The sequence below is a fragment of the Dysgonomonas gadei ATCC BAA-286 genome, assembly GCF_000213555.1.
Lineage (GTDB): Bacteria > Bacteroidota > Bacteroidia > Bacteroidales > Dysgonomonadaceae > Dysgonomonas > Dysgonomonas gadei.
Genome location: NZ_GL891987.1, coordinates 150,898 through 208,568 on the forward strand (window position 1 = coordinate 150,898; position 57,671 = coordinate 208,568).

48 protein-coding genes (1 of these 48 running past the window's edge) are annotated in these 57,671 nt (G+C 41.1%); 23 read left to right on the plus strand and 25 right to left on the minus strand.

Going from position 1 to position 57,671, the window contains the following annotated elements:
• Positions 1 to 347 precede the first annotated feature (347 nt).
• The 11 genes from HMPREF9455_RS15960 (at position 348) to HMPREF9455_RS16010 (ending at position 15,830) form a co-directional block, all read left to right on the plus strand.
• Positions 348 to 3,368, plus strand: a complete 3,021-nt coding sequence (locus HMPREF9455_RS15960; RefSeq protein ID WP_006800768.1) for a SusC/RagA family TonB-linked outer membrane protein — start codon at positions 348 to 350, stop codon at positions 3,366 to 3,368.
• Positions 3,369 to 3,395: 27 nt separating this feature from the next.
• The gene (locus tag HMPREF9455_RS15965) at positions 3,396 to 5,018 is read left to right on the plus strand and encodes a RagB/SusD family nutrient uptake outer membrane protein (RefSeq protein WP_006800769.1); all 1,623 of its coding nucleotides are present in this window, start codon (positions 3,396 to 3,398) and stop codon (positions 5,016 to 5,018) included.
• A gap of 231 nt (positions 5,019 to 5,249) precedes the next feature.
• Entirely contained in the window at positions 5,250 to 6,365 is a 1,116-nt protein-coding gene (locus tag HMPREF9455_RS15970) for a basic secretory protein-like protein (protein WP_006800770.1), read from the plus strand.
• Between the two features lie 13 nt (positions 6,366 to 6,378).
• Positions 6,379 to 8,697, plus strand: a complete 2,319-nt coding sequence (locus HMPREF9455_RS15975; RefSeq protein ID WP_006800771.1) for a GH92 family glycosyl hydrolase — start codon at positions 6,379 to 6,381, stop codon at positions 8,695 to 8,697.
• Between the two features lie 20 nt (positions 8,698 to 8,717).
• Entirely contained in the window at positions 8,718 to 10,103 is a 1,386-nt protein-coding gene (locus HMPREF9455_RS15980) for an alpha-L-fucosidase (RefSeq protein WP_006800772.1), read from the plus strand.
• A 24-nt stretch (positions 10,104 to 10,127) separates the two neighbouring features.
• Positions 10,128 to 12,479 (plus strand): GH92 family glycosyl hydrolase, encoded by a 2,352-nt coding sequence (locus HMPREF9455_RS15985; RefSeq protein ID WP_006800773.1) that lies wholly within the window; start codon positions 10,128 to 10,130, stop codon positions 12,477 to 12,479.
• 208 nt (positions 12,480 to 12,687) lie between these two features.
• Positions 12,688 to 12,888 (plus strand): twin-arginine translocase TatA/TatE family subunit, encoded by a 201-nt coding sequence (gene tatA, locus HMPREF9455_RS15990; RefSeq protein WP_006800774.1) that lies wholly within the window; start codon positions 12,688 to 12,690, stop codon positions 12,886 to 12,888.
• A gap of 122 nt (positions 12,889 to 13,010) precedes the next feature.
• Positions 13,011 to 13,442 carry a GNAT family N-acetyltransferase gene (locus tag HMPREF9455_RS15995; RefSeq protein WP_006800775.1) on the plus strand — a complete coding sequence of 144 codons (432 nt, stop codon included), beginning with the start codon at positions 13,011 to 13,013 and terminating at the stop codon, positions 13,440 to 13,442.
• Positions 13,443 to 13,887: 445 nt separating this feature from the next.
• Complete coding sequence (locus tag HMPREF9455_RS16000) at positions 13,888 to 14,310, plus strand: hypothetical protein (protein ID WP_006800776.1); 423 nt, start codon at positions 13,888 to 13,890, stop codon at positions 14,308 to 14,310.
• Positions 14,311 to 14,314: 4 nt separating this feature from the next.
• Positions 14,315 to 14,905, plus strand: a complete 591-nt coding sequence (locus HMPREF9455_RS16005) for a hypothetical protein (RefSeq protein WP_006800777.1) — start codon at positions 14,315 to 14,317, stop codon at positions 14,903 to 14,905.
• Positions 14,880 to 15,830: an NAD(P)-dependent oxidoreductase gene (locus tag HMPREF9455_RS16010; protein WP_006800778.1), complete on the plus strand. Its 951-nt coding sequence runs from the start codon at positions 14,880 to 14,882 to the stop codon at positions 15,828 to 15,830. The genes HMPREF9455_RS16005 and HMPREF9455_RS16010 overlap by 26 nt, the downstream gene beginning before the upstream one ends.
• Here HMPREF9455_RS16010 and HMPREF9455_RS16015 read toward each other — a convergent pair whose 3' ends face one another.
• Positions 15,831 to 16,310 carry a low molecular weight protein-tyrosine-phosphatase gene (locus HMPREF9455_RS16015; protein WP_006800779.1) on the minus strand — a complete coding sequence of 160 codons (480 nt, stop codon included), beginning with the start codon at positions 16,308 to 16,310 and terminating at the stop codon, positions 15,831 to 15,833.
• A gap of 77 nt (positions 16,311 to 16,387) precedes the next feature.
• On the opposite strand from HMPREF9455_RS16015, the gene HMPREF9455_RS16020 reads away from it, so the two are divergent.
• Complete coding sequence (locus HMPREF9455_RS16020) at positions 16,388 to 16,753, plus strand: DUF3795 domain-containing protein (protein WP_006800780.1); 366 nt, start codon at positions 16,388 to 16,390, stop codon at positions 16,751 to 16,753.
• A gap of 32 nt (positions 16,754 to 16,785) precedes the next feature.
• Here the strand turns inward: HMPREF9455_RS16020 and HMPREF9455_RS16025 are convergent, their stop codons facing one another.
• Positions 16,786 to 17,688, minus strand: a complete 903-nt coding sequence (locus HMPREF9455_RS16025) for a DUF6268 family outer membrane beta-barrel protein (protein WP_006800781.1) — start codon at positions 17,686 to 17,688, stop codon at positions 16,786 to 16,788.
• Positions 17,689 to 17,841: 153 nt separating this feature from the next.
• Between HMPREF9455_RS16025 and HMPREF9455_RS16030 the strand changes: the two genes are divergently transcribed.
• From HMPREF9455_RS16030 to HMPREF9455_RS16045, 4 genes are all read left to right on the plus strand, one after another.
• The gene (locus HMPREF9455_RS16030; protein WP_044216497.1) at positions 17,842 to 18,864 is read left to right on the plus strand and encodes a sensor histidine kinase; all 1,023 of its coding nucleotides are present in this window, start codon (positions 17,842 to 17,844) and stop codon (positions 18,862 to 18,864) included.
• Positions 18,865 to 18,900: 36 nt separating this feature from the next.
• The gene (locus tag HMPREF9455_RS16035) at positions 18,901 to 19,602 is read left to right on the plus strand and encodes a LytR/AlgR family response regulator transcription factor (protein ID WP_006800783.1); all 702 of its coding nucleotides are present in this window, start codon (positions 18,901 to 18,903) and stop codon (positions 19,600 to 19,602) included.
• Positions 19,603 to 19,645: 43 nt separating this feature from the next.
• A complete protein-coding gene (locus HMPREF9455_RS16040; RefSeq protein WP_006800784.1) occupies positions 19,646 to 20,518 on the plus strand; it encodes a LytR/AlgR family response regulator transcription factor in 873 nt (290 codons plus the stop codon).
• A 215-nt stretch (positions 20,519 to 20,733) separates the two neighbouring features.
• Entirely contained in the window at positions 20,734 to 21,609 is an 876-nt protein-coding gene (locus HMPREF9455_RS16045; RefSeq protein ID WP_006800785.1) for a 4Fe-4S binding protein, read from the plus strand.
• Between the two features lie 18 nt (positions 21,610 to 21,627).
• Here HMPREF9455_RS16045 and bla read toward each other — a convergent pair whose 3' ends face one another.
• From bla to HMPREF9455_RS16075, 6 genes are all read right to left on the minus strand, one after another.
• On the minus strand, positions 21,628 to 22,971 hold the full coding sequence (gene bla, locus HMPREF9455_RS21810; protein WP_006800786.1) for a class A beta-lactamase, subclass A2: 1,344 nt from the start codon (positions 22,969 to 22,971) through the stop codon (positions 21,628 to 21,630).
• A 128-nt stretch (positions 22,972 to 23,099) separates the two neighbouring features.
• Positions 23,100 to 23,387, minus strand: coding sequence for a chaperone modulator CbpM (locus HMPREF9455_RS16055; RefSeq protein WP_006800787.1), 288 nt, complete (start codon positions 23,385 to 23,387; stop codon positions 23,100 to 23,102).
• 18 nt (positions 23,388 to 23,405) lie between these two features.
• A complete protein-coding gene (locus tag HMPREF9455_RS16060; protein ID WP_006800788.1) occupies positions 23,406 to 24,326 on the minus strand; it encodes a DnaJ C-terminal domain-containing protein in 921 nt (306 codons plus the stop codon).
• Positions 24,327 to 24,433: 107 nt separating this feature from the next.
• Positions 24,434 to 25,021, minus strand: coding sequence for a 3'-5' exonuclease (locus tag HMPREF9455_RS16065; protein WP_044216499.1), 588 nt, complete (start codon positions 25,019 to 25,021; stop codon positions 24,434 to 24,436).
• The gene (locus tag HMPREF9455_RS16070; protein ID WP_006800790.1) at positions 25,015 to 25,590 is read right to left on the minus strand and encodes a DUF5063 domain-containing protein; all 576 of its coding nucleotides are present in this window, start codon (positions 25,588 to 25,590) and stop codon (positions 25,015 to 25,017) included. Before HMPREF9455_RS16070 ends, HMPREF9455_RS16065 begins: the two co-directional genes overlap by 7 nt.
• Positions 25,591 to 25,705: 115 nt before the next feature.
• Positions 25,706 to 26,443, minus strand: a complete 738-nt coding sequence (locus HMPREF9455_RS16075; RefSeq protein ID WP_006800791.1) for a DUF5131 family protein — start codon at positions 26,441 to 26,443, stop codon at positions 25,706 to 25,708.
• A 305-nt stretch (positions 26,444 to 26,748) separates the two neighbouring features.
• Between HMPREF9455_RS16075 and HMPREF9455_RS16080 the strand changes: the two genes are divergently transcribed.
• Both HMPREF9455_RS16080 and ffh read left to right on the plus strand, forming a co-directional pair.
• Positions 26,749 to 28,185, plus strand: a complete 1,437-nt coding sequence (locus tag HMPREF9455_RS16080; protein WP_006800792.1) for an esterase/lipase family protein — start codon at positions 26,749 to 26,751, stop codon at positions 28,183 to 28,185.
• A 122-nt stretch (positions 28,186 to 28,307) separates the two neighbouring features.
• Positions 28,308 to 29,627 carry a signal recognition particle protein gene (gene ffh, locus HMPREF9455_RS16085; protein ID WP_006800793.1) on the plus strand — a complete coding sequence of 440 codons (1,320 nt, stop codon included), beginning with the start codon at positions 28,308 to 28,310 and terminating at the stop codon, positions 29,625 to 29,627.
• A 68-nt stretch (positions 29,628 to 29,695) separates the two neighbouring features.
• On the opposite strand, the gene HMPREF9455_RS16090 is transcribed toward ffh, so the two are convergent.
• The 17 genes from HMPREF9455_RS16090 to rsfS all read right to left on the minus strand — a co-directional run bounded on the left by HMPREF9455_RS16090 (position 29,696) and on the right by rsfS (position 49,526).
• Positions 29,696 to 30,904: a vWA domain-containing protein gene (locus HMPREF9455_RS16090; RefSeq protein WP_006800794.1), complete on the minus strand. Its 1,209-nt coding sequence runs from the start codon at positions 30,902 to 30,904 to the stop codon at positions 29,696 to 29,698.
• A 191-nt stretch (positions 30,905 to 31,095) separates the two neighbouring features.
• Positions 31,096 to 31,899, minus strand: coding sequence for a M48 family metalloprotease (locus tag HMPREF9455_RS16095; protein WP_006800795.1), 804 nt, complete (start codon positions 31,897 to 31,899; stop codon positions 31,096 to 31,098).
• A gap of 242 nt (positions 31,900 to 32,141) precedes the next feature.
• On the minus strand, positions 32,142 to 32,879 hold the full coding sequence (gene ubiE, locus HMPREF9455_RS16100) for a bifunctional demethylmenaquinone methyltransferase/2-methoxy-6-polyprenyl-1,4-benzoquinol methylase UbiE (RefSeq protein ID WP_006800796.1): 738 nt from the start codon (positions 32,877 to 32,879) through the stop codon (positions 32,142 to 32,144).
• A 21-nt stretch (positions 32,880 to 32,900) separates the two neighbouring features.
• Positions 32,901 to 33,467: an ATPase gene (locus HMPREF9455_RS16105; RefSeq protein ID WP_006800797.1), complete on the minus strand. Its 567-nt coding sequence runs from the start codon at positions 33,465 to 33,467 to the stop codon at positions 32,901 to 32,903.
• Positions 33,468 to 33,564: 97 nt separating this feature from the next.
• Entirely contained in the window at positions 33,565 to 34,515 is a 951-nt protein-coding gene (locus HMPREF9455_RS16110) for a phosphoribosylaminoimidazolesuccinocarboxamide synthase (protein ID WP_006800798.1), read from the minus strand.
• Between the two features lie 531 nt (positions 34,516 to 35,046).
• Positions 35,047 to 36,033 (minus strand): PhoH family protein, encoded by a 987-nt coding sequence (locus tag HMPREF9455_RS16115; protein ID WP_006800799.1) that lies wholly within the window; start codon positions 36,031 to 36,033, stop codon positions 35,047 to 35,049.
• Positions 36,034 to 36,219: 186 nt separating this feature from the next.
• The gene (locus tag HMPREF9455_RS16120) at positions 36,220 to 36,825 is read right to left on the minus strand and encodes an SIS domain-containing protein (RefSeq protein WP_006800800.1); all 606 of its coding nucleotides are present in this window, start codon (positions 36,823 to 36,825) and stop codon (positions 36,220 to 36,222) included.
• 121 nt (positions 36,826 to 36,946) lie between these two features.
• Positions 36,947 to 38,158 carry a cofactor-independent phosphoglycerate mutase gene (locus HMPREF9455_RS16125; protein ID WP_006800801.1) on the minus strand — a complete coding sequence of 404 codons (1,212 nt, stop codon included), beginning with the start codon at positions 38,156 to 38,158 and terminating at the stop codon, positions 36,947 to 36,949.
• Between the two features lie 61 nt (positions 38,159 to 38,219).
• Positions 38,220 to 40,661, minus strand: a complete 2,442-nt coding sequence (gene thrA / locus HMPREF9455_RS16130) for a bifunctional aspartate kinase/homoserine dehydrogenase I (protein WP_044216502.1) — start codon at positions 40,659 to 40,661, stop codon at positions 38,220 to 38,222.
• 59 nt (positions 40,662 to 40,720) lie between these two features.
• Complete coding sequence (locus HMPREF9455_RS16135; RefSeq protein WP_006800803.1) at positions 40,721 to 42,217, minus strand: S41 family peptidase; 1,497 nt, start codon at positions 42,215 to 42,217, stop codon at positions 40,721 to 40,723.
• Positions 42,218 to 42,308: 91 nt separating this feature from the next.
• A complete protein-coding gene (locus HMPREF9455_RS16140) occupies positions 42,309 to 42,917 on the minus strand; it encodes an L-threonylcarbamoyladenylate synthase (RefSeq protein ID WP_006800804.1) in 609 nt (202 codons plus the stop codon).
• A gap of 203 nt (positions 42,918 to 43,120) precedes the next feature.
• Positions 43,121 to 44,284: an FISUMP domain-containing protein gene (locus HMPREF9455_RS16145; RefSeq protein ID WP_006800805.1), complete on the minus strand. Its 1,164-nt coding sequence runs from the start codon at positions 44,282 to 44,284 to the stop codon at positions 43,121 to 43,123.
• Between the two features lie 196 nt (positions 44,285 to 44,480).
• The gene (locus HMPREF9455_RS16150) at positions 44,481 to 45,299 is read right to left on the minus strand and encodes an enoyl-ACP reductase FabI (RefSeq protein WP_006800806.1); all 819 of its coding nucleotides are present in this window, start codon (positions 45,297 to 45,299) and stop codon (positions 44,481 to 44,483) included.
• Between the two features lie 133 nt (positions 45,300 to 45,432).
• Positions 45,433 to 46,320 (minus strand): DMT family transporter, encoded by an 888-nt coding sequence (locus HMPREF9455_RS16155; RefSeq protein ID WP_044216506.1) that lies wholly within the window; start codon positions 46,318 to 46,320, stop codon positions 45,433 to 45,435.
• Between the two features lie 57 nt (positions 46,321 to 46,377).
• Positions 46,378 to 46,905 (minus strand): hypothetical protein, encoded by a 528-nt coding sequence (locus HMPREF9455_RS16160; protein WP_006800808.1) that lies wholly within the window; start codon positions 46,903 to 46,905, stop codon positions 46,378 to 46,380.
• Positions 46,906 to 47,054: 149 nt separating this feature from the next.
• Positions 47,055 to 49,088, minus strand: coding sequence for an ATP-dependent zinc metalloprotease FtsH (ftsH, locus tag HMPREF9455_RS16165; protein ID WP_006800809.1), 2,034 nt, complete (start codon positions 49,086 to 49,088; stop codon positions 47,055 to 47,057).
• A gap of 78 nt (positions 49,089 to 49,166) precedes the next feature.
• Positions 49,167 to 49,526 (minus strand): ribosome silencing factor, encoded by a 360-nt coding sequence (gene rsfS, locus HMPREF9455_RS16170; RefSeq protein ID WP_006800810.1) that lies wholly within the window; start codon positions 49,524 to 49,526, stop codon positions 49,167 to 49,169.
• 142 nt (positions 49,527 to 49,668) lie between these two features.
• Here rsfS and miaA point away from each other — a divergent pair, with 142 nt between their 5' ends.
• The 5 genes from miaA to HMPREF9455_RS16195 all read left to right on the plus strand — a co-directional run.
• Positions 49,669 to 50,586: a tRNA (adenosine(37)-N6)-dimethylallyltransferase MiaA gene (gene miaA, locus HMPREF9455_RS16175; protein ID WP_006800811.1), complete on the plus strand. Its 918-nt coding sequence runs from the start codon at positions 49,669 to 49,671 to the stop codon at positions 50,584 to 50,586.
• Positions 50,587 to 51,205: 619 nt separating this feature from the next.
• A complete protein-coding gene (locus HMPREF9455_RS16180) occupies positions 51,206 to 53,686 on the plus strand; it encodes a glutaminase domain-containing protein (protein ID WP_006800812.1) in 2,481 nt (826 codons plus the stop codon).
• 17 nt (positions 53,687 to 53,703) lie between these two features.
• Entirely contained in the window at positions 53,704 to 56,013 is a 2,310-nt protein-coding gene (locus HMPREF9455_RS16185) for a GH92 family glycosyl hydrolase (protein ID WP_006800813.1), read from the plus strand.
• 6 nt (positions 56,014 to 56,019) lie between these two features.
• Positions 56,020 to 57,519, plus strand: a complete 1,500-nt coding sequence (locus HMPREF9455_RS16190) for a glycoside hydrolase family 125 protein (protein WP_006800814.1) — start codon at positions 56,020 to 56,022, stop codon at positions 57,517 to 57,519.
• Positions 57,520 to 57,653: 134 nt separating this feature from the next.
• Positions 57,654 to 57,671, plus strand: partial view of a dihydroorotase gene (locus tag HMPREF9455_RS16195; RefSeq protein WP_006800815.1) — the 5' portion only. 1,320 nt of this gene lie beyond the right edge of the window; 18 of the gene's 1,338 nt are visible here — the first part of the coding sequence; the start codon lies at positions 57,654 to 57,656; the stop codon falls past the right edge of the window.

Here is a 57,671-nt window from a genome sequence, read left to right on the forward strand (position 1 = left end):
GAGAGAGAGAGAGACGTAATTTAATAAAAAATAGTCTAATCTTAGCAGAACAGGTACTTAAAGTATCCATTTGTTCTGGATTTTTATACGTTAAAGAATCATTGACCTTATTTCAGAAAGTTAAAAACCTTCTGGAATAAGGTTTTTTTGTGTCTAAATTTTCTGAAAAACCTTCTGATACCCATGTATTGATACATGGTGAACATATTTGATTATTAACTTTTTTAAAATCTTTATTTATGAAGAACCAGCTAATCCTTTATTTATGATGTTCAGGCACTGAGATATTCTTTATCTCTTAAATAAAGTGTGTATTTATTCCCAGTTAACTTAATTAAAATTATATTATGAGAAAATTTGTAGATAAAAATTCAACATGCTACTACAAAAGCTATGGTAGGCGGATACTTTTTTTACTACTCATGTTTATATGTGTTCAATACTCATTTGCCTCCGGATCCGCAAATGACGTGAGAGATATTAATGATGTTACACAAAATGCAGCTACAGTAAAAGGCACCGTAAAAGATCAGAGTGGAGAACCGTTGATCGGTGTTAGTGTTGTGCTTAAAGGAACTACTACCGGAGCTATAACAGATGTAGAAGGAGCATTCTCGCTGAGGGTTCCTGATGGAAATCACACATTGGTTATTTCTCTTGTCGGATTTCATACCCAGGAAATTGCTTTAAAAGGAAAAACCAACTTAGATATAGTGATGGTTGAAGACGCTAAGGTACTTGATGATGTTGTTGTTGTCGGTTACGGTACAATGAAGAGATCTGATGTTGCAACTGCTATTTCAACGATCAAACCGGAAGACTTTAACAGCGGAGGTGCAGCTAGCCGTGATGTTATGAGCTTGCTGGAAGGCAGGGTAGCAGGATTGTCTGTGACTCGCACAGGAGGTAGTTCTCCTACATCCGGGGTTGCCGTTCAGATGAGAGGTGTTGTCTCTATTAATGGAGATAAGAGTCCGCTGATCATTATTGATGGAGTTCCCGGAGGAAATCTTAATCTGTTGCAACCGGGTGATATCGAATCTATGGATATCTTAAAAGATGGTTCTGCTGCCGCAATATACGGTTCTCGCGCAAATGCGGGTGTTATCATTATTACTACTAAAAAAGGAACGAAAGGAACACCTCGATTCGAATATTCTACTTATTTCAGCAGGTATTATAAATTTAACACTCCTGAGTTTATGAATGCAGATGAGTTTAAGTCTGCAATGTCATCTCTAGGTAATGATCCTTCGAGCTATGACAGGGGTGGCAATACAAATATGTATGACGCGATAATTAATAAAAATAATTTATCCCAGAACCATAATTTCTCGGTGACCGGAGGTTCGGAATCCACATCATACAGAGCTTCCGTATTTTATGGCAACCTTAGCGGTATTGGTAAGGCCAACACAAGAGAGCAATGGGGTGGACGTTTTTCAGTAACATCAATAGGACTTGACGATAAGCTGACGTTTCAATCTAATATTTCCCTTATTCAGGAAAATATGAACCGATTGGGAAATGAGGGTTGGGAATCAGCTCTGAAAGCTAATCCTACTAATCCGATGTACAATGAGGATGGGTCATTCTATGAGGACCTTACTTCTGATGAAAATAAGTACGCGCGTTTATTCGAACAAAAAAACAGAAGATATGAAATCACATCGGGACTTGACGCAAAACTGATATTTGAACCGATAAAAGACCTCAAATTTTCTATGTTTGGTAGTTTAACGCGTAACAGTTATGATGATAATGTATATTATCAGCAAAATTCCAGAACATCTCTTAACAGTTACGAGGGTGGTGGATATGCAAGCAAATATCATTATGTAAGAAATAAAAGCGCAGTGGAACCTACGGCAGAATATTCCAAATTGTTCCTTGATAAGCATAATGTGTCTATTGTCGGTGGTTATAGCCATCAATATACAGTATGGGAAGAATTCTCAGCAAACAATTCCGGATTCCTTAATGATGCAACAGGAGAGAACGACCTTGGCGCAGGAAGTTACCTGACCACAGGGAAAGCGGGTATGGCTAGTAATAAAGAATCTGAAACTCTGATCGCATTCTTTGGTCGTGTTAATTACATTTTTGACAATAAGTATATCTTGCAGGCGTCACTACGTCGCGAAGGGTCTTCAAAATTTGGAAAGAATAACAAGTGGGGTAACTTCCCTTCAGTATCGGCAGCATGGAATGTATCGAATGAAAGTTTCATGGAGTCCGTTACTGCTCTTTCAAATTTAAAACTGAGAATCGGATATGGAGAAACAGGAAACTCCGGAATCGGCCCATATCAATCGTTAGCAACTTTGGGTACCGGTAATCCTTACTTGACAGATGATGGAACATGGCAGCAGACTTATGGACCTAACAAGAATCCGAATCCGAATCTTAAATGGGAAACCAAAAAGGAATGGAATATCGGTATCGACTTCGGGGTAGTAGGCAATCGTATCAAGGGAGCAATTGACTTATACAAAAGAGAAGCGGATGACTTGTTGCTTCAGAATGTATTAGCTCCGCAGCCTTCTAATATTCATGGAAGTTATACGACTAATATTGGATCTTTATCAAGCGATGGTATCGAACTTACATTGAACGCTACCGCCATATCGACTAAGGATTTGAATTGGAATGTCGCCTTTACAGGATCGAAGATATTTACCAATAAGCTGAAGAAATTCTCTGCAAATTCTGCTGATTATTACTCTACCGGAGGTATTGGAGGATATGGAGATTTGGGCGATGCTGTGCGTCTATATGAAGGAGACGAAATAGGTAATTTCTGGGGCAAGCGTTTTGCCGGATTCGATGCTGATGGCGATTGGCTATTCTATAATAAAGACGGCGAAGCAGTAAGCGCCAATAAAATAACAGATGTGGATAAAACCGTAATAGGTAATGGGGCTCCTAAATGGAGGCTGGGTTTGGTGAATACTGTTTATTATAAAAACTTTGATTTTACAGTCGGATTCATCGGAAAATTCGGTTTTGATATCCTCAACCGTCAGAAAATGGCATACGAAAATGTGGAAACTTTGAGGAGTGGTTATAATGTGTTGAAAACTGTCTTTACTGACGGCGTGGATGCATCCTATCAGTATTCTGATTATTATTTGGAAAATGGTAATTATGTAAAATTAGATAATCTGACAGTAGGATATACGCTGCCAAAGATTCCTTATGTTTCTTCAGCTCGTGTATATGTTACAGCCCGCGACTTGTTTTATATTACAAGTTATTCGGGAGAATCTCCTGAACTGGATGATACCGGATTATCTCCAAGTATGGCTCCTTATGTGAGTTCCCCTGTAACAAGAAGTTTTTCTATTGGTTGTAATATCCAATTCTGATTATAAATCATTTGAAAAAGTAATAATATGAAAAAGATAGTAAAATATATATCAATGGCGTTTATATCTTCTCTTGTTCTGGCATCCTGTACAGACCTTGATGAAACGGTATATCATAACCATACAACAACAAATTTCTATACATCTAAAGAAGAGGTAATATCAGCTGTGCTACGTCCTTATACGCATAGTGGTGCTACATTCGTCTGTCAATCCCGTGAAAATGTATGGAGACTGAATGAACTCTCTGCAGACCAATTAGCATGGCCTCAAAAAGGGATACATGGTTATGATAATGCAAAATGGATACAATTACATTATCATACATGGGCTACCACTCATGACCAGGTGAAAGGTTGTTGGAATCTTATATTTATGGGACTTGGTTTTTGTAACTCCGGTATCGAAAATCTTGAAGCCCGGGAGGCGTCATCTATGGGTATCACAGAAGCTGAGCGTTTGGCATATATTGCCGAATTGAAGGCTAATAGAGCATACTATTATCTGAATGCAATGAATATATGGGGAAATGTTCCTATCGTGACCTCGGTTGGTGAAGTTCAGTATCCTCCAACAAACTCAAGACAGGAAGTATTTAATTTTGTTGAATCCGAACTCCTGAGTGTTATCAATGATATTCCACTTATGACCAATAAAAATTCAGGTCGTTTGACTAAAGCTGCCGCTTATGCCCTTTTAGCTGATTTATATCTCAATGCAGAAGTCTATACAGGTACCCCGCGATGGGACGATTGTATAACATACTGTAATAAGATTATTGCAGGAGAGGGTGGCTCACAGCAGGGAACAATGAAATTGGATGAAGATATCCTTACTACATATTCAACAACTAATACAACATCCTCATATGAAAATATTTTCGTAATGTCATATGATTATCAGTTGACCACAACGCGTTGTGGATGGTCCGGCGATTTCTATCATTTCCGTCAAAGATATATTAACGGAGGAAACCGTGATGGTAATAATGGTGTTGTGGTTATTCCTACGGCTTATGACGCTTTCGATGACAGAGACCTTCGTAAGAAAGAATGGATGCTTATCGGGCCTCAGTACCAGTATGGAACTAGTATACCTCAAAATGGTACAGTTGAATATGCTAACGAGCCTTTAGTATTTGTGAATGAGATAAGAAAGAAAAAGGCTGGCGGAACAGAATCTAGTATGACTACCGGAGAGGAAAACAGTGGCGCCAGATTCCACAAATACCGTGAAGATATCTTTGGTTCAACTAACTTCTGTAGTAATGACTGGGTATTATACCGCTTAACAGAGATTTATTACATGAAGGCAGAGGCTTTGATGCGTAAAAACGGAGGAACTGCAACTCAGGAAGCAGTTGACCTGATAAATGAAACAAGAGAAAGAGCCTTTACTGCAGAAGATTGGCCGGCAATGAAATATACAACTACAACTCTTACAATGGATGAACTTCTGGCTGAAAGAGGACGTGAGTTTATATTCGAAGGAAAAAGAAGAACGGATCTTATTCGCTTTGGAAAATTCCTTACAGGAAGCTGGTGGGATCATACTCCTACAAATAGTTCTCATCTGTTGTTATTTCCGATTCCTTACGATCAGATGATGGTAAATCCTGGTTTGGTACAAAATCCTGGTTATACAAATTAACCTTAGATAGATATCATCAGCAGCTTTTCTTTTGAAGAGAGTTGCTGATGATTCTTTTTTTATTCAATGTCCTTGTCATAGTATCGTTATTCAAAATCATTACTATAATGAAATAATACAGTAATGATTGTATAAGTGCATCAGGATACCTTTATTGCCGAACAGGATAATTAACCTTTTTCCTATAATAATTATACTTGCATCAAATCTAACCCCTATAACGAAAACATAATGAAGAGAATCCTATTTCTGGCTTTTGCTATATCAATCCTGACTTGCCAAGGTCAGGAGATAAAGGCTGATTATCCGCAGCTTACAGATAACAACCCCACAACCTATTACACAGGTACGCCGGGTAAAAATAAATTGACATTTCAAACCTCATACAGCATGCCTGTATTGAGCTACAAAATATATTCTTCGGGAGAGACACCGGCTCACGATCCTGCTTCCTGGGTATTGAAGGGTTCCAACGACGGAAAGAAATGGACTGTTGTTGACGAACGGAAAGATCAGAAATACTGTTCGCGGTTTCAGGAAATTCTGTGTGTTGTCCAGAAACCCGGTGTGTACACCCAATATATGCTTGAAGCCATGGCTTCAGGTAAAAAAGAAAATGTAATCATTGCCGATGTCCTCTTATCCGATAAAAACATGAAAGCAGGATGGGAGAATTTCAAATACCCTAAAGTCGTATTCGAATCGCTGAACCCGGATACCGAAGGCAGTAAGATTTACCACGATTTGGTTCAAAACCCCGATGAATATGTGAAATATCATACCCAGAAGGTGGCTGAAATATTGTATTACACAGCAGGTGATCCGATGGTCGATGTACAGGAAATAGATTACACATTGAAAGATTATAACGGAGTTTCAGCAAAAGGCGGAAGCTCTCCGGCTATAAATATAGTATACAGCACACAACATATAGAAAAGTCAGCAAAGGAGTCTCTTTACAAACTTGATTTCGAAACACGTGGAGTTCTCTACCATGAATTGACCCATGGCTATCAGTTCGAACCGAAAGGAATTGGTAACTATGGAAACAATAAGACTTTTTGGGCATGTATAGAAGGTATTGCCGACGCCGTAAGGGCTGAGGCCGGTTTATTTGATATGAGTACACGCAAGCCGGGCGGTAATTGGATGGATGGTTACCGCACCACCGGCTTTTTTATCCAATGGCTTACAACAAAAGACCCCGATGCTATCCGCAAATTCCACATTACTGTAAGGGATTTGGATGTGTGGAGTTTCGATAAGGCTATAAAAGCAGTCTTTGGACAGGAAGCTAGTATTGAAGGTATGTGGAACGAATATCAGGAATTTTTGAAAAAACAATAATCAACATATACAAATGAAGTTAAGCACACTCACTCTTTCTTTCTTACTTATGAGCGGCGTAGTATCCGCACAGGAAAAAGTATCTTTTGTCAATCCGATGATAGGTACGGTGAAAATGGGACATACATTTCCGGGAGCCTGTGTTCCTCATGGTATTGTCCAATTAAGCCCGGATACGGATACTATCCCTCATAGTATAAATGGCGTATATCAGAAAGATACTTACAAGTATTGTGCAGGTTACCAGCACGACGACAATACCATTGTCGGATTCAGTCATACACATCTTAGCGGAACAGGACACTCCGACCTCGGCGATATACTTATTGTGCCTGTTACCGGCGAATATAAATTTAACCCGGGTGTAGCCGATAAACCACGTTCGGGCTACCGCTCACACTTTTCGCACGATACGGAAGTTTCCCGTCCGGGATATTACGAAGTCGTATTGGATGACTACAAGGTAAAAGCGCAACTGACAGCTACCGAAAGAGTAGGAGTGCATAAATATACTTATCCCGCAAACGAAGAACAAAAATTATTGCTCGACCTTACCCATGGAATATATAATTACGATGGAAAGGTATTATGGGCAAGCCTTCGTGTCGAAAACGACACCCTGATTACAGGATACCGCATTACGAATGGCTGGGCAAGGGAAAATTACACCTATTTCGCAATTTCCTTATCGAAGCCGATAAAGAACTATGGCTATGTAGACCGCGAAAAACCAAAATATACGGGATTCTGGCGTAAGTTCAATTTACAGAAGAATTTCCCTGAAATAGCAGGACGTAAGATTGTTTCCCACTTCGAATTCGGTTCGGATAACTCTCCGCTTATCATTAAGGTGGCTTTGTCGGGAGTAAGTACAGAGGGTGCATTAAAAAACCTTGAAGCTGAAACTAAAGGTAAATCTTTCGATAAAATCGTAGCAGAAGCATCTTCAAAGTGGGAAAAAGAGTTGAATGTAATAGATGTAGAGGGAGACAGCGATAAAAAGACTATGTTCTATACTTCCCTATACCATACCATGATAAATCCGTCGGTTTATCAGGATGTGGACGGACAATACCGTGGTATAGACCATAATATACATCAGGCGAAAGGATTTACCAACTACACTATATTTTCCGTATGGGATACCTACAGGGCGCTTCATCCGCTGTTCAATATTATCAACAGGGAAAGAAGCGTAGATATAGTGAACTCTATGATAGCCCATTACGAGCAGAGTGTACATAAGGCATTGCCTGTATGGTCGCATATGGGAAATGAAAACTGGTGTATGATTGGTTATCATTCCGTATCGGTATTAGCCGATGCTATCGATAAAGGGCTGAACATTGATAAGAAAAAAGCATTGGAAGCCATGATCAGTAGCTCGAATGTCGATTATTACGATGGAACAGGCGAATATAAGAAATTAGGTTATGTGCCTTTCGATAAAAACGGTAGCGGTTCGTCTATTACCCTCGAATATTCATATGACGACTGGACGATTTACAATACAGCCCTGAAAACAAATGATCAGGCCGTTACGGATACCTACAAGAAAAGAGCCTTGAATTATCATAATGTCTTTGATCCTGAACTGGAATTTGTTCGTGCCCGTTACAGCGACGGACACTGGAAGACTCCATTCAATCTGCTGAGTACACACGGAGAGGGTTTTATTGAAGGAAACTCCTGGAATTACTCATTCTATGTGCCGCACGATGTAAAAGGGCTTATTAAGCAAATGGGAGGAGATAAACAATTTGTACAACGTCTCGATTCTCTTTTCACCATGCATTTACCCGATGAATTCTTTGCCGATACGGAAGATGTTACCCGCGAAGGAGTGATGGGTAACTATGTACATGGCAACGAACCAAGCCACCATATCGCTTACCTGTATGCATGGACTTCGCAACCGTGGAGAACTCAGTATTGGGTACGCGAGATCATGAACCGCATGTATCGTAACTCTATCGACGGACTTTGCGGAAATGACGATTGCGGGCAGATGTCGGCATGGTATATATTCTCGGCTATGGGATTCTATCCTGTTTGTCCCGGTTCGAATGAATATGTGTTCGGCGCTCCGTATTTTCCTTATATGAAAGTCAAGGTAGGCGATGGAAAGTATCTGGAAATAAAAGCAGATAAGGTAAGTGACAAGATGTGTTATGTAAAATCGGTTAAGCTGAACGGAAAGCCTTATACAAAGGCGTATATCACCTATGACGACATAAAGAACGGTGCGGAACTTACATTCGAAATGGCTGCTACTCCTAATAAGAAAAGGACATTCAGCGAAGCAGATAAACCTTATTCATTGTCAAAATAGACAATCTAAAACGTATTATTATGAAGAAATTATACACTCTGATTCTCCTGGTGTCTCTGTCATTGTCTGTTATGGCTCAGGCAGGAAAATCGTTGATGCAACTTCAGCAGGAGTTTGTAGACCTTAGGTTCGGGATGTTTATCCATTTCAATATTCCTACATTTATGGAGGATGATTGGGCTGATCCCGACGCATCTCCGTCAATATTTAATCCTGCGAAACTTGATTGTAACCAGTGGGCTAAGACTGCCAAAGAGGCCAACATGACATACGGGTGCCTGACTACAAAACATCATAGCGGATTTTGTATATGGGACACGAAAACTACCGATTACAATGTGATGAACAGCCCTTTCAAGAGAGATGTGGTGAAAGAATATGCAGATGCTTTCAGAGCGCAGGGGTTAAATGTAATGCTTTATTATTCGATCCTCGATACGCATCATAAACTCCGTCCGGGATGGATTACGCCGAAGCATATAGATATGATAAAAGCCCAATTGACCGAGCTATTAACTAACTATGGAGAGATAAAAGCGTTGATTATCGACGGATGGGATGCTCCCTGGTCGCGTATTTCATATGATGAGGTTCCGTTTGAAGATATTTATTCCCTGATAAAGTCTTTACAGCCAAACTGTCTTGTTATGGATTTGAATGCTGCGAAGTATCCGGCAGAGGTCTTATATTATACGGATATTAAGTCGTATGAGCAGGGTGCAGGACAACATATTTCGAAGGAGAGTAATAAACTCCCCGCATTATCCTGCCTACCCATCAATTCGGCTTGGTTCTGGAAATCTGATTTCCCCACAACTCCGGTGAAATCCCCTGAAATGCTAGTCAATGACAATATCATTCCCATGAATGAGGTTTATTGTAATTTTATACTGAATGCGGCTCCTAACCGTGACGGGCTGATAGATGCCAATGCGGTCGAGGCTTTCAGAAAGATAGGAAAACTATGGCAAAATAAAGGGCCTGTCGCTAAACTGCCGGCTTATCCTGCCCCCGTTATTTCTAAGAATATTGCAAAGAATAAGAAGACGAATGCCAGCTGGAGCAACGATATGAATATTATGGATTTTGCCAATGACGATAGTTTCCGTTCTGCGTGGGAGTCTAACAGGGCAGTAAAAAAGCCCTGGCTCGAAATCATTCTGGATAACACAGAGCAGGACTTCAACCTGATTACCATTGCTCAGAGGGGGGAAAGTAACTTTAGTAAATACCGGATCGAGTATTTTCATAATAATAAATGGCTACCTCTTTTATCGGGTGAAAACAATGATATAATAAAAGTACATAGATTTGATAAAGTACGGGCCGATAAAGTTCGCATACAGATAGATGAATTTAGTAAACCTCCCGTTATTACGGAATTTGGAGTGTATAACGAAAGATAAAAACTGCACGTTAAAAAAAATAATATGAAAAGTAAATTGCCCTTAGGGCTTCTTCTCTCGGCCTTATTGCTGGTCTCGTCATGTAAGGAAAAAACTCAGATTGCGGATGAATCGGCAGACCTGTCCCTCAATGCTTATGTAAATCCTTTTGTAGGTACATCCGGATTTGGGAATGTTTATCCCGGTTCGCAGATACCTTTCGGGGGAATACAGATAAGTCCCGATACAGATAAAGATTATTATGATGCCGCTTCCGGTTATAAATATAATCATATGACCATTATGGGCTTCAGTCTTACCCATCTGAGCGGAACGGGGATTCCCGATCTCGGAGACTTCCTTTTCATTCCGGGCACAGGGGAAAAGAAGTTTATACCGGGAACACACGAAAATCCCGGTGAGGGTTACCGTTCACGTTATAGCCACGACAGGGAATGGGCTTCTCCAAACTACTACGGAGTCGACTTACTGGATTATGATGTGAAGGCGGAGATGACCTCCGGTATGCGTTCGGGGATATTCAAGTTCACTTTTCCTAAGACAGACAGCGCTTTTGTGATGCTGGACATGGACCATGTACAATGGTTCAAAACAGCATGGTCGCAACTCCGTATAGAAAACGATTCTACTATTTGCGGATTCAAACTGGTGAATGGCTGGGGGCCGGAACGTTATGTTTACTTCGTAGTCCGATTTTCCAAACCGTTTGTCCGTTCGGGTATCATGCAGGACGGGAACCCCGTGATATATGATACAAAACGTTTCCGCAGTGATCGTGTTGCCTATGGAAATAAGATCATGGGATGGCTCGATTTTGAAGCTGGCAATGGAGCCGAAGTTGAGGTAAAAGTAGCGATCTCTTCTACCGGGACATCAGGGGCATATACCAACCTGAAAGAGCTGGAAGGGCAAAATTTCGAAAGCCTTAAAAAGAAAGGAGAAATACTTTGGGCCAAAGAATTAGGAAAGTTCAAGGCCAAAGGAACAAAAGAACAATTGGAGACATTCTATACTTCGGTTTATCATGCGTCCCTGCATCCTTTTGTTTATCAGGATGCGGATAATAAGTACAGAGGACATGACTCGAATATACACCCGGCAGATAATTTTACGAATTATACTGTGTTCTCATTATGGGATACATACCGGGCACACCATCCATTACTTAACCTGATCAATCCGGAACGTAATGCCGATATGGTGAACTCCATGCTGGCGCATTACGACCAGAGTGTGGAACGCATGCTGCCTATATGGTCTTTCTATGGAAATGAAACATGGTGTATGATTGGCTATCATGCCGTATCGGTTATTGCAGACGCCATTGTGAAAGATGTGAAAGGATTCGACTACGAACGCGCTTATCAGGCGATGAAAAAGACGGCAATGAATCCTAACTACGATTGCCTGCCCGAATATACAGCGTTGGGATGGGTGCCATTCGATAAAGAACGGGAATCGGTATCCAAGACACTGGAATATGCCTATGATGATTATTGTATCGCTATGGCCGCAAAGAAATTAGGAAAAGAAGAAGACTACAAATACTTCCTGAACCGTTCGCTTGCTTATCAGAACCTTATAGATCCGGAATCCGGATTTATGCGGGGGCGCGACTCTCATGGAGAATGGCGTACACCTTTTGATGCGGTCGCTTACACCGGGCCGGGATCGGTACATGGTTGGGGAGATATTACCGAAGGGTTCACTTATCAGTATACATGGTATGTACCTCAGGATGTACAAGGATATATCAATGAAATGGGAGGGAATGAGATATTCGCCCAGCGTCTCGATTCCATGTTCACAATGGAACTGCCGGATGATATTCCGGGGGCGCACGATATACAAGGACGCATAGGGGCGTACTGGCATGGCAACGAGCCCTGCCATCAGATACTGTATCTCTACAATTATGTGAAACAACCATGGAAAGGACAGGAAAAGATACGTTATGTGCTGGATACCTTCTACGGGAACAAGCCTGATGCGTTAAGCGGGAATGATGATTGCGGACAGATGTCGGCATGGTATATCTTCAACTGTATAGGCTTCTATCCCACTTGTCCGTCGAGCAATATCTATGCTATCGGTTCTCCGGGACTCGAAGCCGTAGAGATGACTCTCGGTAATGGGAAGAAAATATCCATGGCTACAGAGAATTACAGCAAACAGAATGTCTATATCCAATCTATGACTCTCAACGGAAAGGAGTATAACAAAACTTATATTACCTATGACGATATAAAGAACGGGGCTGATATAAAATTCGTTTTGGGAAGTAATCCGAACAAAGACTGGGGTACCTCCGATGAGTCTGTTGCGCCGTCTATATCGAAACCGAATCAAACATTGCGTTATCAAAAGAGTAATTAAATAGTAAACAGGTGAGAGAAGTGGCAATCGCAGGTGGTTGTCACTTCTTTATTAAATTATGGCAGCAGGTTGGTCGGTTAAACAAAGATAATCTGAGATTTGACGCGATTTGAATATAAAAAATGCAAAAAAATGACTGGAATAATATTATTCTGACTACTTTAGTGAACTAATTATTTAATAAGTAAATATAATTGAGATAAACCAGATGAACACATTATTATTTCTAGGCAACCTTGGAACCGGGGAGATTATTATCATTGCCATCGTTGTTTTATTATTATTCGGAGGAAAGAAAATTCCTGAACTTATGAAAGGTATCGGAAAAGGCATCAAGAACTTCAAAGATGGGGTGAACGGCCTCGAAGATGATATAAAAGGTACTACTGAAAAGATAGATAACAAGTAAGTTTGTTCTGTCATGTTTAGAATATAGGAAACTCGGGCTTTAAAGTCTGGGTTTCTGTTTTTTATAAATTAACCGGGTAATGGGAAGCAGGCTTCTTCATTTGCCCGGATTATCATTCGATTATGGAAATTTCGGAGATCAGGGAGTTTACGCAGGACGGATTTAAGGCTGTACAGAAACTTGCCGGGACATTAATATCTTCCGGCACGATTCATTTGACAGAATCATATTATAGGGAGCTGCTGGCTTCCGCCAATAGTCATCTGTTCTTTATTACCGATGATGGGAATATTGCCGGAATGCTTACTGTCGGCATATATAAAAGTCCGACAGGGACAAAGGCATGGATTGAAGATGTAGTAGTTGATGGTTCGTATCGCGGGCAAGGTTTAGGCAGATTACTTGTAGAGCATGCGATAGCTTTTTCAAAATCGTTAGGCGCCGATTCATTAATGTTGACATCTAACCCTTCACGTATAGCGGCCAATAAGCTTTATCAGTCCTTGAATTTCACACAGAAGGAAACAAATGTGTACCGTATGACGTTTGAATAAAACTATCAAATAGTAACGCGCCCTGATATTTAAAGGCCGGGTGTTACTTTATTTGTATAATTTTATCTATACAATGCGGATAACAAGCGTGTTATCAGCCGGAATAATTACGATATGAGAAAAGGGCGAAAAGGTGTTACTTTTGTTACCTTTTTGAGAATTTGTAGGGGCGAATAAACATTCGCCCGATATTGACTGCGGGCGAATGTTTATTCGCCCCTACAGAGCAAAGTAGAACCTGTTACCTTTGTTACCTTTAGCAAGTAGTGAGTTTTAAGTGCTAAGTTGAAAAAATTGTATTTTTGTTTACTGTAAAGTCACTTGTGCGACAGCCTATGCTAACAGCTAAATATATGTCAGATATGTCAGATTTTAACAAAATAGTTACAAACTGCAACTCGTAATTTGAAAATGAATATAATTACATAACAATAAAAATACAATTATGGATATATGTCTCGATTTTGACGGTACATGCGTATCACATGAATTTCCCAAAATAGGGAAAGATATAGGAGCAGTGCCTGTCCTGAAAGAACTGACGGAAAAAGGTCACAAACTGATCCTTTTTTCGATGCGGAGCGACCGTAAGAAAAAAAAGAAAGTGGACGGACAGGAGGTCGTGGTAGAAGAAAATGTATTGACCGAAGCAGTACAATGGTTTGCCGATAACGATATCCCATTATATGGCATACAGAAAAATCCTACACAGCGATTTTGGACTTCTTCGCCTAAGGCATACGGGCATCTCTATATAGATGATGCCAATCTGGGCTGTCCCTTGATTACGGATGATCCTGAGTCCGACAGACCGTATGTGGATTGGGTAAAAGTACGGGAAATGCTTGAAGAAAAGGGAATATTATAGACAGATGGATGATCTGATTGACAGAAAAGAATTTGCGATATGGGGGAGTAATTACACGACTGCACAATGGATGATTATTACGATTAGTTTATCTGCCATTGTTATAGCTGTTATTTCGTTCTGTATCGAACCAAAATTTATATCTAAAGATATATGGAGAACAATCATAAATTGTGGAATTGTTTTTGCTGTTATCTGGAATATGCGTCTACTGACAATAAGGAAAATAAGGATTATTATACACGCACATCAAATTCAGATTTTTCGCAATAAAAAGCTTTATTACCAGGCACCTATAATGAATTTAAAATACATTATAGGAGTCGATATAGATAGCAAAGAATATAATACAGCCACAATGATATTGGTTTTTGAGGATAAAAGGGTTGTATTATCAGTACCCGACTCACGTCAGATAATGTCAAAGTCCAGTAGAAATCTATTAGCATTTACCATCTATATGAAAGATAAATACCATCTGGAAAAAAGAGACAAGGAAGATGTTATTTTTCATGATACCTGTTACTATATCAATAACCGAGAAAAACATTTAATAAACACATACGATAATGAAAAAAATACTAATGGGGCATAACTTTGTCCGTGAAGGTTTTCAAAGACTCGAAGGAAAGTATGAAGTTATATATCCCGAAAAACAATTGTTTACGAGGACAGAAATACTGGAGCGGATAACAGATGTAGATGCTTTCGTTCCTAATTTTTCCTTCCAAACCGATGAAGAAATGATAGATGCAGGTAAAAAACTGCAACTGATAGCCAATTACGGAGTGGGATATAACAACATAGATACCGCTTATGCAGCTACAAAAGGCATTACGGTGACCAACACTCCCCAATCGGTACTGGAACCAACTGCGGAACTATGTTTTGCTTTGATGATGGCAACAGCCCGTAAGGTAGCCTATTACAATCATAAGTTACATAATGGTGTGCGTCTCGACTGGAGTCTGTATGGCGATCTGGGTATGCCTGTCTATGGGCAAACGCTCGGCATATATGGTATGGGGCGTATCGGGCAGTCAATTGCACGTCGTGCGGTGGCCTCGGGAATGAAGATTATCTACTGCAACAGGCATGCATTACCTAAAGAGGTGGAAGAGAAATACGGCGCGGTATATGTAGATTTCGATACATTGCTCCGGGAAGCTGATGTAATATCACTGAATGCGCCTGCAACAGCCGAAACTTATCACCTGATGGGAGAGCAAGAATTTAAAAAGATGAAGCGTTCGGCTATTCTTATCAATACCGCCCGCGGGCAACTGGTAGATGTTCAGGCTCTGGCTAAGGCCTTACAGGAGGGGGAAATATATGCCGCCGGACTGGATGTGTATGAGAACGAGCCGAAAATTCCGCAGGAACTTATCGGATTGGACAACGTAGTCCTTTCCCCTCATGCCGGAACAAAGACGTATGCTGCCCGTCTGGATATGGAGCAGGAAGTAGCAATGAATATTATCAATTTTTTTGAAGGAGGGGAGATAGATAAGGTAAACTGATTACAGTTCGTTTTTCTTCAGCTTATCCAGTAATCCTTCACATGCGTCTTCCAGTAAATCGAGAACAAGCTCGAAGCCATCGGCACCCGAATAATAAGGGTCGGGGATATGGTCATGACCGAATCGTTTCGAGAAATCTACCATGCGGTACACTTTCTTTTCCGATTCCAGATCAGGAGCAAGGCGCATGATGTTATGGTAGTTGCTGTCGTCCATAGCCAGAATGATATCAAACCGATCAAAATCGAGGCTTGTAAATCTGCGCGACAGCGAATCGAACTTATAGCCCCTGCGTGCGCCATGTTGCCGCATCCGGTGGTCGGGCAGGTCTCCATCATGATAACCTGATGTTCCTGCCGAATCGACAGATATTTTATCATCCAGACCCTGTTCCCTGACCATTCTTTTTAGAATGCCTTCGGCGGCGGGAGAGCGGCAGATATTTCCGAGGCAGACAAAGAGGATTTTATATTCTTTCATAAGACTTTTTTAATTTGAGAATGGCAAAGATACAAAATCCTTATCTTAGTTACATCTTAAACTAACCGATTGATATAATGGACAAACACAAACAGGAAAAATCCGAGATAGTCACTCCAGAATATTATTCGGGCAGAGTTCCTGCCTGTGGCGTATTCTGCGGAGGGTGTCCTGTGTATGTAAGGGATAAAAAGCCCTGCCCGGGTGCCGGTATTAACAAAATCAGATGTGATAGATGTAAGACATTTCACCTTTGTTGCCAGTCGAGAGGAATAGTACATTGCTACGAATGCAGGACATTTCCCTGTTCTAAATTCAAAGGCTTTGCCAAACGCTGGCTGAAATACGGGCAGGACTTCATCGAAAATCAGAAGTTATTGAAAGAAGTAGGAGAACAAGCATTTCTGAATTATTTTAATAATAAGCTGGATGATAGTAAGTAAGCTGGTTATGATTTTCATCTTCGAAGGGTTGATCAGAATTTATATGCCAGTGCTAAAGATACATAAGGGGCGACTTTAAACTCCGGGTCATGCTCTCTGTCCATTGCCTTGAAAAAGGATTTGAGTGTCCTTTTTGTATAATATGCCGGACGAATAGCCGACACGCCGGCGGTTAGTGAAAGAGAGAATGATTTGCCAAGTGTAAATTCGGGGCGGAATCCGGCTACTATATATTGGTGCGTGAACATCATGTCTTCACCGTTCACTTCTTCCAGAGCCATCGAACCATTCATCTCGCCGATGATACCGAGTTTGATATTTTCATGGACCCGCATACCTGCCGAAATTTCCACAGCGTTCATCATGGAGACTTTGACTTCGTAGCGGCCTCCCAATCTCCAATCCAGATAGAGAGAAGGAAATGCCATAGGATAGCCAAACGAGTTGTTTACGGCCAACCCACCGCCTATATCCAGGTTATCTTTCAGATGGCAGATGAAGATGGCACCACCATGCGCCAGAACATTCTTCATCTTAATTCTTGATATATCGGCATGTGCTGTATATGAGCCCGCTCCCAGAGATGCCAGGAGCGACCAGTTTTTGCTGATAGGTCTCATATGGAGCAGGGATATCTGGACATTCAGTATTTCCGACGGGCAAAGCTCTGCAGGTATATTCTTGTTATTGAATGAAGTATATGAACCGCCTATAGCCAAACCCCATGTCGTGGGGCGGTTGTTTTCGTTCATCTTCACATAGAAGGGTATTTGTATACCTCCCGATATTACTTTTGCATCACCTTTGCCTCCGGTTTTGTTATTATCTATATCTTCATAGCTGGAGGAGCCGATGTATTCAGTCTTTAAGAATGCCTGTGCGTATGTCCCGGTATTTACAGTTGTTATTAGTAGAAGGATAAGTAGGAATCTCATAGATGGGTTGTTTTTAATATTATATGTCTAAGACGGATTTGTTTGTGCAAATATTATATATGGAAAGTCTTTGTTGATAATGTATTTGACGAATGGTATGTTGCTTATGATAAACGGTAAATTTCTTCTCTCCTAATGAGTTATATTTGTAATATGAAAAATTATCTCACAAAAGGCTATATATCCTTTGTTGCTCTCATCTGGCTGATGTTGGCTTCATTATTTCTTTTCCAATATATGAATCAGGTGTCTGTTATAGAGGCTGTCTTGTTTTGTTTTAGCCTGTTCCTGCCAACTTGTCTTATTACGTCCTATTTAAGTAATAGCCTATTGCCTAAAGCAATTAGAAGTAAAAAGATGCCCCGTTTTATTGTTCAGTTTATTATAGTTATGCTACTGACGGGAATAATTCATCTGGCGATTTTTATCACATTTGAGAAACTGGAAAAAGCAGGAGTTTTTGAACCTTCAGAACTGATGAGGACTCATTATTCTATTATCATTGAATATATAATGACTTTGCCTGCTATTTTCATCATTAATCTTGGATTTTGCGGAACCAGATTCTATTATGAGCATAGTAAGCTCCGGCAAATACATTTGAAAACCCAATTGCAGGTACTTCAGCAGCAGATAAACCCCCATTTTATGTTCAATGTGTTAAATCACATCTATATACTGATGCAAAAGGATGTGAACAGGGCTTCGGAACTTCTGGTAAAATACTCTGAAATATTGCGTTACCAGCTTTATAATGGCAAGGAAGAATTGGTACCATTGAGTCAGGAAATACAGTTTCTGAAAGATGTGATCGAAGTGGAGAAAACACGTTGGGGAAAAGAACTACACGTGGATTGTACATGGCAGATAGAGAATGGTGATAGAGACATACAGCCACTGCTCCTCATTACCTTTATAGAAAATGCATTTAAACATGTCTCCCGCTCTATATCGGAAACAGGATTTGTAAATGTTATGGTGGAGCAAAAAGGAGACTCATTATTGATGGAGGTGAAAAACTCGAAGCCGGTTCAGCAGATAAAAAAGAAGAATGCTTCGGGATTAGGCTTGATCAACGCAAAAGAGCGGCTTGAGATTCTATATCCTGACAGATACAGTTTATTTATAGAAGAAAATGAACAGGTTTATATTATCCGGCTAAATATTACGTTATAAGGTTATACAAATAAAACCTAAAAACTATTCGCTGATATGAAATGTCTGGTAGTGGACGACGAACCTATCGCACGGGACGGAATTATAGATTACATAGAGAAACTCGACTTTCTGGAGGTCTGCGGAGTATGCTCTTCTGCGATAGAAGCAGCAGACATATTGAAAAAGACAGATGTAGATCTTATTTTTCTGGATATTCAGATGCCCCATCTTACCGGAATTGAATTTTTAGAGGCCTTGGAAAATAAGCCGTTAACGATACTTACCACAGCATATTCTGAATATGCGCTGGAGGGGTTCCGCCTACAGGTAGTTGATTACCTCTTAAAACCAATCACCTTCAAGCGTTTCTTCCAGGCAGCGCAGAAAGCAAAGGAAGTATTTGAACTGAAGAGTCATGTGTATAACGGGAATGTCAATGTGTATGTGCGGCAGGGAGATTCTTTTGTAAAGATCGCTTGGACTGATATATTGTATGTAGAAAGTATGCAAAACTACCTGAAACTCCATTTCAACGATAAAACACTTATTATCCATCAGACAATGACTTCACTCGAAGACATGCTTCCGAAAGATTCTTTTTTCAGGATACACAAATCCTTTCTGGTAAATATTGCCCACATTGAGACGATAAATGGCGGGCGGATCTTTGTCGAAAACAGGGAATTGCCCATATCCAGACAGCGAAAAGAAGAACTTCTGAATACGGTTGTATATAAGAAGCTGATAAGTAAATAATAACAGGATAATATATATCTTTGCTATCCCTTATAGAGTACAAATGGATAGAATAATCAGATATTTAAAGCAGCCGTATCCGGTCAGCGAAAAACCCTGGCAGACTGTTGTCGTTGCATTCATCGCTGTTTTTCTGTTGCTCGTTCTGTTTCAGCCTTTTCAGCTGCAAGGTGAATTTAATAAATGGTTGATAATAGGAGGGTATTCTCTGGTGACGGCAGTATGTACCTCGATTGTTACTTATGCGTTTCCCACAATATTCAGGAAATTTTATAACCCTGCCTGTTGGACTACCTGGAAGAATACACTGAATAAACTGATTATAATCCTGACTATTAGTATTGGTAATTTTCTGTTTGATATTTCTATCAGGCATAGGGAACCAGAGGTTCTCCTATCTGTTTTTACCTTCTATGTGGTCGCTACATTTATAGTCGGGTTAGTCCCTGCTATTGTTATTTCATTCTTTATACAGAATAATGCGCTGAAACGGAACCTGCGCGAGGCAAAAGAGAGTAACGGCAGGCTGCTCGAACGTTTGACTGCCAGTCAACAGACTTTGCCAGCTAATTCCGGCATAATTACATTGAGTGGCACTACTAAAGACTCTATTAGTTTTAACCCCGAAACGCTCCTTTACATCGAGTCATCGGGAAACTATACTACATTTTATTATCAGGAAAATGATATTTTAAAACAAAAGCAACTCAGAGCTACCATCAGTCAGATAGAGACAAACCTGCAATCTTATCCTGACATTGTACGCTGCCACCGGGCTTTTATGGTGAATATAGCACAAGTTGTTTCAGTCACAGGAAATTCGTTAGGATTCCAGTTAAAACTAAAATATACAAAGGCCGAAGTTCCTGTATCGCGCACCTACACAAAACTCATCCGTACCTGTATTGCGGGTTAAATAAGTTCATTTTTTATTATAAGCGGCTTATGATGGGCAGACTTAGCTGTTTGTCACATTTATTGCTGTCTGTCACAGAACTTTTGCAGCAGCCTCTATACGATATATATTTGCTTCAAATTAAAAAACAATTATCGTATGAATAGTATTGCTTTTACTTTAGGCTTTGTCTCAGGATTATTGTTGACTCTATTAATCTATTAATAATTTAACGTATGAAATTCAAACATTTTGTTCCCTTACTTATCGGGCTTGTACTCGGATTCTCTTTAGGCTGGTGGGGCTTCCGCATCATTTTCCCCTGGATTGGCGGCTGGATTACGATCGGTTCGTTGGTCGCATCCCGGCTGAAAGGGAAGAATAAGGATCTGGGGCGTCGTATTACTATTTTAATGATTTCACCGGTGTTTCTTCTCTTTTTGGGAGTCATGCAACGGGAAAACCTGCAACTGGAAGAAACGGTGTTTTATATATTATTTTTCATCTCCACCGGAATGTTTACCCGCGTACTGGTGCATTATACCATTGCCAAGATTATCGGGCCGTTGATCTGGGGGCGCGGTTTCTGTGGATGGGCATGTTGGACAGCCGCTATTCTGGAATGGTTGCCGATAAAAGAAAACTCTAAGATTCCGGCTAAATATACCCGTATGCGCTATCTGGTATTTATTGTTTCTATATTGATACCTGTAATTTTTATTCTGCTGGGTTACGATTGGCAGACGAATCATATAAATGAAGATGGAGGTATTGTGCAAGGGGGAAAACCTGGGGCTCTCATCTGGTTCCTTGCAGGCAATGGCCTTTACTATCTTGTCGCTGTTATCCTGGCTTTTAAATTCAGGAAGAAACGCGCATTTTGCAAAATCGCCTGTCCGGTATCGCTGGTTATGAAGGCGCAGACAAGCATCGCTTTGATAAGGGTAAGCCCTTCCGGAAACGAGTGCACCTCTTGCGGTTCCTGCAACCGTAATTGTCCGATGGACGTAGATGTAGTAAATTATATCTCGAAAGGGAAAAAGATAAGTTCAGGTGAATGTATCCTATGCCGGAAATGCGCAGATATATGTCCGCAGGCGGCCATCAGATAAATTCACTGCTTTTCACGCCTATTTTGTAAGAGAGTCATATACAGCCCTCGATATTTCAGCTATCATCCGCATATTCGTGGCCTCGTCTTCCATGGAATCGGCGACAAAAACAGCAAGTGAATAATAACGGCCATCGGGTAACCGGATGATTGCAATATCATTCTCCGCGGCATTCAGCCCCTCGGCATTCCGGAAAGATGAGCCTGTCTTATGAGCGACAATCGTTCCCGGAGGCAGCAGGCCTTTGATCTTCTTCGGTCCGGTTGTAGTATCTACCATGGCATTCCACAGAAAGTCGTGGAAATGTTGAGGAAGTATATTACCTGTCCTGAATTTTTCTAATACCCGTGCGGCAGTAAGAGGGGTACTCCAGTTGGTATATTGTACCTCCCACGGGCCATGCATTTCTTCTTCAGTGGCGGCAATGGCAAAATCGGAGAATCCGAGGTCTCTTATATACCGGTCTACGGCGGAAGTACCGCCTACAAAGCGGAACAGGATATCACATCCGTTGTTATCGCTCTGGGAAACTGTATATTTTAAGATTTCGCTAACCGGTAATTCGATGTTTCCATCGGGATAATCGTCTCTAAGAGGGCTATGGGTATCGGGTAAGAGTTCGGCTTTACGAATAAATATTTTATGGTCGAGCGATAGGTTATTCTTATTCAGATAGTCGAGTACTGCCAGTGCCAAATGGAATTTGTAAGTGCTTTGTGTCGGATAATGGAATCCGTTATTAACAGTCAATGTGTCTTTTCCATCGACAATTAGTGCAACTCCGACAGTAGCCCGTTTGCCCCTGATAATCTTTTCTATATCATTTCTTAGTACATCATTTTGGGAAAAAGCATGAGTTGGGGTTGCAAACATGCTTACTTTCGTCGGTTCATGAATTAATTTATAATATTCCTGACTTTTTTGATGTGTGAAATGGCTGATATATTCGATAGGTATATTTTTCTTTTGAGCTACGATATTTTTAAACTGCATAGATACTAACTTACCATTGAAAGATAATATAATATCATATGTAATAATAACAGGATGTTTTTTGTATTCTTTTATAGTCAACATACCTTGCTTATGCTCAGCTTTAGCGTCGATCACAGATAATTCTTTAAATTCTATTCTATCAGGCCTGGTTATTCTGATAGAATCACCGTTTGAATGTATTGCCCATGCTCTCGATAGATTAAAAATTAATTGGGGACTTTTATTCTCAAAATGGAATTCTTTAGTTGAGATACGCGGATCAACATCTTTGTATATTGTAACATCCTTATCTTTATTTTGGCTGAATCCTGATACGGATATGATATACAGAATAATAATAATTTTAAGTGCTTTTATTTTATTCATATTTTGTTGTATGTTATGTATTACTGGTTAAGGATGAAATATTTAGTGTAACAAATATGACTCTCGACTTCACTTTGATTTTAGATGAAGTTTAACACTTAAGTAGACGCAGGGGTTTGATGATATTATTAGTCTATTAGTCTTAGCTGCTCTTTCAAGCGGTGCATCTCTTCCTGCATATCATCTATCTTATCCAACAGATTCCGGATAACATCTATACCCGCCACGTTGATGGAAAGGTCGTAATACCACCGCACATACTGGTCGAGGTATTTTAGCTGGGAGATATGTATGTAGCGCTCATCCCCGACAATACTGACTTGTATAAGGCCTTCGTTTTCCAATTGTACGATAAAGTCGGGTTCCACCTGATTTTGTATGCAATACTCCTGTATGATGATTAATTCTGATGTCATAACGTTGATTCTTTAGGGTTAAGACTTCGCTAGCTTTTCGAACAATTCCTTTTGTTCTTTATTCAGATTGACGGGTATCTCTATTGAGTATGTTATGATAAGGTCTCCAAACTGCCCGTCTTTTTTGTACACAGGAAATCCTTTGCCTTTCAATCTCACTTTTGTCCCATTCTGAGTTCCTGCCGCTACTTTCAGTTTTACCTTTCCGGTAAAGGTGTCTACAGTCTCTTCTCCTCCAAGAACGGCTGTGTACAGGTTCAGGTTGGCATTGGCGTACAAATCGTTTCCTACCCGTTTAAATTTAGGATCCTCTTCTACAACAAATGTAATATATAGGTCGCCATTAGGCCCGCCGTTTTTACCCGCTGCTCCTTGTCCGGCAAGTTTTATTACCTGCCCGTCGGAAACTCCGGCAGGAATGGTTATGCGCAGGTTCTTACCATCCAGGGTGAGTGTACGTTTATGGGTTTCAGATGCATCCCGCAAGCTTAAATGGAGTTCGGAGGTATAGTCTTGTCCTCTGTACCCTCTGCTTTGCCTGCTACCACCTGACGATCTTCTTCCCCCAAACAGCGATTCGAAGAAATCGGAAAATCCGCCTTCATCGTCTCCTCCGAAACTATATGAACCTCCTCCGAAACCGCCAAAGCTACCATAGTCGGCAAAACCTCCGTTTTGTGATTGTTGCTGACGGGCTTTTTCGTATTCTTCGGCGTGTTTCCAGTTTTCGCCGTATTCATCATATTTTTTTCGCTTTTCGGGATCGGAAAGCACTTCGTTAGCTTCGTTTATTTGTTGAAATTTTCTTTTTGCTTCCTCATCATTGGGGTTGATATCAGGGTGATACTTCCTTGCCAGTTTGCGGTACGATTTTTTGATGTCGTCAGCACTGGCTGCCTTGGATACGCCCAATATGCTATAATAATCTATAAATGCCATATGTGATTAATTTCAAGATTTAAAAATTTCATTATTCAAAGATTGGGAAAAGCAATCCTTGACTCTTCATTTTATATCTTAGTCTCTCTGTAAGTCCCTTCGTGAGATCAGGGGGCTGTTTTTTCCCTTACCTTTAATTCATTGTATATTTTAAGGCAAGCCCATGCATCAATAGCTGCGTACATTTTCTGTGCATCGGATAGCACATCTGCTTCCCAGTTTGACAGGCGCTGGCCTTTCGATATCCTTTTTTCAAAAAGTATGCCATAAATGCGTTGCAGACCATTATCTTCAATGCCATAATTTTTCACAAAAGACTGGAGTTCAATGAAATTGGATGGAACGAAAGCCGCATTTCGTTTATGAATGGCTGAAAAATCGTCTTTTAAAGAGAGCCCTATTTTTTTGATTGCCGGATTTACCAGAATTTCTGCCAAACAATCAGGTAATCCTATTATATTCAGACGGAAAAGGAAGCAGGTGTCGTCTGTGGATAATTGCATCAGTGCAATCTGATGGGATACACCTTTGCGGAAAGCCGGGCGGGTTTCAGTATCGAACCCGATAGCCGTTTGTTTTTTGAGATAAGCAGCGGCCTTCTCCGCTTCACTTTCGCTTTGTACAACAATTATCCGCCCATCGAATCTCTCCATTGGCATTACGGATAATTCCTCTTTTGAAATTGTTTTTACCATAATTCTTCGTTGTCAGTCTGTTCAAGGTCTTCGTCTTCGAGGGCATCCGGCTCTGTTGAGTATTTTAACGAATGCAGCGCCCGTAAAACGTTTACCAGCTTTTGCCCCCAGTATGCTTTGAAGTTCTCCATACACACATAGAGGGCGTCATTCATATTTTCGGTAATGCCCCGTTCGAATATGGTGATGAAGTTCTTTGTATCCTGATAGATATCCGCAAGGTCTTCACTGATGCTTGCCGATATAGGCGTTTCACTGTATTTCATATCCTGAAGGAATACTTCGAGGTATGTATCGTTGTTTACATATACATTGTATAGTTTGGAGGTGATGAAATTGTATATGTCTTCTGTAACTGTTATCTCCTGTTCTTCGTCATTTACGGTATCGGTTTCCGGAACAAGACTTGCTTTAAGGTATAGCAAGGGTAGGAGTTTGGTTAATTTATCCGTAAGCTCTGTTTCCGTGATTTCTTCGAAATTTTCCAGAAAGGCACAATACTGGACGGCTACAGTTACAAATTCAATCGCATCTTTTGAGTATACTATTTCTTTTAGTTGATCTGTCATTGTTGTTTCTTATTTTATCCGATGCATTTTAGTGTGGATTTTTCTCTATTTTTTATAAATAACAAATTTAGGCGATTATTTGTTAAGTAACGAAAGGATAAGATATTTTAAATATTTATCTTTTACCAATATACTTCTTATAATCTATACCCGCTTTCCTTGCCTGCGAATGCTGCATCCGGCGGGGTATCGTATACGATTTCCCATCTTTAATAAAATTCGTCCCTGTTTGTTTGAACCAAAAAGAGATATCGTTTTCTACACAGAGGTCGTGTATTTCCATTATCCAGTCAAAATCACATGCCCGTGTATCCTTTCCCGATTCTCCTCCGGCAGTGACATGCTCCACCCATGACCCTATATCATAAGGCCTTAGGTCGACTCTCTCTAAAAGAGGTTCACAGATGATTATCTTGTGCTTAATCGGGGATTTCTTATAGATAGGTAGACGGTAATCGACCCTGTCCTGATTTTCCACCGTGCAGGCTATAGTCACATTATCGTATCCTCCTCCCCAATCTTCGGGTAGGCCTATATGTAATCTGTCGATTCGCTTGGTTATCATCAAAAAGTTGAGGTCGCTGCGCTCACGCATCATACTCCATGCCTGGGGGCGCCATTCATCGGCATCAGCATGGAAAAAATCGGATGTGAAGCAGGTAAAGACATCCCCGCCGGGAGGAATTTTATATTCTCCGTTTCGTTTTTTCTTTACAGGCTTATCGAAATCCTTAGTCTGTTTAACAATAGTGCTGTCTACACCGCGTCTGGCATCGCCGCGATACATGTAGCAATTGAGACAGCCTGCGCTTATTTTGTGGCAACCGTGCCACGGATTCCAAAGTGATGACATCAGAAATGAAAATCTTTATCTATATAGTGAAATAGTTTTATAAAACATAAATATACAATGTTTGGCTAAGATAATGAAAAAGGATAAATATATAAATTCTGTTACTTTTGTTACTTTTTGGGAGATGTTGTGCACGGGAGCCCTTTAATTACATAAGTGCTGCTTATGAAAAGAGAGAAAAAGTAACAATCAAAAAAATTGTAAAAGGTGCCAGATTTTTGAAACAAGCCTTTTATAAAACACAATAATTATTGCAGATATATTAACGAATAAAGTTTACTTTAGCATAGCAAACAAATTACACAATGGATATCTTTTTGTATATATTATATTTCCTGATTGCATTGGCTGTTATATCAACCGATATAGCAAAGAAGTTATTCAATAATGCAGGTTTATCTTATTTTGTATTGTTTCTCGCAAATAATACACTCCTTTTTCTTTCAGTTACTGATAATTTAATGTCAAAGCAGGGCTTAAATTTCGCACCGGCAGGATATATTGCATTTTCTCTCTTACTGGTTTATTCATGGATACGTATTCAGTTGGTTCCTTGTAAAACAGATACTGATATTCCTGTGGCTGTAAAGATAGTTTATCAGGGGCGACGTCTTTTATTATTGTCTATGGGGCTTATAACAATTCAGTTGTTAGTTGTTTTCAGCTATGGCATTATCAGTGGTTATGTACCTATAGCCTCCGATAGCTTCAGATATAACAATATCATAGCCTTTTCTTTGTCGCTGCTTACCTTTCTGAACGGATGGTTCAGAGTATTTTTCTTTTCGTTAAGATTACGTATTGTACGGCGGATATTGGTCTCGATATTTATATGGGTGCCAATAGTCAATGTTTTCGTAATCCTTTATATATCAAGGATTGCTTTTAATGAGTATGATCATGCGTGCAATAAAGCTTTTAATGAAAGTATGAGGAGAGAGTCATTTGTATGTGAGACGAAATACCCTTTACTGATGTTGCATGGAGTAGGATTTCGGGACTTTAAATACCTTAATTACTGGGGACGTATTCCCAAGCACCTGATCAAAAACGGTGCTACGGTTTATTATGGACATCAGGAGGCATTAGGTACCATTGAGGGTAACGGATATCTGGTGAAAGATAAAATCCTTGAAATAATAAAGCAGACAGATTGCGGAAAAGTTAATATAATAGCTCATTCGAAAGGAGGACTCGATGCCAGATATACAATAACGACGCTGGGCATGGATGAGTTTGTAGCGTCGCTAACCACTATATCCACTCCGCACCGGGGGAGTGCACTCGCCGATTTCGGAAATAAGCATTTATCGGATGGGATGTATCGTTCGGTCGCAAATCTCTTTGATAAATATTTCCGCAAAATAGGCGATAAGAATCCGGACTTCTATACGGCAATGCATCAGTTTACAAAAGAATATGCCGAAAAGTTCAATGATGAAACTCCTGATATAGAAGGGATATATTATCAGAGCTATATGTCGCTTATGAAAAACTGCTTGAGTCATAGCCTGCTTTCTGTTCCTTATCTCATTATGTGTTTGCACAATAAACAGAATGACGGATTGGTTAGTCTGGAATCTGCCCGGTGGGGCGAATTCCGAGAAGTATATACAAACAGGCGAAGAAGGGGGATTTCTCATGGTGATATGATTGACCTGACAAGGGGTAATTATAAAAGTTTCGATGTGATAGAAACATATATCAGTATTGTTTCAGATTTGAAAAATAAAGGGTTTTGATATCGATTGGCATACACATATAATATACATGATGAGAAAAGCACAATCAGTTTTTCACTTTATAGCAAAAGTTTATATCTTTGTGCTCCCATATAACATTGATAATAAATAACAACAATAATATGTTTGAAAGTCTAAGTAATAGATTAGAACGCTCGTTTAAGATACTGAAAGGTGAAGGTAAAATCACCGAAATAAATGTAGCCGAAACGCTGAAAGATGTACGTCGTGCATTACTCGATGCCGACGTTAACTATAAGACAGCTAAGCAGTTTACCGAAACCGTTAAGGAAAAGGCATTAGGACAGAATGTACTTACAGCCGTGAAGCCTGAGCAGTTGATGGTGAAAATCGTTCATGACGAACTGGCTGCGTTGATGGGAGGTACGGCAACCGATATAAATCTGAAAGGTTCTCCGGCCGTTATACTTATGTCCGGTCTTCAAGGTTCGGGTAAAACTACTTTCTCGGGTAAGCTGGCGAAATTGCTGAAATCTAAGAAAGGCAAAAATCCATTACTAGTTGCCGGAGACGTTTACCGTCCTGCTGCCATCGAACAATTAAAGATACTGGGTACACAGATAGAAGTTCCTGTATATTCGGAAGAAGATAGCAAGAATCCGGTACAGATAGCGCAGAATGCGATCAAGTTCGCGAAACAGAACGGAAATGACCTTGTAATTATAGATACTGCCGGGCGTCTGGCTATAGACGAGGAGATGATGAAAGAGATCACAGCCGTAAAAGACGCTGTGAAACCTGACGAAATCCTCTTTGTAGTAGACTCCATGACAGGTCAGGATGCTGTAAATACTGCCAAGGAATTTAACGACAGGCTCAACTTCGACGGAGTTGTGCTTACCAAGCTCGATGGTGATACCCGTGGTGGTGCTGCGTTGTCTATCCGTTCGGTAGTGGATAAGCCGATCAAATTCGTGGGTACAGGCGAGAAGATGGATGCACTCGATGTATTCCACCCTGAACGTATGGCCGACCGTATTCTCGGTATGGGTGATATCGTTTCACTCGTGGAAAGGGCGCAGGAGCAATATGATGAAGAAGAAGCGCGCCGTCTGCAAAAGAAGATTGCCAAGAATCAGTTCGACTTCAACGACTTTATCGGACAGATACAGCAGATAAAGAAGATGGGTAACCTGAAAGATCTTGCTTCCATGATTCCGGGAGTGGGTAAAGCGATCAAAGATTTGGATATTGATGATGATGCCTTCAAAAGCATTGAGGCTATCATATACTCTATGACTCCAAACGAAAGGTCTCAGCCTGAAATTCTGAATGGAAGCCGCCGTCAGCGTATAGCTAAGGGTAGCGGTACCTCTATACAAGAGGTGAATAAACTGATTAAGCAGTTTGATGAAACCCGTAAGATGATGAAGATGATGACACAGATGAAGGGTGGCAAGATGCCTAAGATGAGAAGATAATGTCCTTACAAATAAGATAGTTAGACCCGGCCTGTGATACTACAAGCCGGGTTTTTGTTGTATATACACTATCGTTTAGCTTTTCCTTCCAGTTTAATGTCCTTCTCCAGTGCCTGTTTCTGTACAGCTCTGTAGATGACATCATCGAATGAACTTTCGACTTTGTCTTTATCCATTTTTAATAGTTCGGCTTCTATATGTTGCTGGCGTTGTTTGCTCAGGTCTTTTATTTCCTGTTCCAGCTTTTTACGTTTTTCTATCAGTTTATTCATATAGGTCTGGCGTTCTGTCACAGACATATTCTTCATATTGTCGGGCAAATCTGCAGCAGGAATTTCTGAAAGGGACTTGCCGGACATTACTTCATTGACCAGTTCTTCCGAGCCATAATAAGCGCCTTTATTCGCCGCCGATACGTTATATTCGGCCCGTCTCGCATTGATAGCCGCATCGCCCTTATTTACTTTTGCACTCTGCATTTGCTTTACTTCTGTCAACTCAGATGATTTACCGTAATAGAGCCGGGTCTTATCCAGTTCATATTGGAGGGGGTTGATGCGGTCATCATAAGGGGTTCTTACCTCTATGTTATTTACGCTCATATCCGTCTGGATATATTCTCCTTTCGTCTTGCCGGCTATCTCTTTCCATATGCGGGCGGCAGTAGGTTCATTCCCCATAAGGATGGTATTGATTACAATCCCTTTCTTTATACCTTCCGAACAGGTTTCTGGGTAATGTACGTCATTTCTGTAGTCCATATGCGGAGGATAATCACCCACAAGGAATATAGCTCTGTAAGTATTAGGCAAGTTGTCCCATTGCATCTTGTTCACACCTTCATACAGTGCCTGATTTACACTTTCGGGTCCGTCTCCGCCGCCCGATGCATCCATAGCCATCAGTTGTTCATACAGGTTGTCCATATCAGTGCCTAAAGGAATGATCCTGGTTATAAAATCATCTCCCCTGTCACGGTAAAACAGCATACCCACTTCGATATCGGGAACCGGTTCGCTTTGTGAAAGGCTGCTAGTAATGGACCATATCTTTTCCTTTGCTGCACCTATCAATCCCGACATGCTGCCGGTGGCATCTAGTAGAAATACTATCTGCATTTTTGGCCTGGTTGTACGGTCTGCTTTCTCTTGAAGTCCGTTTTCCGGTAATGCAGGAGTGATAGGACGCCCCGGATTTTTGAGGAAGGCCACGCATGTACAATAGATGAATATACTTACAGGAAGGATCAATAATAGAATGTAAAGTCGCTTTTTCATATGCTTTAGTATTATGTTAATTACCACTTATTTCTGAAGCAAATATAGACTACATTGGTAATACAAACAGGGCAAAACGGGTGAACAGGCTTTCTTAAATGGTAAAAAAGGATTATGACTGTTCTACCGAAGGAAAAGCAAGCCTGCAAAGTCATGCTTTGCAGGCTTGTATGTTTTCTGACAGCCGGGTCTTATTTAGAAGAGATAAGAGATGCGCGAAGTGAATTGTTCGAATTAACACCGATAAACTTAGAGGCAGCACTTAGTTCGGCTGTATCATCATCGGCAGCAGCTTGGTCGGCAGATTCCATTTCAGCAAATTTAGTCAATGCAGAAACTAAAGCATCAGCTGATACATTGTTTTTAGTCAACAAATTGTATGCATATTCATCTGCTTTTTTGTTTTGATCGTCAGTATAAGGAATCTGTATGAGTTCGTTGATTACGGTACCCATTTTGTCTCCTGAGAAAGAAAGCAGTTTTTCCAATTGTGCGGAACCTGCTTTAGTAGCATTATCTTCAGATGCGACTTTTAATAGTGAGTCACGGACATCCTTGTTTGCGATGTGGCCTATCTGAGTAGAAATAACAGCCAGAAGTTCTTCGTCAGATAGTATATCCATCATACCTGTATAAATACGGATGCTACCATCAGTAGTAGCCAGAATATTTACTTCAGGGTTTTCATATATCTTGTAGTTAAGGCTTAGTCCATCTACAGAGATGTAGTTTGTAGCTACCAGACCTGCCAGTCTTTTATAATAATCTGAATCCTCTCCGGCGATAGTATTATTGTTGTCCATAAACTCTACTATCTTCACAGATGCTTTGTTGGCGACTATATCCGAAGCCATATCTCCAGCAACGTCACCTACAGCTTTTGTTACAGACTTACTTGCTTTTTTCAGGGCTTTTCCAAATTGTGCGTTTGCGGGAAGGGATATCGCACACATAACAGCAACGAATACTGTTGCTAAAAATAATTTTTTAGTCATAGTTTTAATTGTTTGTTTAAAATAGGGTTAGTATGTAGTTTCTAATTTAAAAAATCTTCGCGTGTTTATTTGAAGCAATAATTTTTTGTCATGCGCTCTTTCAGGTCGCAAATATATCACATTATTCTTGAATTAAACAATTATAACTTAAAAAATGAAATTTTTAATATTCTCCATACTCTTTTTCAAGTATAGATAAATTTGTTGAGAAAAGATATGAAATATTAAACTGTAAATGTTACTCATTTAGTAGCCAGATACATAGAGCATGTACCCATTGTGTAAGTTTTATAAGATGCCTCCCTGAACCCGTTCTTTAGGAGTGTGTTCGTCATGTCTTTGCCTTGTATAAAGGCCTGTATGGATTTGGGAAGGTAAGAGTACGCCGTTTTATCCTTAGATATGATCCGGCCTATTGTGGGTATAAACAAGTTGGTATATAGCCAGTAACCCTGCTTCATAGGGAAACGTACAGGAACAGTCAGTTCCAGTATCATCAGCTGTCCTCCCGGTTTGAGTATACGCAATATTTCTTTGAGTCCCTTGTCGAGATCCTCAAAATTGCGTACTCCGAAAGCGACCATGGCAGCGTCAAAAGAATTATCGGGAAGAGACAGTGCCATACAATCTTCTTTAGCGAAGCTGATCTTGTCTGATAATCCTGCCTTAGCTACTTTTTTCCGGCCCACCTCCATCATTCCTTCCGATATGTCTATGCCAAGTATAGATTGCGGTTTCAGAATATCATAGGCCTGGATGGCCAGATCTCCGGTACCGGTGGCAATATCGAGTATTGTCTGAGGATTCAGCTTTTTTAGCATGGAAAGTCCCTTTTTACGCCAGCTGATATCGATTCCCATCGACATAGTACGGTTCAGCGTATCGTAATTTTCAGCAATAGAATCGAACATGCGCTCTACCTGAGCTCCTTTGTTTTCGGAACTGGAGTAGGGTACTATTTTTTCAGCGTCGTAGGTCATTTCCGTTAAGCGTTGTTGTATTTATATGTTCTTAAGATAATAGAATATATCTTCATCGTGAATATCGATGATTTTAGTCCTGTTTCCCTCTGCAATCATCTGGAAAGGATCTGTGGAATTATCTACCAAAAGCCAGTAATCGGCAATAGGGATAAACATGGAGAAAAGGTTTCTCATGCCGGCATAATAGCGTCTTACAACTACATCGTCGTCTACATGATGCCCTCCAAACCGTACGCGTTGTTCGACACGTTTGATCGCCAGTTCGGGCGATTCGAGCCAGAAGTAGATAAGGGTAACAAAATAACCCTCCTTTTGTGCCCTGCGTATAAAGTTGGCATAAGATTTGGTCGCCAGTGTGGTCTCTATTGCAAAATCCTCCTGCATACGCAGCATTTCGTTCATGCGCATAATCATAAGGCGGCCGGCATCGATAGCTACCGTCTCGGGTTGGAAAGGAGAGAGGCCTTTGGCTATTTCGTCGGCATTGATAAACTCCTTACAGTCGAGCATTTCCGGAAACATGGCATACGACGCGGTTGTTTTTCCCGCGCCGTTACAGCCTGATATGATATAGAGATTCGGCATCTAAACTAAGTAATAGATAAATTTAATGATATACTTTCGGGTCACAACTTGTTTTTGTCGTTTTACTTACCTTAATAGTAAAAAAAAGCCTGTGGCCTTAACTCCTTTGTTTCAAATATTCGTTTATATTTTTTTCGAGACGTACAGCCACATCAGCAGCTTCTGCCTTTACAAATTTCTCACCTACTATCTTTTCATATAGTTCGATATAGCGTTCAGATACGGAGTTACAGTATTCTTCTGTCATTTCGGGTACTTTCTGTCCGTCTTTACCCTGGAATCCGTTATCCATTAACCATTTGCGCACAAACTCTTTCGACAGCTGGCGTTGTTCTTCTCCTTTATCGAATAGTTCCTGATAGGTATCCGCATAGAAATAACGGGATGAATCAGGTGTATGGATTTCGTCGATCAGGTAAATCTTACCCTCTTTTTTTCCAAACTCGTATTTTGTATCTACAAGTATCAGGTTCTTCTGAGCTGCCATTTCAGTTCCACGCTGGAACAGAGCATAAGTATACTTTTCCAGTTGTTCGTATTCTTCTTTGCTCACCAATCCCTGAGCGATAATCTCCTCTTTCGAAATGTTTTCATCATGTCCTACATCTTCTTTGGTAGTAGGGGTAATAATGGGGGTAGGGAATTTCTCATTTTCTTTCATCCCTTCCGGTAGAGGTACACCGCAAAGCGTCCTTGCTCCGGCTTTGTATTCGCGCCATGCACTACCTGTAAGATATCCGCGTATAACCATCTCCACTTTATATTGTTCGCACCTCAGACCAACGGTTACCATAGGGTCCGGGGTATCCAGTTTCCAGTTAGGGACAATATCGGCGGTAGCATCCAAAAACTTGGCTGCAATCTGATTCAGGACTTGTCCTTTGTAAGGTATGCCCTGTGGTAATACAACATCGAATGCTGAAATACGGTCGGTAGCGATCATCACCAGTAAATCGTCACCTATCGAATATACGTCTCTCACTTTACCATGATAAACGTTTGTCTGTCCCGGAAAATTAAAATCTGTTCTTACTAAAGTATTCTTCATTTGTTTAAAAATCTAATTTGTTCAGTCTTATAACAAAAAAGTACGCTCAAAGTTACGCCAAAGTTGCTTAAAAAGCAATAAAGATGTTAATTAATAAACACAGTCCTCTGAGTAACTGATGGCACTGTGGGTGCAAATATTTAACTCCTTGGAAAACACGCTTTCTTGTATAAAAGGTAACAAAGGTAACACATGTTTCAGCTTTTAGCTGATAGCTATTAGCCGTTAGCTTTGGCTATCGCATAAGTGGCTTTACAGTGAACAGTCATCAGTTAGCAACTTGTATCTCGTGTTTTGTCTACCCATACCTCATATAACTTTCAACTTATTACTTGTTAAAAGGTAACAAAGGTTACACTTTTGCAGTATTTTTTTATTGTCATGTTTTTATTATAAAGTACTGAATTAATAATCATTATCTACAGTTTCCTGTATAGATAAATAAAATTGGAACGAATTACAGTTTTTACTTCTTTTCAAAGCTTAAGCAATAAAAAAGGTGAAAAATATTTTCCACCTTTTTCTATAAATCTAAATTCTTTCACCTTTTACGGTTTTTGTTTTCATCTCTTCCCGCTTTTCTCTTTTATCTTCTCTTTCGTATGCATCCACAATGCTCTGGACGAGTTTATGACGGACAATATCCGTCTTGTTAAATTCGATATAGCCTATCCCTTTCACATCTTTTAGTATGCGCAGGGCATGTTTCAGCCCCGACTGCTGGGACGGCGGAAGGTCTATCTGGGTAATATCGCCCGTGATAATCATTTTGGCATTCATTCCAAGGCGGGTGAGGAACATCTTTATCTGGTGCGTGGTTGTATTCTGCGCCTCATCGAGGATAATGATGGCGTCGCTGAGTGTGCGTCCTCGCATAAAGGCTAAAGGAGCTATCTGTATCGTCTTATTTTCGATATAGTCCTTTAGTTTGGCTGGAGCTATCATATCTTCGAGTGCATCATACAACGGTTGCAGATACGGGTCTATCTTATCCTTCATATCTCCGGGCAGGAAACCGAGTTTCTCTCCGGCTTCCACCGCAGGACGGCTGAGGATTATCTTCTTTACCTCTTTATTTTTGAGGGCTTTCACTGCCAGGGCAATAGCTGTATAGGTTTTTCCCGAACCCGCAGGCCCGATGCCGAATACCATATCATTTTTGTAAAAGCTGTTTACAAAATTCTGCTGGTTTGGTGTGCGTGCAAAAATCGGTTTGCCGTTCAGTCCGTAGATAATGAGGTTGTCCTGTTTGATTGTATTTGGAGATTTTCCTTTTACAATGTCTATTATATCTTCTTCTGTCAGTTTGTTTCGCTCATTCGCATATTTCTCGAGTTCCCTTATCTTTTCTTCAAAGAGAGGAACATCTTCTGCATTACCGATTACTTTTATGGCATTGCCACGAGCTACGATGCGCAGCTTAGGAAAAAGGTTTTTTAATAGTTGTATGTTGGCGTTGTTTATCCCGAAAAAGACAACAGGGTCTATGTGTTCTAAAATAATTATTTGTTCTATCATTCAATTCTGTATCAAGAATGTACCATGTGATTTATTCTGTTTTGTCGGGTAGTGGTATGTAATGGTATGCAAAGATAAGGATATTCGATAATATATTTCGTTATTCATCTATAATTATTCTTTCAGCCAATAATATGCAAGGAATCGATATTGTTGGCTGAGAGATCTGGAAGTTATTCAAAAAAACTATTTGCTCATCTCCCTTGATTTATCTCCCAGATATCCCCCATGATGACGTTTGGCGTAATCGGCGGGTGAGAAATTGATCCTTTTCATTGTACCCACTACAAGTATATCGCCTATTACGGTCATCACTGTGGTAGAGGTGGTCGGTGTCAGTCCAAGATTACAAACTTCTTCCGGCCGGCCGGTTAGGATGCATACATCAGCTTTCTGTGCCAGTAGGCTGTCCGGGTCGCTGGTGATAACAATAAACTTTATTCCCGGAATAAGATTTTTTGCAAGAGATATAAGTTCGATGATCTCCCGTGTCTTTCCCGAATTGGAGATTGCCAGAACGATATCGTTTTCCTGCAATATTCCCAGGTCGCCATGCTGTGCCTCACTCGGATGTAGGAATACAGACGGCGTTCCCGTGGAGCTGAATGTAGTTGCAATGTTTTGTGCAATCTGTCCTGCCTTTCCCATACCGCTGGTCACGAGTTTACCTTTTTTCTTGTTTACCTGTTCTACAATAAGGTCTATGGCTTTTGTATAAGCATCACTCACCGGGATATTTAGTATGGCACTCGCTTCGGCGCTCAATAGAGAGCGGATATCTTCAGTATTCATATATTTAATTTTTTGCTATGCCAAAGATATAACATTTATCTCATTTTATACAAAAAGGTTTCGGTCTCGGAATCCGAAGATATTACATTAACGAATATAATTCAAACAGCTTCTAAAATTCTTATTTGCTGCAAAACAACGTCTCCATAAATTCCTTCCCTTTTATCAGCCCGTATGCGCCCTTTGGTGATTCGAACTCATCATATAGCTGTACACCATCTGCTTCTCCGTTCGAACGGTAGATAAGGAAGGGTATAGGCTTGTTTGTATGTGTCTTAATAGCACATGGGGTAGGGTGATCGGGTAGAATGGCGATAGTAACCGGCTCATCCCAGTCTTTAGTAGCTTCATATATTGGCTTCACAACCCTGCTGTCCAGAAATTCGATGGTACGGGTTTTCAACTCATAATCGCCTTCATGTCCGGCCTCGTCACTGGCCTCGATGTGAAGATATACGAAATCGTCGTTCTTCAATGCTTCGATGGCCGCTTGCGCTTTTCCTTCATAGTTGGTGTTCCATAATCCGGTAGCACCTTCTACATGGATAAGTTTCAATCCCGCATATACGCCGATACCCATAATAAGGTCTACCGCAGAGATTACCGATCCGCTTTTTATTCCGAATAATTCCTGCAAAGTCTGCATCTGCGGGCGGTATCCCGGCGACCATGGCCAGATACTGTTTGCAGGGTCTTTGCCTTCGGCGATTCGCTTTTTGTTTACAGGATGATCTTTCAATAGTTCCTGTGATTTTAAGATCAGCTGATTCAGGTAATCGGCAGATTCTTTTGCTCCGGGTGTTTCCGGTTTTATCAGAACATCCTTGAATGGTGTTCCTGTAACGTCATGCGGGGCGGTGCAGTCGAGGTTTTTATTCCCTCCTTCAAGTTTCAGCAGGTGGCGATACGATACTCCCGGATAGAAGCTCACTTTTCCGTCGTTCAGCTCTTTATCCAGAAAATGGATAAGTTCGGCGGCTTCTTCATTCGAAATATGTCCTGCCGAATGGTTTTTTATCTTTCCGTTTTCGATGCAAATCAGGTTGCAGCGCATGGCCATTTCGCCCGGCAGAATATCCACCCCCATACTGGCGGCTTCGAGTGAACCCCTGCCTTCAAAAACCTTAGGCACATCGTACCCGAGTACCGACAAGTTGGCTATTTCACTGCCCGGTCTAAATCCCGGAGGGATGGTATCCAACTCACCGCTTTTGCCTTTGGCGGCAAGCATGTCTATATATGGCTTCTTGGCCACTTGTAATGGAGTTTTATTCCCTAATGCGGCGATAGGCTCATCGGCTGCGCCATCGGCCAGGATTATAATTGTTTTCATAAGACTATATTTAATAAAATTATAAACAGATTAATATTCTGTTTTTCATGGACAGTGAAGGTTATCTCACATTCGCAATACTGATAATATCCGAAAATACCCCCGCTGCCGTGACGCTTGCTCCTGCACCGTATCCTTTTATTATCATAGGGTATTCGTTGTATCGCTCTGTCGTTATCTGTATGATGTTATTACTACCTTCAAGATCATAGAAAGGATGGTTTTGCCCTACCTCCTGTAAACCTACTTCACATTTTCCGTTCTCGTATTTCGCTACAAAACGGAGATGCTTATGTTCGCTTTCCAGTTTCTTACGCCTTTCCTCAAATTCGGAGTCCAGTTGACGGATATTCGCCCAGAATTCTTCAATCGTGCCATTGAAATACTCTTGCGGGACAAACAGATTCTTTTCCACATCGGCCTGCTCTACTTGATATCCGGCCTCACGTGTAAGGATAACCAGTTTGCGGACAACATCCATCCCGCTGAGGTCGATGCGCGGGTCCGGTTCCGAATATCCGCTTTCCTTGGCCAGATAAATGGCTTTGCTGAAAGGAATATCTTTGCTTATGGTATTGAATATGAAATTGAGCGTACCCGAAAGTACCGCTTCTATTTTTACTATTTTGTCTCCCGAATTGATCAGGGAGTTCATTGTATTAATGATGGGAAGCCCGGCGCCCACATTTGTTTCGAACAGGAACTTTATGTTGCGTTCGCGTGCTGTATTCTTCAACTTTATATAATTGTCGTAGGCAGACGATGCCGCTACCTTATTGGCTGTGACCACCGAAATGTTTTGCGACATCAGGTCTCCATATATCTGTGATACAGGCTCACTGGCTGTACAATCCACAAATACGGCATTGAATATATTCATATTTATAATCCCGTCGCGCAATATCTCGGGTGAACTTGGTATACCTTTTTCGTCCAGTTCGGTTTTGTAATTATCCAGGTTAATACCTTCGCGGCAGAATAGGGCTTTGCGTCCTCTGGCTATACCCACAACATTTAACTTGAGCGCATACTGTTCCATCAGTTTCGGCTGTTGCTGGCGGATTTGCTCTATCAGGTTTCCTCCCACTGTACCGATGCCGACAATGAAAAGGTTCAATGCTTTATATTCCGATAGGAAGAACGAATCGTGAATAGAGTTCAACGCTTTACGCAGATACTTATTCTTGATAACGAACGAAATATTTACTTCCGAAGCTCCCTGTGCGCACGCAATGACGCTGATGCCGCTCTTACCGAGTGTTTCAAAAAGCTTTCCGGCAATACCCGGGGTATATTTCATATTTTCGCCAACGATGGCAACTGTGGCAAGTTCGCTTTCGAGCAATACACGGTTGATACTGCCTAATGATATTTCTTTCTCGAATTCTTCTTCAAGTACACTTACAGCGAGTGCCGCATCTGCCGAACGGACGCCTATGGATGTACTGTTCTCGGACGAAGCCTGTGAAACAAGGAACACACTGATGCCATTCTTTGCCAGCGCGCGGAATATACGGAAATTGACGCCGATAATACCTACCATACCAAGCCCCTGTACCGTGATCAGGCACGAGTCGGAGATGGAAGAAATTCCTTTTATCATGGCCTTGCTTTTCCTGATCTCTCCATCGTGCGAAATGTATGTCCCCGGTGCTTCAGGCTTGAACGTGTTCTTTATGCGAATAGGTATATTCTTATGATATACTGGGAATATTGTAGGCGGATAAATCACTTTTGCCCCGAAGTTACAAAGTTCGGTAGCTTCGGTAAAAGTAAGATTTTCGATTACATGCGCGTTATTTATCACTTTGGGATCGGCCGACATAAAGCCGTCGACATCCGACCATATTTCCAGAATATTGGCATCGAGAGCCGAAGCGAAGATTGCAGCAGTATAGTCTGATCCTCCCCGTCCCAGATTTGTAATCTCCCCTGTAGTTTTACAGGTGGATATAAATCCGGCAACCAATACCTTTTTTGATGAATTTTCGAAAGCGTTGCGTATCAGCTTATTTGACAGCTCCATATCGGGTGTATGTTTTCCGAATGCAGAGTCGGTCTTGATAAGCTGTGTTACATCAAGTACCTCATAGTCTGAGAATGAGTAACTGATTATCAGCGTAGAGAGCCGTTCGCCATAACTGACTATCTTGTCAGACGTTTTTGGCGAAAGGTCATTGATAAGAAATACTCCTTTGAAGATATTACTTAGTTCGTCCAGTAGTTTGTTGACTTCAACTGCCAGTTTCTCGCGTTGAGGTTCGGATATATCAAGTTTGCTGACAACCGTTACATGTTGCTCCACTATTTCCCTGAATTCCCGTTCGTATGAATAATCTCCGGCTGCGGCCAACCGGGAGGTCGTTAATAATTTGTCCGTTATACTTTTGAAAGCTGAAACTACTACGACTATGGGTTCGTTAACCCCGCTTATTATTTTCTTTACGTTTGCTATGTTTGCGGCGGAACCTACGGATGTGCCGCCAAATTTCATTACCTTCATTTAGTATATTGTTGATTTTGCTTTTATTGCTTTATTTGATATTTAAACTTTTGATGTCTTTATTTATCTAAAAGTATTTTAGCTCGTTTCTTATCCTGCTTAATAAAAGGAACTTTCTTGGCTACCCAATCGGTGTGTGTTATAGACTTCGTTGTTTTAACGCGTGCAACTCCCGTAATCTGTGCTATAGCTTCTGCTAATAAAGGTTCGGATGAATCTCCGAGTTCAGAGAATCCACCCTTCCAATCAGATAATAGGGGAAGTTGGGTTTTGATGTTGATACCATTTTCTTCGTAATAAGCATCAACCATCTGATATCCTTCCTCCCATTCCGAAATTTCGAAATCCGGAGTTAAACCATTAATGTAATTTCCTTCACCATTTGCATCGGTTATACGAGATACAAGCGGTTGTAATTGCCATTTGATACGATCACTTTCCGCTTTTATAGTAATTGAGCCTTTGTCTTTCCCTACAGTTGTTTTCCCGATATGGTATACTGGCATATATGGCCTCAAGCCGTGAATAAGTAATTCACTGGCCGAAGCCGAGTTTTCCGTCGCAATGATATATACACGGCTTATGTTTAATCGTGGAATTTCTATGTTTGTATTATATACTTTATCAAGGAAATATTCATTTAATCCATTTGAACCATATTTTGCAACCAATGAATCTGAGAAATATTTATTGTATGTTTCTTTTGCGAATATTTTACTGGTGGTTCTGTCCTTATACAAGGCGCTCGCCAAATCCATTGCAGAAGTGAGATATCCACCTAGATTATAACGCAGATCAAGGACAAACTCCGTGATTCCCTGATTATTCAAGGTTCGCATACTCTCTATAAGTTCTATGTCATAATCGTAGTTACTGCCATCTTCATCCGGACCTCTTTCGAATGTGTTATACATCAGATATCCAATACTGGTTCCTGAACTTTTGATAACCTTACTTATAAATACCGGAGATGTTTTAGTTGCAGAGGCCTGGATTGTTTCCAGTGTTTGCTTTATTCCGTCTTTATTATAAACAGATAGTTTGAACGAAGCTTTCCCTTCAAATATTTCAGAATAATTATCATATGTCACAGGTGTATCATCTATTGCATATATTATCTGCCCTCTTTTCAAACCTTTAGCTTCTGCATCACTTCCTTTATTTACAGATATTATAAAGAAGCCTATAGATGAATTTTGGTCGGTTTTTGTGGGGAAATAAGAGTATGGGATATAATCGAATCCAAGGCTGGTGTCTGCATAAAGGCTTTTTGTCTTTTTAGAGACATCTTCTTCTATCCAGGAAAACCTGTCCCCATTCACATCTTTATATTTATAAAGAATATTATAAAAGAATTTATCGGGATTCTGTGTATAATTGGGAGATGCCGGCAGTCCATCATTCCAGAGATAAACCCGTTCCATCCTGTCATATATCCATTTATTCGTATATTCTTCATCAGTCAGGTCAGAATTGGGATTTGAGTCCTCATTGTCCTTACACGCAATGAAAGATAATGCTATGATTAGTATAATAAATATCAGTTTTGCTTTCATAAATGTCAGCTATTTAGTGCGTATTATAATAAATTGCCTGCAAACCTCCATGTTTTATAGACGTTTGCAAATATATGGATTATATATCCTTTTACAAAATTAATTCACCTTTGCCCTGCCGCATTATTTCCGGTTCATCGCCCGTACAATCCACGATTGTAGACGCTTCTATACCACCATACCCACCATCGATGACAATGTCGACCAGGTCCTGATATCTTTCATAGATCAGTTCCGGATCTGTAGTGTATTCTATCACTTCATCATCATCTTTAACGGATGTTGTCATAATCGGATTGCCTAAAGTATGAACGAGTTCGCGTATAATATTATTGTCGGGAATACGAATACCTACGGTCTTTTTGTTCTTGTATATTTTTGGAAGGGATGAAGTCGTGTTCAGAATAAACGTAAAGGGACCCGGCAGGTTCTTTTTCATCAGCTTGAATGTATTGTTGTCCACTCTGGCATATTCACTGATATTGCTCAGGTCGTAGCAGATGATCGACAGATTACTCTTCTCGGGATTAATGTCTTTCATCCTGCATATTTTCTCTACCGCCCGTACATTGAGCGCATCACAGCCAATGGCATATACTGTGTCGGTAGGATAGACGATGAGCCCGCCGTCTTGCAAAACTTTTATAATCTTATCGATCTCTTTCGGATTAGGATTTTCTTCGTATAACTTTACAAGCATAGTATAAATTAAGACAATGGTATTTTCCCTGATAATCAATTATTACTTCTGTAATACAATCGAGCTCTGTGCCAGGTATCAATTGTATTATTGTCAAAGATATAGCAATAATCTTTAATCTTTCTTCACAAATTGAAAAAACTTACAGAATTAACATAGACTTAATACCCTTTGATTGTAAAGGATAATTGCTCTTTTGGGGGTTAATCTTTCTTGCAGCGGACCGAAAAGTGATTGTTTCGTGAGCTGGGAGACCAGTCTATGGAACTGGTACTATTGTCTACCCTCCGCTTCCAGGAATTGGCTCCATTGTAGGAGCTGCTGGCCCACCAGTGATTGCTTACACCATAGCCGGTTACCCTGTTTTGATTTGCGAAGCCCACCAGATAGCCTGCAAATCCTCCCTGGTCGGAAGGCTTGCTGGTTCCCAGATATGCCCCTGCTGCTTCTGTGGAGTTCTTCATTACATTTCCCACATTTGCATCAGTTGCTGTAGTCTGGGAACTGTACAGATCGGGGCGGAGTTTGAGAGCTTCGGTCAGTATGTACCATTCTGTGTCGGTTGGCAGATGCCATCCCGGAGGGCATACACCTTGACGCCTGACTTCTGTAGATGCTCCGGCTGTACCATATTTTTCGTCATTTGCTGCATAAGTAGGCGGATTGTCTACATTGCCCTGACCTGTTGTAGTATTGCCTTTCTGCGAAGAAGCAGCAGCCCAGTTATATAATTTGCCATTCTCCCGGATGCGGGCTGCGGTTGCACCTGTGTTGCTGGGGGTATAATATTGCATGGCAACATAAGTATCCGCCGGACTATTTGTTATCCCTTGTGTATAACGTAAATTCTGTGTCATCCATATTCCCGCGTCGATTATAACGACCTCGACAGGGGTGCAGCTATACGGACTGCCTGCCTTAACTGAATGGAAACGTGCCGTATGGTATGTCTCTCCGTCTCTGGAATCGACCAGGTCGGCTTCGGGGCCGGCTAAAGATGGAGGGATGGTATTTATAGGATATGCGACCAGCGGTTGCCATTTACTGCCTGTCCACACATGCACACCCGGACATAGGCGGTCGGCTTCACTGGTTTCTATTTTTTTTGTGTTATATACAACTGTACCTATATAGTCGGAATTACTCGTGGTTCCGCTGGCGATGGTCAGGGTATTGTTCGCGGTCAGTTCCACGCGTGGCAGCATCAGCCCTTTGTTGCTGGTGCCATTCGGATTTTCTTTCAAGTCTAGCAATGCTCCTTTCAGCGGTTCCTCGTTGGAACCGATCGTTACTTGTGAAAAAACTCCTCCGGGAGTTAAGGCAAGTATTGCAATGAATATGTGAAGGAATGGAAAACGGATTTTCATATTGACCGATATTATCATTATAAACAAATAAGGGAAAAAGTAGTTCTTAATGAATAAAAAAATCGTGATATCTAGGTTTAGCTTTATTCGATTGAGAAAGATGAGCCTCTGTGTATATTTCCGGGAAGATAGAGGTTATTATAAATAACGGCCCATAAATAGTATTTTATGAGCCGCAGATCAGGTATTATTTTGTTTATTTCTTTTCGATATAATCTTCAACAATTGCCTGAGTCAGACCCATATTGGAGAATCCTCCGTCATGGAACAGGTTCTGCATGGTTACCATGCGCGTCAGATCTGAGAACATAACGATACAGTAGTCGGCACAAGATTCTGCGCTGGCATTACCCAGTGGGGACATCTTCTCTGCAAAGTCGAAGAATGCGTTCATTCCGCCGATTCCTTGTCCGGCAGTAGTCAATGTAGGTGATTGGGATATTGTATTTACACGGACTTTTTTATCGCGGCCATACACATAACCGAAGCTGCGTCCAAAAGATTCAAGTAATGCTTTTGCATCAGCCATATCGTTATATCCGGTAAATGTACGTTGAGCAGCAATGTGGGTAAGTGCAAGTACAGAACCACCTTCGGCAATAGCATCCAGTTTTTTCGCAACCTGCATCATCTTATGGAAAGAGATAGCTGAGATGTCGAGTGTCTTGTCTAAGAATCCATAATCAAGGTTGTCATATGCTCTCTCTTTGCGAAGGTTCACCGACATACCGATTGAGTGGAGTACGAAATCGATCTTGCCACCAAGAGCTTCCATCGATTGTACGAATACTTGTTCAAGGTCTTCTACACTGGTAGCATCGGCAGCAATAACTTTTGCATTCAGTTTTTCTGACAGGGCTTTGGTCTCACCCATTCTTACGGCTACCGGAGTATTCGATAGTGTAATAGTTGCTCCTTGTTCCACGGCTTTTTCGGCCACTTTCCATGCAATTGATTTTTCGTTCAATGCACCGAAAACGATTCCTCTTTTACCTTTTAATAAATTGTTACTCATTTTTATCGTTATTTGATGATTATTAGCTACTTAAAAAAACTGTGATAGCTGTTCGTTAATTCTTTATCGCACAAAAATAGTAAAAATGTGCAATAATTGGTGCTAATAGATATAAAATTTACAGGATGTGCCCTTAACTTGCCGGAACTTCGGCTTTCTTCTTGCCTGTAAGAATTACCAATAATACCGCGCTTATGATAATCAATAAGCCAAACAGGCCGTTCCATCCGAATGGTTCGCCAAAATGGAGTATCCCCACTGCTGTAGCTACTACGGGTTCTAACGATCCGAGTATGGACGTAATGGTAGACCCTGCGTGCTTTACGGCTGCAACAAGCGCCAGATTGGATATAACTGTCGCAAATAATGCCAGGCCGATAAGATTGAAAACGGATGGTATATCCGGCAAAAGTTCGATGCCTGTAGTAGAATAGGAAAAGACAGCAAAGATAAATCCACCGAAGAGCATTACATAGAAAGTAATGGTTTCGGGCTCCAGTCTCTTTATTTCGGGGCTATTGAGCCATACGATATAGATGGAATAGGTGAAAACGGTCATCAATACAGCCAGTAACCCTGTTGTATTGATGAATCCGGAATCGCTCCAGCATAGCATAGCCACGCCAGCCAGAGATAAGACAGCTGCAAATAAGAGATTCCGTGACAATTTCTCCCTGTAGAATATAATCATCATACAAGAAACCGAGACAGGGTAGAGGAAGTGTATAGTAGTGGCAACCCCGCTCGAGATATAATTATAAGAGTAGAGCAGTCCCATAGCCGTCAGCGTATATAACAGGCCCAGACAGAGAAGTTGTGCGGCAGCCTTAGGTGATATCCGGAGATTCTTTTTCCTGATAAGGCATACTGCTCCTATTAGTAACACCGAAATCAGGCATCTGTAGAAAAGTATAGATGGCGCATGCATCCCCGTTTTTAGTAATGGAATGGAGAAGAATGCAATGAGCCCGAATGTTCCCGATGAGATGAGCGCAAGTATGATACCTTTTGTTTTATTCATGTTGTCTCTTTTAAACGGGTGCAAAGGTACCAATTATTTTACTAAACTATCTGTTTATTAGATACTGTCTTTTATAGGCTCCTCTACCTTGAAGCTGTCTTCCATCAATTTGTATTTTTCGTGCTTCAATTCGTATTCCCTGTTGCTCTGCTTGATGATTAGAATTGTCCTTTCCTCTGTGTCGAAAGCATAAATTATCCCATATGCTTTCTCTCTGTTTTTAGTCATTTTATACTTTACAGAAGAAGATTGGTATTGTCCGAACCTACCGGATGCGACAGGCTCTTTGGTAACATCAAAGTCTTGAGATAGTTTCGAAAAATAATTTTCCAGCATTTCTTCGTGATCGGTTTCAAAAGGAGATACAGATACAAAAAAGATTGTTTCACTACTGAACTTTTTTTCAGCATCAATGTAGGCTCCTCCCCCTGCGCTCTTCTCTGTTTTCACTTTCCAGTATGACGGATATTTGAATGATATGCCTTCGTAGGATAATTCTTTATCCGGTTGTTTTTTGCATGAGGCAAGAGGTAAAAGTAAGATGAGGATTAAGGTACTTAGTCTAAGCTGTATGGATTTTCTCATAGTAGTTCTGTTTTGTGCAAATCTAATAAATATAATTCAGACGCCTGATGCCTGTCGAATATTTGATTAATAAACCAAATGTTCGCAAAAATAAAAACCCTTCACTATCAGTAAGTAAAGGGTTTATATATTTTAATAGGGAAGTTTTATTATTCAGGTTGCCCTTCCGGGGTAATCATATCCGGGTTAACTGTACCTTTTTTAATCTCTATCTCCACATTCTTGGGCGGCTCTTCGGTTTCCTTTAATATCTCTTCGGAACGGGAAACCCACTGACGCTCACCAAATATCTTCTTCAGGTCCTCGGCAAATATAACCTCTTCCGTTACCAGCAGATTTGCCAGTTTTTCATGACCGTCGGAATGTTTACGAAGCAGGGCTTTAGCTCGTTCATATTGTTCGTTTATCATTGCCTGCACTTCCTTATCTATCAGCAGGGCAGTTTCTTCACTATAAGGTTTGGTGAAACCATAGGCCTCGCCTGATGAATCATAATAGCTTATATTAGGCAACTTGTCGCTCATACCTAAATATGAAATCATAGCATATGCCTGTTTGGTCACCCTTTCCAGATCATTGGCCGCACCGGACGATATGTGACCGACAAACACTTCCTCGGCAGCACGGCCTCCAAGGAGCGCACACATTTCATCCAGCATTTGCTCTTTGGTTGTAATCTGCCTTTCTTCGGGCAGGTACCATGCAGCACCCAGAGCCTTGCCCCGCGGAACAATGGTAACTTTCACCAAAGGATTAGCATATTGCAGGAACCAGCTTAATGTGGCATGTCCGGCCTCGTGTATGGCAATGGTCTTTCTCTCATCGAGAGTTGTCACTTTATTCTTCTTTTCCAGACCTCCCACAATACGGTCTACTGCATTGGTGAAGTCATCTTTCTGAACAACTTTCTTCCCTTTACGGGCTGCAATCAGCGCGGCTTCATTACATACATTGGCAATGTCTGCTCCAGAGAATCCAGGTGTCTGGCGGGCAAGGAATTCCACATCCACTGAGTCGTCGATCTTTACAGGACGAAGATGTACTTTAAATATTTCCTTACGGTCGTTCACATCCGGTAAATCAACGGTTATCTGGCGGTCGAAACGTCCTGCACGAAGTAACGCTTTATCCAGAATATCGGCACGGTTGGTTGCAGCAAGAATGATGATACCGCTATTTGTACCGAAACCGTCCATTTCCGTTAACAACTGATTCAATGTGTTTTCACGTTCATCGTTCGAACCCATATTCAGGTTGCGTCCACGGGCGCGTCCGATAGCATCTATCTCGTCGATAAAGATAATACACGGCGATTTCTCCTTAGCCTGCTTGAACAAATCCCTTACACGGGATGCTCCCACACCGACGAACATTTCCACAAAGTCGGAGCCCGACAGGGAGAAGAACGGAACATTCGCCTCTCCTGCAACGGCTTTTGCCAACAATGTCTTTCCTGTTCCCGGAGGGCCTACAAGCAATGCGCCTTTTGGTATTTTACCACCTATTTCTGTATATCGTGAAGGATTCTTAAGGAATTCCACGATTTCTTCTATTTCTTCTTTGGCTTCCGAAAGTCCGGCCACGTCTTTGAATGTAACGCGCAGATCGGAACCTTTGTCATATAGCTGGGCTTTTGACTTGCCCACGCTGAATACTCCGCCGCCACCGCCGGAACCACCGCCTGACATACGTCGCATCATATAAATAAAAAGTCCGAATATCAATACGATAGGCAGGAAGCTCAATAGTATGTCCCACGCACTGGTAGTATTTGGCTCATAGCTGACATCGATGTTGTAGTTATGTTCAGCCCTTACCTTGTCGTAAAAGTCAGAAAATTTATCGGCAGAAGGTATTTTTACCAGAATGGAGGGTTTATCACCCGCCTTATCCGCATCAGCCTTAAATACATGATTGACCGAATCTTTGCGGACAGTGGCCTTTAATGTATTGCTTTTATTGTCAACTACAATCTTGCTTATGCTATTATCTTTCACATAACCCTGAAATTCGGACCATGCTATCTCTTTCTGAATTCCGCCCGTATTCTCGGAGAAAAAGTACATTCCGATAATGGCAGCGAACACGATCAGGTATACCCAATAGAGATTAAAGGGCATCTTCGGGCCTTTCATCCCTGGCGTTTTCGGCTTGTTATTTTCTCCTTTATTATAATTATCCATATACTATTTTGATGATAATATCTTTTTAATTCGTTTTTGGTTTTACGGAATACAACAATCAATAAAGGCTATTTGTTGTCAGTCGATATCAGGGATACTTTCCAACTTGGCATCGGCCCATAAATGCTCGATATTATAGAATTCACGCAATTCCGGTAAGAACACGTGTACAATAACCGTACCATAATCTATTCCTACCCACCGGCCTTCACGCAGTCCGTCGATAGAAATAGGGCGTTCTTTCTTCTTTTTTTTCAGTGAATCTACGATCTCATCAGAGATAGCACCTACTTGGGTAGGCGTATTTCCTTCGCATATAACAAAGTATTGGCAGATAGTTCCTGGTAGTTCTGTCATATCTACTATGACAATATTCCTTGCTTTTTTATCCTGACATGCAGCTACGATGCTGTTTGCTAAACTTTTACCTTCTTTCATTCGTAATTATAAAGTGTTTGAATCTGTTTGAACCTACAAATATAAGGGGTTTTTTGAACAAATCGCTTATATATTATAGAAGAACAAAGATTTAAATGAAGAAAGATGAAGAGGTAAAATAAAATCAACCTACTTTTGTATCATGAAAATATATGACCTGATAACAATAGTAGGCCCAACCGCATCCGGCAAAACTAACTTTGCCTGTCATCTGGCTCATTCTCTCGATACTGAAATCATCAGCGGAGATTCACGGCAAGTATATAAGTCTATGGATATAGGCACAGGAAAGGATTTAGCAGATTACATCGTAGATGGGGAAAATATACCTTATCACCTCATAGATATCCGCGAGGCAGGCGATAAGTATAATATTTTCGAATATCAGTCAGATTTTCATCAGGCTTATACCGATATTAAAAGCAGAGGTAAATTCCCCATTTTGTGCGGAGGTTCGGGACTTTATATAGAGTCTGTTCTGAAAGGATATTCTCTAGTGAATGTTCCTGAAAATAAGGAATTAAGGAAGAAATACGAGAAATACAGTTTGCCGGAACTTACTGATATATTGGCAACATTCAAAAATCTCCATAACACCACCGATATAGATACAGCCCAACGTGCTATCCGGGCCATAGAGATAGAAGTATATAAAAGAGAGCATCCATTGGAGCAAAACGAATTCCCTCCGCTAAGCAGCCTTGTTGTCGGAGTAGATATTGACCGGGAACTTCGCCGCGAAAAAATATCGAAGCGCCTTAAGGCCCGTCTCGATGAAGGAATGATAGAAGAGGTGCAAAATATATTGAATAAGGGGGTAGAGCCTGATGACCTCATTTACTACGGACTGGAATACAAATATGTCACACTCTATCTGTTAGGGAAACTACCTTATCAGGAAATGTTCTCACAACTCGAAATCGCCATCCATCAGTTCGCCAAACGACAGATGACCTGGTTTAGGGGGATGGAAAAGAGGGGAACCCATATCCACTGGATAAATACATCATTACCCATGAACGAAAAGATAGAGAAAGTTCTGAGACTTCTTCAAAAATGATAAAAAGAAAAACACAACAATACTCTTCAAACTTGATGTAACTATTTCCGTTATATCGGAATAGAGCAAATGGAATGTTCTTTAAAAAGCTGTTCGAATAAGGTCTTCTGCCTGTTGTGAGTTGTTTTAAGCATCTTTTTTAACCGTTTTCCTCTTGGTTTTTGCCTTCTGGATCTGTGCTAAAATTACGTAAAAGATCCGAATAGAAGCCAGCAAAGGTAGTTGGATGCTTATTTTTATTTAATACTTCTAAAGTTTAACCATTACGTTTTGGGTTAATGCCGGGTTAAATCATAAAATTGGATATATATTCTTGTTTCTTGAATAGGATTTCAGTATTCATGTAAATTATATAGAATAGATTTACAGTGGATTAAACAGCCTCTTATTTAAGCATCATGAAAAAAATATTTTTTATCACTACCCTGATATTCTTATTTTCTGTCTGTCATGCTTCCGGAGAGGAAAAATGAGCAGAGGGGGAATCTCTCCGGTATAACCTCCGGAGACTATGAGAAAGGCCCATCCTTCGATTAGATGAAACTCGTTATAAACTCTGTTCAGATACAAGTTATACCCGTAAGAAATAAGTAATAACTAATTATAAAAAACCAATTTAATGAAAAAATTACTATTTTTTTGCCTCGGCATAAGTATTTTGCTGAGTTGTAAGACTGAGAAAGTGCACGATTATGAAATCGTCAAAAGTGATCTGCGAGCCCCGGCCTATCCTCTGATAACGATAGACCCTTATACTTCGGGCTGGTCGTTTACCGACAACCTCTATGATGGAAATGTAAAGCACTGGACAGGCAGCGATTTTCCTCTTATCGGTGTAGTGAAAGTGGATAATAAGGTCTATCGCTTTATGGGAATAGAAGAAACTCCCATGCAGACAGTCGTTCCCAATTCGGAACAAGGCGGCTGGACAGGAAAATATATAACCACTAAGCCTGTCGGGAACTGGTTCAATAAAGACTTCAATGATGCCGGATGGAAAGAAGCTCCTGCTGCTTTTGGTTCTATTCCACAGGAAATTACAGCTAAGACAGAGTGGAATACCGAGTACATATGGGTAAGGCGTGTTATCAATCTGGATGAAGACTTATCAGGGAAGAAGGTATATATCGAATACTCCCATGACGATGATGCGATTATCTATATCAACGGTATAGAAGTCGTTAATACAGGAAATGCCGCTAAGAAAAATATTCTGGCTCCATTGTCAGAGGAGGTCGTTGCTACACTGAAAAAGGGAGAGAATATCATTGCCGGTTACTGTCACGATCGCGGAGGATTGGCCCTGCTTGATTTTGGGCTGGTAATGGAAAAAGATCATAAGAGGTTATTCGAAACCACAGCTGTTCAGAAATCTGTAGATGTACAAGCAACACAGACTCATTATACATTCGCATGTGGTGAAGTAGATCTCAAACTGACTTTCACCGCACCTTTATTTATGGAAGGCCTGGCTCTTCTTTCGCGTCCCGTAAATTACATTTCATACAATGTTTCATCTAACGATGGCAAAGCACACGATGTAAGCCTGTACTTCGAAGCTTCACCTGTTTGGGCGCTAGACAAACCCTTGCAGCAATCGGTGAGTGAAGGATTCGAAGACGGAGATCTGATGTTCCTTAAGACCGGTAGTCTGGACCAGAAAATATTAGGAAAATCGGGCGATAACGTACGCATAGACTGGGGGCATTTTTATCTGGTAGCCGAAAAGAAGAATACGATATCAGGTATAGGAGACGCTGAAGAATTGAGAGCAAACTTTATAGAAGGCGTCAAAAAAGAATCTACCGATAAAAGGGAGAATACCGGTGATAAGCTGGCCCTGACCCGTTCATTGGGCTCTGTAAATAATGCTGTTGCCGGAAAAATAATGATCGGTTATGATGACATATACTCTATCCAGTACTTCGGAGAGAATCTGAGGCCGTATTGGAACAAGGGAGGAGACCAGACTATTACAGGTGTTTTCCATAAAGCAAATCAGGAATATGATAAGCTGATGGAAAAAGCATACCTTTTTGATAAAGAGTTAATAACAAAAACAGCACAGGCCGGAGGTAAAGAATATGCCGAACTCTGCGCCCTTGCCTATCGTCAGGCTATTACGGCTCATAAATTGGTGGAAGCACCGAACGGGGATTTACTCTTTTTATCGAAAGAAAATTTCAGTAACGGTTCCATTGGTACGGTAGACGTAACATATCCGTCAGCGCCTCTTTTCCTTTACTACAATCCTGAACTGGCAAAAGGTCTGCTAAACCATATCTTCTATTACAGTGAAAGCAACAAATGGGTAAAACCTTTCCCTGCTCATGATGTAGGTACTTATCCTCTTGCAAACGGACAGACATATGGTGGAGATATGCCGGTAGAGGAAGCAGGAAATATGCTGGTTCTTACTGCTGCGGTTGCTCACATAGAGGGAAATGCCCAGTATGCTGAAAAACATTGGGATGTGCTGACTACATGGACTGATTATCTCGCTGAAAACGGGCTCGATCCCGAAAACCAATTATGTACAGATGACTTTGCCGGACATTTTGCACATAATGTTAATCTTTCTATAAAAGCTATAATGGGTGTTGCATCGTATGGTTATCTGGCCGATAAATTAGGTAAAAAAGATGTGGCAGAGAAATATACCTCCAAAGCAAAAGAAATGGCGAAGGAATGGGTGAAAATGGCAGATGACGGAGATCACTATCGTTTAACATTTGACAAGCCTGGAACATGGAGTCAGAAGTATAATCTGGTTTGGGATAAAATATTGGGTATGGGTATCTTCCCTGCGGAGGTTGCACAAAAAGAAATTGCTTATTATCTTCGCAAACAGAATAAATACGGGTTGCCTTTGGATAACCGTGAAACCTATACCAAAACAGATTGGATCATATGGACAGCTACTCTTACTCAAGATCAGGAAACGTTCCAGAAGTTTATCAGTCCGCTATATTTATTTATGAATGAAACTCCCGACAGGGTACCTATGTCAGACTGGGTATTTACTGATCGGCCAAATCAGCGCGGGTTTCAGGCAAGATCAGTAGTGGGAGGATATTATATAAAAATGTTAGATCGTTAATTAAAAACACAAAAAAAATGAGGAGAATAGGATTATTATTCTTAAGCATTGTCGGTTTGCTGGGCGCGGCAAAAGCACAGCAAGCAGAATTAGTTGACTATGTCAGTCCCTTAGTGGGCACTCAGTCAAAACATTCTCTCTCCACGGGCAATACCTATCCTGCGATAGCCATGCCCTGGGGAATGAACTTCTGGATGCCCCAGACCGGAAAAATGGGTGACGGCTGGGCCTATACCTACGATGCCGACAAGATTCGCGGTTTCAAGCAGACACACCAGCCCAGTCCCTGGATCAACGACTACGGCCAGTTCGCCATCATGCCGGTAACCGGAGAAGCCGTTTTCGACCAGGACAAACGGGCCAGTTGGTTTTCCCATAAGGCCGAAATTGCCAAACCATATTATTATAAAGTTTATCTTGCCGACCATGATGTGGTAACAGAGATGGCTCCAACAGAAAGAGCAGTCATGTTCCGCTTCACATTCCCCGAAAACGATAAGTCGTTTGTCGTAGTAGATGCCTTCGATAAAGGCTCATACATCAAAATCATACCCGGTGAAAACAAGATAGTCGGATATACCACCAAGAACAGCGGAGGAGTACCCGAAAACTTCAAGAACTATTTCGTTGTCGCATTCGACAAGCCGTTTACATACAAAGCATCCGTGGCAAGCGGCAGTATCACCGAAGGAGGACTCGAAGTATCAGATAACCATGCCGGAGGGATAATCGGCTTCTCCACTAAAAAAGGAGAAACCGTACATGCAAGAGTAGCATCCTCCTTCATCAGCCCCGAACAGGCCGAACTCAACCTGAAAGAACTCGGTAACGACTCATTCGACCAGATAGCCCAAAAAGGACGCGACCAATGGAACAAGGTACTGGGACGCATCGTAGTGGAAGATGATAACATAGACAACCTGCGCACATTCTACTCATGCCTCTACCGTTCGGTCCTCTTTCCCCGCAGCTTCTATGAAATAAATGCAGAAGGAAAGACCGTACACTACAGCCCCTACAACGGAGAAGTGTTGCCCGGCTATATGTTCACCGACACAGGCTTCTGGGATACCTTCCGCTGCCTGTTCCCGTTCCTTAACCTGATGTATCCCGAAATGAACACCAAAATGCAGGAAGGCCTGGCCAATACCTATAAAGAAAGCGGATTCCTGCCTGAATGGGCCAGCCCCGGCCACCGCGGCTGTATGGTAGGCAACAACTCGGCATCGGTCGTAGCCGACGCCTATCTCAAAGGACTCAGAGGATATGACATCGAAACACTCTGGCAGGCCGTTATACACGGAGCCAATGCCGTACACCCCAAAGTAAGCTCTACCGGGCGTCTGGGCTGGGAGTATTACAACAAGCTGGGATATGTCCCTTACGATGTGAAGATAAATGAAAATGCAGCCCGTACACTCGAATATGCATACGACGACTGGTGTATCTACCAGCTGGGTAAGAAACTGGGTAAACCCGCAAAAGAAATAGACATCTATGCCAAACGCGCGATGAACTACAAGAACCTGTACGACCCCGAGCATAAGCTGATGCGCGGTAAGAACCGGGACGGCAAATTCCAGTCTCCGTTCAACCCGTTGAAATGGGGGGATGCCTTTACCGAAGGCAACAGCTGGCACTATACCTGGTCGGTATTCCACGACCCGCAGGGCCTGATAGACCTGATGGGCGGCAAAGCAGGCTTCAACCGGATGATGGACTCCGTGTTCAGCGTACCGCCGTTATTCGACGACAGCTATTACGGGGGAGTCATACACGAGATACGCGAAATGCAGATAATGAACATGGGTAACTATGCACACGGCAACCAGCCGATACAGCACATGATCTACATGTACAACTATTCAGCCGAACCTTGGAAAGCCCAGTACTGGGTACGTGAGGTGATGGATAAGCTCTATACCCCTAACCCTGACGGTTATTGCGGGGATGAGGACAACGGGCAGACTTCGGCCTGGTATGTATTCTCGGCGGTAGGCTTCTATCCTGTATGTCCGGGCTCTGATGAGTATATCTTAGGCTCACCGTTGTTCAAAAAGGTGACACTCAACCTGGAGAACGGCAATAAAGTGGTTATCGATGCAGCAAACAACAATAAGGCCAACAGGTATGTACAGTCAATGACCGTAGACGGACAGGTGCACACCAAAAACTACCTGACCCATGACCAGCTGCTGAAAGGTACAACAGTTAAATATCAGATGGCATCGAGTCCGAACCAAAGCAGAGGGGTCAACGATAATGACCTGCCTTATTCTTTCTCTAAGGAACTCAATAGTATAAATAACAAGAATAAGAAAAAATAAAAACATATGGACAATAAGACTTATTTGAAAAAAGGAATATTGAGCCTCTGTGTTTTAAGCTCGACATTCTTTGTTAGTGAAGTGAAGGCATCCACGTCTTTGCCGGAAAGTAATCTGACTTTGGTACAGGATAATACGGTGATTAAAACTCCGGTAAATTATAAAAGTAATCGTCCTGAGAAATCGAAACGTTTATTTACATCCAAAGCTGTAGAAAATGAAATAGTACGTGTTAAAAAGCTATTGAAAAATGCTAAGCTGGCCTGGATGTTCGAGAATTGTTTCCCAAACACACTGGATACAACAGTCCGTTACCGCAAGACAGATGGCAAAGATGATACTGTAGTGTATACAGGAGATATTCATGCTATGTGGTTGCGTGACTCGGGAGCACAGGTTTGGCCATATGTGCAACTGGCGAATCAAGACCCTGAATTGAAAGCTATGCTGGCAGGTACAATTCGTCGCCAGTTCAAATGTATTATCATCGACCCGTATGCAAATGCGTTCCTTGATCCGTACGATCCTAATCCGGATCATCAATGGATGTCCGACTTAACGAATATGAAGCCGGAACTGCATGAACGCAAATGGGAAATAGATTCACTATGTTATCCGCTGCGTCTGGCATATCATTATTGGAAAACCACAGGGGATACTTCTGTATTTGACGAGGAATGGTTACAGGCAATCACTTTGATATTGCAGACCTTCAAGGAACAACAGCGTAAAGATGGTGTAGGTCCTTATAAATTCCAACGTAAGACAGAACGTCAGTTGGATACTCTGAACAATGACGGATATGGTAATCCTGTAAATCCTGTGGGGTTGATCGTTTCATGTTTCCGTCCGTCTGATGATGCTACTACTTTCCAGTTTCTGGTACCTTCCAATTTCTTTGCTGTTACTTCGTTAAGGAAAGCTGCGGAGATACTGGCTACTGTAAATAAGGAAACAGAACTGGCTAAAGAGTGTACAGACCTTGCTCAGGAAGTGGAAAGTGCATTGAAAAAGTATGCGGTTTATAATCATCCTAAGTATGGACAAATATATGCTTTTGAAGTAGATGGCTTTGGCAATCAGTATCTGATGGATGATTCCAATGCTCCAAGCTTGTTATCGTCCGCTTATCTGGGAGATGTGGATGTAAATGATCCTATTTATCAGAATACACGCAAGTTTGTGTGGAGTGAAGATAATCCTTATTTCTTTAGGGGGAGTGCCGGAGAAGGTATTGGCGGGCCTCATATTGGTTACGATATGGTTTGGCCGATGAGTATCATGATGAAAGCATTTACAAGTCACGACGATAAAGAAATTCAGGCGTGTGTGAAAATGCTTATAGATACGGATGCGGATACCGGATTTATGCACGAATCTTTCCATAAGGATGATCCGAAGAACTTTACCCGTTCATGGTTTGCATGGCAGAATACGCTGTTTGGCGAACTAATACTTAAACTGGTAAATGAAGGTAAAACTGATTTACTGAATGATATAAAATAAATATATCTATAATCTTTTATGAAAATCGTACAACTTTTGAAGTTGTACGATTTTTTTTGTCAAGAAATTCTTAATTTTTCATTCTTCATTATTTTCATGTTACCTTTGCATCAAACCATTTATTTTTTTTGATCATGATACTCATTCATAAA

What these genes read in the sequence shown, in the direction of transcription:
- HMPREF9455_RS15960 (WP_006800768.1), top strand. Translation starts at nt 348, where the DNA reads ATGAGAAAATTTGTAGATAAAAATTCAACATGCTACTACAAAAGCTAT.
- HMPREF9455_RS15965 (WP_006800769.1), top strand. Translation starts at nt 3,396, where the DNA reads ATGAAAAAGATAGTAAAATATATATCAATGGCGTTTATATCTTCTCTT.
- HMPREF9455_RS15970 (WP_006800770.1), top strand. Translation starts at nt 5,250, where the DNA reads ATGAAGAGAATCCTATTTCTGGCTTTTGCTATATCAATCCTGACTTGC.
- HMPREF9455_RS15975 (WP_006800771.1), top strand. Translation starts at nt 6,379, where the DNA reads ATGAAGTTAAGCACACTCACTCTTTCTTTCTTACTTATGAGCGGCGTA.
- HMPREF9455_RS15980 (WP_006800772.1), top strand. Translation starts at nt 8,718, where the DNA reads ATGAAGAAATTATACACTCTGATTCTCCTGGTGTCTCTGTCATTGTCT.
- HMPREF9455_RS15985 (WP_006800773.1), top strand. Translation starts at nt 10,128, where the DNA reads ATGAAAAGTAAATTGCCCTTAGGGCTTCTTCTCTCGGCCTTATTGCTG.
- tatA (WP_006800774.1), top strand. Translation starts at nt 12,688, where the DNA reads ATGAACACATTATTATTTCTAGGCAACCTTGGAACCGGGGAGATTATT.
- HMPREF9455_RS15995 (WP_006800775.1), top strand. Translation starts at nt 13,011, where the DNA reads ATGGAAATTTCGGAGATCAGGGAGTTTACGCAGGACGGATTTAAGGCT.
- HMPREF9455_RS16000 (WP_006800776.1), top strand. Translation starts at nt 13,888, where the DNA reads ATGGATATATGTCTCGATTTTGACGGTACATGCGTATCACATGAATTT.
- HMPREF9455_RS16005 (WP_006800777.1), top strand. Translation starts at nt 14,315, where the DNA reads ATGGATGATCTGATTGACAGAAAAGAATTTGCGATATGGGGGAGTAAT.
- HMPREF9455_RS16010 (WP_006800778.1), top strand. Translation starts at nt 14,880, where the DNA reads ATGAAAAAAATACTAATGGGGCATAACTTTGTCCGTGAAGGTTTTCAA.
- HMPREF9455_RS16015 (WP_006800779.1), bottom strand. Translation starts at nt 16,310, where the DNA reads ATGAAAGAATATAAAATCCTCTTTGTCTGCCTCGGAAATATCTGCCGC.
- HMPREF9455_RS16020 (WP_006800780.1), top strand. Translation starts at nt 16,388, where the DNA reads ATGGACAAACACAAACAGGAAAAATCCGAGATAGTCACTCCAGAATAT.
- HMPREF9455_RS16025 (WP_006800781.1), bottom strand. Translation starts at nt 17,688, where the DNA reads ATGAGATTCCTACTTATCCTTCTACTAATAACAACTGTAAATACCGGG.
- HMPREF9455_RS16030 (WP_044216497.1), top strand. Translation starts at nt 17,842, where the DNA reads ATGAAAAATTATCTCACAAAAGGCTATATATCCTTTGTTGCTCTCATC.
- HMPREF9455_RS16035 (WP_006800783.1), top strand. Translation starts at nt 18,901, where the DNA reads ATGAAATGTCTGGTAGTGGACGACGAACCTATCGCACGGGACGGAATT.
- HMPREF9455_RS16040 (WP_006800784.1), top strand. Translation starts at nt 19,646, where the DNA reads ATGGATAGAATAATCAGATATTTAAAGCAGCCGTATCCGGTCAGCGAA.
- HMPREF9455_RS16045 (WP_006800785.1), top strand. Translation starts at nt 20,734, where the DNA reads ATGAAATTCAAACATTTTGTTCCCTTACTTATCGGGCTTGTACTCGGA.
- bla (WP_006800786.1), bottom strand. Translation starts at nt 22,971, where the DNA reads ATGAATAAAATAAAAGCACTTAAAATTATTATTATTCTGTATATCATA.
- HMPREF9455_RS16055 (WP_006800787.1), bottom strand. Translation starts at nt 23,387, where the DNA reads ATGACATCAGAATTAATCATCATACAGGAGTATTGCATACAAAATCAG.
- HMPREF9455_RS16060 (WP_006800788.1), bottom strand. Translation starts at nt 24,326, where the DNA reads ATGGCATTTATAGATTATTATAGCATATTGGGCGTATCCAAGGCAGCC.
- HMPREF9455_RS16065 (WP_044216499.1), bottom strand. Translation starts at nt 25,021, where the DNA reads ATGGTAAAAACAATTTCAAAAGAGGAATTATCCGTAATGCCAATGGAG.
- HMPREF9455_RS16070 (WP_006800790.1), bottom strand. Translation starts at nt 25,590, where the DNA reads ATGACAGATCAACTAAAAGAAATAGTATACTCAAAAGATGCGATTGAA.
- HMPREF9455_RS16075 (WP_006800791.1), bottom strand. Translation starts at nt 26,443, where the DNA reads ATGTCATCACTTTGGAATCCGTGGCACGGTTGCCACAAAATAAGCGCA.
- HMPREF9455_RS16080 (WP_006800792.1), top strand. Translation starts at nt 26,749, where the DNA reads ATGGATATCTTTTTGTATATATTATATTTCCTGATTGCATTGGCTGTT.
- ffh (WP_006800793.1), top strand. Translation starts at nt 28,308, where the DNA reads ATGTTTGAAAGTCTAAGTAATAGATTAGAACGCTCGTTTAAGATACTG.
- HMPREF9455_RS16090 (WP_006800794.1), bottom strand. Translation starts at nt 30,904, where the DNA reads ATGAAAAAGCGACTTTACATTCTATTATTGATCCTTCCTGTAAGTATA.
- HMPREF9455_RS16095 (WP_006800795.1), bottom strand. Translation starts at nt 31,899, where the DNA reads ATGACTAAAAAATTATTTTTAGCAACAGTATTCGTTGCTGTTATGTGT.
- ubiE (WP_006800796.1), bottom strand. Translation starts at nt 32,879, where the DNA reads ATGACCTACGACGCTGAAAAAATAGTACCCTACTCCAGTTCCGAAAAC.
- HMPREF9455_RS16105 (WP_006800797.1), bottom strand. Translation starts at nt 33,467, where the DNA reads ATGCCGAATCTCTATATCATATCAGGCTGTAACGGCGCGGGAAAAACA.
- HMPREF9455_RS16110 (WP_006800798.1), bottom strand. Translation starts at nt 34,515, where the DNA reads ATGAAGAATACTTTAGTAAGAACAGATTTTAATTTTCCGGGACAGACA.
- HMPREF9455_RS16115 (WP_006800799.1), bottom strand. Translation starts at nt 36,033, where the DNA reads ATGATAGAACAAATAATTATTTTAGAACACATAGACCCTGTTGTCTTT.
- HMPREF9455_RS16120 (WP_006800800.1), bottom strand. Translation starts at nt 36,825, where the DNA reads ATGAATACTGAAGATATCCGCTCTCTATTGAGCGCCGAAGCGAGTGCC.
- HMPREF9455_RS16125 (WP_006800801.1), bottom strand. Translation starts at nt 38,158, where the DNA reads ATGAAAACAATTATAATCCTGGCCGATGGCGCAGCCGATGAGCCTATC.
- thrA (WP_044216502.1), bottom strand. Translation starts at nt 40,661, where the DNA reads ATGAAGGTAATGAAATTTGGCGGCACATCCGTAGGTTCCGCCGCAAAC.
- HMPREF9455_RS16135 (WP_006800803.1), bottom strand. Translation starts at nt 42,217, where the DNA reads ATGAAAGCAAAACTGATATTTATTATACTAATCATAGCATTATCTTTC.
- HMPREF9455_RS16140 (WP_006800804.1), bottom strand. Translation starts at nt 42,917, where the DNA reads ATGCTTGTAAAGTTATACGAAGAAAATCCTAATCCGAAAGAGATCGAT.
- HMPREF9455_RS16145 (WP_006800805.1), bottom strand. Translation starts at nt 44,284, where the DNA reads ATGAAAATCCGTTTTCCATTCCTTCACATATTCATTGCAATACTTGCC.
- HMPREF9455_RS16150 (WP_006800806.1), bottom strand. Translation starts at nt 45,299, where the DNA reads ATGAGTAACAATTTATTAAAAGGTAAAAGAGGAATCGTTTTCGGTGCA.
- HMPREF9455_RS16155 (WP_044216506.1), bottom strand. Translation starts at nt 46,320, where the DNA reads ATGAATAAAACAAAAGGTATCATACTTGCGCTCATCTCATCGGGAACA.
- HMPREF9455_RS16160 (WP_006800808.1), bottom strand. Translation starts at nt 46,905, where the DNA reads ATGAGAAAATCCATACAGCTTAGACTAAGTACCTTAATCCTCATCTTA.
- ftsH (WP_006800809.1), bottom strand. Translation starts at nt 49,088, where the DNA reads ATGGATAATTATAATAAAGGAGAAAATAACAAGCCGAAAACGCCAGGG.
- rsfS (WP_006800810.1), bottom strand. Translation starts at nt 49,526, where the DNA reads ATGAAAGAAGGTAAAAGTTTAGCAAACAGCATCGTAGCTGCATGTCAG.
- miaA (WP_006800811.1), top strand. Translation starts at nt 49,669, where the DNA reads ATGAAAATATATGACCTGATAACAATAGTAGGCCCAACCGCATCCGGC.
- HMPREF9455_RS16180 (WP_006800812.1), top strand. Translation starts at nt 51,206, where the DNA reads ATGAAAAAATTACTATTTTTTTGCCTCGGCATAAGTATTTTGCTGAGT.
- HMPREF9455_RS16185 (WP_006800813.1), top strand. Translation starts at nt 53,704, where the DNA reads ATGAGGAGAATAGGATTATTATTCTTAAGCATTGTCGGTTTGCTGGGC.
- HMPREF9455_RS16190 (WP_006800814.1), top strand. Translation starts at nt 56,020, where the DNA reads ATGGACAATAAGACTTATTTGAAAAAAGGAATATTGAGCCTCTGTGTT.